Annotated in this window: 52 protein-coding genes (2 of these 52 running past the window's edge); 18 read left to right on the plus strand and 34 right to left on the minus strand. The window is 65.5% G+C overall.

Annotation, left to right across the window (positions count from 1 at the left end; translation table 11 throughout):
* On the plus strand, positions 1-996 hold the 3' portion of the coding sequence (eat, locus tag QX070_RS18120) for an ethanolamine permease (RefSeq protein ID WP_315738364.1). Its footprint begins 411 nt before the window's first position; the window shows 996 of its 1,407 coding nt (coding positions 412-1,407); its start codon lies beyond the left edge, outside the window; it ends in the stop codon at positions 994-996.
* Positions 997-1,145: 149 nt separating this feature from the next.
* Positions 1,146-2,207, plus strand: coding sequence for an AraC family transcriptional regulator (locus tag QX070_RS18125; RefSeq protein ID WP_315738365.1), 1,062 nt, complete (start codon positions 1,146-1,148; stop codon positions 2,205-2,207).
* A gap of 16 nt (positions 2,208-2,223) precedes the next feature.
* On the opposite strand, the gene QX070_RS18130 is transcribed toward QX070_RS18125, so the two are convergent.
* The 3 genes from QX070_RS18130 to QX070_RS18140 all read right to left on the minus strand — a co-directional run bounded on the left by QX070_RS18130 (position 2,224) and on the right by QX070_RS18140 (position 4,977).
* Positions 2,224-3,396, minus strand: coding sequence for a M20 aminoacylase family protein (locus QX070_RS18130; RefSeq protein WP_315738366.1), 1,173 nt, complete (start codon positions 3,394-3,396; stop codon positions 2,224-2,226).
* A 78-nt stretch (positions 3,397-3,474) separates the two neighbouring features.
* Entirely contained in the window at positions 3,475-4,407 is a 933-nt protein-coding gene (locus QX070_RS18135; RefSeq protein ID WP_315738367.1) for a glycosyltransferase family 2 protein, read from the minus strand.
* Positions 4,408-4,455: 48 nt separating this feature from the next.
* A complete protein-coding gene (locus QX070_RS18140) occupies positions 4,456-4,977 on the minus strand; it encodes an NUDIX domain-containing protein (RefSeq protein WP_315738368.1) in 522 nt (173 codons plus the stop codon).
* 127 nt (positions 4,978-5,104) lie between these two features.
* Between QX070_RS18140 and QX070_RS18145 the strand changes: the two genes are divergently transcribed.
* Positions 5,105-5,989 (plus strand): metallophosphoesterase, encoded by an 885-nt coding sequence (locus QX070_RS18145; RefSeq protein ID WP_315738369.1) that lies wholly within the window; start codon positions 5,105-5,107, stop codon positions 5,987-5,989.
* Between the two features lie 15 nt (positions 5,990-6,004).
* On the opposite strand, the gene QX070_RS18150 is transcribed toward QX070_RS18145, so the two are convergent.
* Positions 6,005-6,553, minus strand: coding sequence for a hypothetical protein (locus tag QX070_RS18150; protein ID WP_315738370.1), 549 nt, complete (start codon positions 6,551-6,553; stop codon positions 6,005-6,007).
* A gap of 236 nt (positions 6,554-6,789) precedes the next feature.
* Positions 6,790-6,996: a hypothetical protein gene (locus QX070_RS18155; protein ID WP_315717315.1), complete on the minus strand. Its 207-nt coding sequence runs from the start codon at positions 6,994-6,996 to the stop codon at positions 6,790-6,792.
* Positions 6,997-7,191: 195 nt separating this feature from the next.
* Between QX070_RS18155 and QX070_RS18160 the strand changes: the two genes are divergently transcribed.
* Complete coding sequence (locus QX070_RS18160; RefSeq protein ID WP_315738371.1) at positions 7,192-8,637, plus strand: short-chain fatty acyl-CoA regulator family protein; 1,446 nt, start codon at positions 7,192-7,194, stop codon at positions 8,635-8,637.
* 282 nt (positions 8,638-8,919) lie between these two features.
* Here the strand turns inward: QX070_RS18160 and QX070_RS18165 are convergent, their stop codons facing one another.
* A complete protein-coding gene (locus QX070_RS18165; protein WP_315738372.1) occupies positions 8,920-9,606 on the minus strand; it encodes an L-2-amino-thiazoline-4-carboxylic acid hydrolase in 687 nt (228 codons plus the stop codon).
* Between the two features lie 153 nt (positions 9,607-9,759).
* Between QX070_RS18165 and QX070_RS18170 the strand changes: the two genes are divergently transcribed.
* The 3 genes from QX070_RS18170 to mdoH all read left to right on the plus strand — a co-directional run bounded on the left by QX070_RS18170 (position 9,760) and on the right by mdoH (position 14,190).
* On the plus strand, positions 9,760-10,386 hold the full coding sequence (locus QX070_RS18170) for a LysR family transcriptional regulator (RefSeq protein WP_315738373.1): 627 nt from the start codon (positions 9,760-9,762) through the stop codon (positions 10,384-10,386).
* Between the two features lie 190 nt (positions 10,387-10,576).
* Positions 10,577-12,073, plus strand: coding sequence for a glucan biosynthesis protein G (locus QX070_RS18175; protein ID WP_315738374.1), 1,497 nt, complete (start codon positions 10,577-10,579; stop codon positions 12,071-12,073).
* Positions 12,061-14,190 carry a glucans biosynthesis glucosyltransferase MdoH gene (gene mdoH / locus QX070_RS18180; protein ID WP_315738375.1) on the plus strand — a complete coding sequence of 710 codons (2,130 nt, stop codon included), beginning with the start codon at positions 12,061-12,063 and terminating at the stop codon, positions 14,188-14,190. Before QX070_RS18175 ends, mdoH begins: the two co-directional genes overlap by 13 nt.
* An 18-nt stretch (positions 14,191-14,208) precedes the next feature.
* Here mdoH and QX070_RS18185 read toward each other — a convergent pair whose 3' ends face one another.
* Positions 14,209-15,507, minus strand: a complete 1,299-nt coding sequence (locus QX070_RS18185; RefSeq protein WP_315738376.1) for a TadE/TadG family type IV pilus assembly protein — start codon at positions 15,505-15,507, stop codon at positions 14,209-14,211.
* Positions 15,508-15,852: 345 nt separating this feature from the next.
* Between QX070_RS18185 and QX070_RS18190 the strand changes: the two genes are divergently transcribed.
* The 3 genes from QX070_RS18190 to QX070_RS18200 all read left to right on the plus strand — a co-directional run bounded on the left by QX070_RS18190 (position 15,853) and on the right by QX070_RS18200 (position 18,084).
* Complete coding sequence (locus tag QX070_RS18190) at positions 15,853-16,248, plus strand: hypothetical protein (RefSeq protein WP_315738377.1); 396 nt, start codon at positions 15,853-15,855, stop codon at positions 16,246-16,248.
* A 107-nt stretch (positions 16,249-16,355) separates the two neighbouring features.
* Positions 16,356-17,531, plus strand: a complete 1,176-nt coding sequence (locus tag QX070_RS18195; protein ID WP_315738378.1) for a zinc-dependent alcohol dehydrogenase — start codon at positions 16,356-16,358, stop codon at positions 17,529-17,531.
* Between the two features lie 13 nt (positions 17,532-17,544).
* Positions 17,545-18,084, plus strand: coding sequence for a hypothetical protein (locus QX070_RS18200; protein WP_315738379.1), 540 nt, complete (start codon positions 17,545-17,547; stop codon positions 18,082-18,084).
* A 26-nt stretch (positions 18,085-18,110) separates the two neighbouring features.
* Here QX070_RS18200 and QX070_RS18205 read toward each other — a convergent pair whose 3' ends face one another.
* Positions 18,111-18,941, minus strand: a complete 831-nt coding sequence (locus QX070_RS18205) for a hypothetical protein (RefSeq protein ID WP_315738380.1) — start codon at positions 18,939-18,941, stop codon at positions 18,111-18,113.
* 367 nt (positions 18,942-19,308) lie between these two features.
* On the opposite strand from QX070_RS18205, the gene pgm reads away from it, so the two are divergent.
* The 4 genes from pgm to QX070_RS18225 all read left to right on the plus strand — a co-directional run bounded on the left by pgm (position 19,309) and on the right by QX070_RS18225 (position 24,597).
* Positions 19,309-20,949, plus strand: a complete 1,641-nt coding sequence (pgm, locus tag QX070_RS18210; protein ID WP_315738381.1) for a phosphoglucomutase (alpha-D-glucose-1,6-bisphosphate-dependent) — start codon at positions 19,309-19,311, stop codon at positions 20,947-20,949.
* A gap of 211 nt (positions 20,950-21,160) precedes the next feature.
* Positions 21,161-22,396 (plus strand): lytic murein transglycosylase, encoded by a 1,236-nt coding sequence (locus QX070_RS18215; RefSeq protein ID WP_315738718.1) that lies wholly within the window; start codon positions 21,161-21,163, stop codon positions 22,394-22,396.
* A 437-nt stretch (positions 22,397-22,833) separates the two neighbouring features.
* A complete protein-coding gene (locus tag QX070_RS18220) occupies positions 22,834-23,337 on the plus strand; it encodes a DUF1993 domain-containing protein (protein ID WP_315717326.1) in 504 nt (167 codons plus the stop codon).
* A 162-nt stretch (positions 23,338-23,499) separates the two neighbouring features.
* Entirely contained in the window at positions 23,500-24,597 is a 1,098-nt protein-coding gene (locus QX070_RS18225; protein ID WP_315738382.1) for an alkene reductase, read from the plus strand.
* 165 nt (positions 24,598-24,762) lie between these two features.
* Here QX070_RS18225 and QX070_RS18230 read toward each other — a convergent pair whose 3' ends face one another.
* The gene (locus QX070_RS18230; RefSeq protein WP_315738383.1) at positions 24,763-25,179 is read right to left on the minus strand and encodes a hypothetical protein; all 417 of its coding nucleotides are present in this window, start codon (positions 25,177-25,179) and stop codon (positions 24,763-24,765) included.
* A gap of 490 nt (positions 25,180-25,669) precedes the next feature.
* Complete coding sequence (locus QX070_RS18235; RefSeq protein ID WP_315738384.1) at positions 25,670-28,600, minus strand: autotransporter domain-containing protein; 2,931 nt, start codon at positions 28,598-28,600, stop codon at positions 25,670-25,672.
* Between the two features lies 1 nt (position 28,601).
* Here QX070_RS18235 and QX070_RS18240 point away from each other — a divergent pair, with 1 nt between their 5' ends.
* Positions 28,602-28,754, plus strand: a complete 153-nt coding sequence (locus tag QX070_RS18240; protein WP_315738385.1) for a hypothetical protein — start codon at positions 28,602-28,604, stop codon at positions 28,752-28,754.
* A 385-nt stretch (positions 28,755-29,139) separates the two neighbouring features.
* Here QX070_RS18240 and QX070_RS18245 read toward each other — a convergent pair whose 3' ends face one another.
* Complete coding sequence (locus QX070_RS18245; protein ID WP_315738386.1) at positions 29,140-31,515, minus strand: TonB-dependent receptor; 2,376 nt, start codon at positions 31,513-31,515, stop codon at positions 29,140-29,142.
* A 312-nt stretch (positions 31,516-31,827) separates the two neighbouring features.
* Here QX070_RS18245 and QX070_RS18250 point away from each other — a divergent pair, with 312 nt between their 5' ends.
* Positions 31,828-32,463, plus strand: coding sequence for a response regulator transcription factor (locus QX070_RS18250; protein ID WP_315738387.1), 636 nt, complete (start codon positions 31,828-31,830; stop codon positions 32,461-32,463).
* A gap of 127 nt (positions 32,464-32,590) precedes the next feature.
* Here QX070_RS18250 and QX070_RS18255 read toward each other — a convergent pair whose 3' ends face one another.
* Entirely contained in the window at positions 32,591-32,947 is a 357-nt protein-coding gene (locus QX070_RS18255; RefSeq protein WP_315738719.1) for an EF-hand domain-containing protein, read from the minus strand.
* 956 nt (positions 32,948-33,903) lie between these two features.
* On the opposite strand from QX070_RS18255, the gene QX070_RS18260 reads away from it, so the two are divergent.
* Together QX070_RS18260 and QX070_RS18265 are read left to right on the plus strand one after the other, a co-directional pair.
* Positions 33,904-34,746 (plus strand): hypothetical protein, encoded by an 843-nt coding sequence (locus QX070_RS18260; RefSeq protein ID WP_315738388.1) that lies wholly within the window; start codon positions 33,904-33,906, stop codon positions 34,744-34,746.
* Positions 34,747-34,794: 48 nt separating this feature from the next.
* Positions 34,795-35,136: a hypothetical protein gene (locus QX070_RS18265; protein ID WP_315717331.1), complete on the plus strand. Its 342-nt coding sequence runs from the start codon at positions 34,795-34,797 to the stop codon at positions 35,134-35,136.
* 43 nt (positions 35,137-35,179) lie between these two features.
* On the opposite strand, the gene QX070_RS18270 is transcribed toward QX070_RS18265, so the two are convergent.
* The 22 genes from QX070_RS18270 to QX070_RS18375 form a co-directional block, all read right to left on the minus strand.
* On the minus strand, positions 35,180-36,103 hold the full coding sequence (locus tag QX070_RS18270) for a TonB family protein (protein WP_315738389.1): 924 nt from the start codon (positions 36,101-36,103) through the stop codon (positions 35,180-35,182).
* Entirely contained in the window at positions 36,100-36,525 is a 426-nt protein-coding gene (exbD, locus tag QX070_RS18275) for a TonB system transport protein ExbD (RefSeq protein ID WP_315738390.1), read from the minus strand. The genes QX070_RS18270 and exbD overlap by 4 nt, the downstream gene beginning before the upstream one ends.
* A gap of 3 nt (positions 36,526-36,528) precedes the next feature.
* Positions 36,529-37,305, minus strand: coding sequence for a tonB-system energizer ExbB (gene exbB / locus QX070_RS18280; protein WP_315738391.1), 777 nt, complete (start codon positions 37,303-37,305; stop codon positions 36,529-36,531).
* A gap of 335 nt (positions 37,306-37,640) precedes the next feature.
* Positions 37,641-39,383, minus strand: a complete 1,743-nt coding sequence (locus QX070_RS18285; protein ID WP_315738720.1) for an ABC transporter substrate-binding protein — start codon at positions 39,381-39,383, stop codon at positions 37,641-37,643.
* Positions 39,384-39,502: 119 nt separating this feature from the next.
* Positions 39,503-39,832: a DUF2160 domain-containing protein gene (locus QX070_RS18290; RefSeq protein WP_315738392.1), complete on the minus strand. Its 330-nt coding sequence runs from the start codon at positions 39,830-39,832 to the stop codon at positions 39,503-39,505.
* Between the two features lie 187 nt (positions 39,833-40,019).
* The gene (locus tag QX070_RS18295) at positions 40,020-40,823 is read right to left on the minus strand and encodes a carbohydrate ABC transporter permease (RefSeq protein ID WP_315738393.1); all 804 of its coding nucleotides are present in this window, start codon (positions 40,821-40,823) and stop codon (positions 40,020-40,022) included.
* Positions 40,823-41,725 (minus strand): sugar ABC transporter permease, encoded by a 903-nt coding sequence (locus tag QX070_RS18300; protein WP_315738394.1) that lies wholly within the window; start codon positions 41,723-41,725, stop codon positions 40,823-40,825. The genes QX070_RS18295 and QX070_RS18300 overlap by 1 nt, the downstream gene beginning before the upstream one ends.
* 3 nt (positions 41,726-41,728) lie before the next feature.
* Positions 41,729-42,811, minus strand: coding sequence for an ABC transporter ATP-binding protein (locus QX070_RS18305; protein ID WP_315738395.1), 1,083 nt, complete (start codon positions 42,809-42,811; stop codon positions 41,729-41,731).
* A 12-nt stretch (positions 42,812-42,823) separates the two neighbouring features.
* Positions 42,824-43,906, minus strand: a complete 1,083-nt coding sequence (locus tag QX070_RS18310) for an ABC transporter ATP-binding protein (RefSeq protein WP_315738396.1) — start codon at positions 43,904-43,906, stop codon at positions 42,824-42,826.
* Positions 43,903-45,456 carry a glycerol-3-phosphate dehydrogenase gene (glpD, locus tag QX070_RS18315; RefSeq protein WP_315738397.1) on the minus strand — a complete coding sequence of 518 codons (1,554 nt, stop codon included), beginning with the start codon at positions 45,454-45,456 and terminating at the stop codon, positions 43,903-43,905. Before glpD ends, QX070_RS18310 begins: the two co-directional genes overlap by 4 nt.
* Before the next feature lie 153 nt (positions 45,457-45,609).
* Positions 45,610-46,443 (minus strand): DeoR/GlpR family DNA-binding transcription regulator, encoded by an 834-nt coding sequence (locus QX070_RS18320; RefSeq protein WP_315738398.1) that lies wholly within the window; start codon positions 46,441-46,443, stop codon positions 45,610-45,612.
* A 158-nt stretch (positions 46,444-46,601) separates the two neighbouring features.
* Complete coding sequence (locus QX070_RS18325) at positions 46,602-46,793, minus strand: hypothetical protein (protein ID WP_315738399.1); 192 nt, start codon at positions 46,791-46,793, stop codon at positions 46,602-46,604.
* A gap of 160 nt (positions 46,794-46,953) precedes the next feature.
* On the minus strand, positions 46,954-47,196 hold the full coding sequence (locus QX070_RS18330; protein WP_315738400.1) for a hypothetical protein: 243 nt from the start codon (positions 47,194-47,196) through the stop codon (positions 46,954-46,956).
* A 369-nt stretch (positions 47,197-47,565) separates the two neighbouring features.
* A complete protein-coding gene (locus tag QX070_RS18335) occupies positions 47,566-47,994 on the minus strand; it encodes an acyl-CoA thioesterase (protein ID WP_315738401.1) in 429 nt (142 codons plus the stop codon).
* A gap of 51 nt (positions 47,995-48,045) precedes the next feature.
* Positions 48,046-48,669 carry a flavin reductase family protein gene (locus tag QX070_RS18340; protein WP_315738402.1) on the minus strand — a complete coding sequence of 208 codons (624 nt, stop codon included), beginning with the start codon at positions 48,667-48,669 and terminating at the stop codon, positions 48,046-48,048.
* Positions 48,670-48,792: 123 nt separating this feature from the next.
* A complete protein-coding gene (locus QX070_RS18345; protein WP_315738721.1) occupies positions 48,793-49,401 on the minus strand; it encodes a TetR/AcrR family transcriptional regulator in 609 nt (202 codons plus the stop codon).
* Between the two features lie 24 nt (positions 49,402-49,425).
* On the minus strand, positions 49,426-52,566 hold the full coding sequence (locus QX070_RS18350) for an efflux RND transporter permease subunit (RefSeq protein ID WP_315738403.1): 3,141 nt from the start codon (positions 52,564-52,566) through the stop codon (positions 49,426-49,428).
* 272 nt (positions 52,567-52,838) lie between these two features.
* Positions 52,839-53,945, minus strand: coding sequence for an efflux RND transporter periplasmic adaptor subunit (locus tag QX070_RS18355; protein WP_315738404.1), 1,107 nt, complete (start codon positions 53,943-53,945; stop codon positions 52,839-52,841).
* A 226-nt stretch (positions 53,946-54,171) separates the two neighbouring features.
* Positions 54,172-55,503 (minus strand): MFS transporter, encoded by a 1,332-nt coding sequence (locus QX070_RS18360; RefSeq protein WP_315738405.1) that lies wholly within the window; start codon positions 55,501-55,503, stop codon positions 54,172-54,174.
* Positions 55,504-55,751: 248 nt separating this feature from the next.
* A complete protein-coding gene (locus tag QX070_RS18365) occupies positions 55,752-56,714 on the minus strand; it encodes an alpha/beta hydrolase (RefSeq protein ID WP_315738406.1) in 963 nt (320 codons plus the stop codon).
* Positions 56,715-56,763: 49 nt separating this feature from the next.
* Entirely contained in the window at positions 56,764-57,321 is a 558-nt protein-coding gene (locus QX070_RS18370; RefSeq protein ID WP_315738407.1) for a TetR/AcrR family transcriptional regulator, read from the minus strand.
* A gap of 126 nt (positions 57,322-57,447) precedes the next feature.
* Positions 57,448-57,523 carry the end of a winged helix-turn-helix domain-containing protein gene (locus QX070_RS18375; RefSeq protein WP_315738408.1) on the minus strand. 1,097 nt of this gene lie beyond the right edge of the window, so the window shows 76 of its 1,173 coding nt (coding positions 1,098-1,173); its start codon lies beyond the right edge, outside the window; it ends in the stop codon at positions 57,448-57,450.

The raw sequence follows: 57,523 nt of genomic DNA on the forward strand, positions 1-57,523 counted from the left end.
GCCCTCAACATCGCGGGCGTATCGATCGCAGCGACGTTCGAGCTGTTCGTCACGGTCCTGGCGATTGCCGAGCTCCTGGTGTTCATGGGCGTCGTGTCGCCCGGTTTTTCCTTCGCCAATTTCACCGCCAACGGCTGGGCCGGTGAGAATTCGTTCTCGCTGGCGAGCATCGGCGGCATCGTCGCAGCGATCCCCTTCGCGATCTGGTTCTTCCTGGCGATCGAAGGTGCCGCCATGGCCGCGGAGGAGACCAGGAATCCGACGAGGACCGTTCCTCGCGCCTACATTGCCGGCATCCTGACGCTCGTCGTGCTCGCCTTCGGCACCATGATCATGGCCGGCGGCGTCGGCGACTGGGCGAAGCTCGCCAACATCAACGATCCCTTGCCGCAGGCGATGAAGATCGTGGTCGGCGAGAACTCCGGCTGGCTGCACATGCTGGTGTGGATCGGCCTGTTCGGTCTGATCGCCTCGTTCCACGGCATCATCATGGGCTATTCGCGGCAGATCTTCGCACTGTCGCGCGCCGGCTTCCTGCCGGCCAAGCTCGCCGCACTGCATCCGACCTGCCGCACGCCGCATTGGGCGATCCTGGCCGGCGGCGTGATCGGCATCGCCGCGATCTACTCCGACGAGCTCATCCAGTTCGCCGGACAGACGCTGACGGCGAACATCGTCACCATGAGCGTATTCGGCGCGCTCGTGATGTACATCATGAGCATGGCCGCTCTCTTCCGCCTGCGCGCCACCGAGCCCAATCTTATCAGGCCGTTCAAGGCGCCGCTCTATCCGGTGCTCCCGGCCGTGGCGCTGGTGTGCGCGACGCTCTCGCTGCTCACGATGATTTGGTTCAACCTGCAGGTGTTCGCCGCCTTCGTGGTGCTGTTCGCCGCCGGTCTGCTGCTCTATCGTCTGACGGCCGGCAAGCGCGGCAACGCGGCGAATGACGATCTGCTCGACATCGCTTTGACCGAGGCCCGCGCCATGGCCGACTGATCCGCCAGGGCCGGCGAGATCCAGGATCGAGGCAAGCCCTCCGCGTCCCTGCGCGGAGGGCTTTATCGATAGCCCGCTTCGGCAGGCACGTGACTTGCATAACTACGAGGTGTCAACCGACGGCGTACGTCCTCAAAGGCGAGGATTTCATGGCACAGCCTCTTGCAGCCGAACGCGAGCATCCGCGCGACCGCAGCCGGAACATTCTGGCCGCTGCTGCGACCGGTGTCGCTGATTTCATCGCCCTGACGGGAGGCCGTCCGGAAGCGGTATTCGAACGGGTGGGCATCGATGCCGAATGCCTCGGCCAGACCCGCCGCGCGCTCGACCTCGCCGACTATGTCGCGATGATGGAAGACGCCGCGCAGGAGACCGGCAACGACAATTTCGGACTGTGGTTCGGCCAGCGCTACCAGCCGCAGATGCTCGGCCTGATCGGCGAGATCGCGCTGTGCGCGCCGACGCTCGGTTCGGCGATCGAGCATCTCGCGCTGTGGTTTCCCTGGCATCAGCAGGCCACCGAGACCCGCCTCGCCCGCAAGGACGGCTTTCTCCACCTCGAATATCGCATCCTCGACGGCTCGATCGTCGATCGCCGGCAGGATGCCGAATTGACCATGGGCATGTTCGCGAACGTCTTCCGCGCGTGCCTGCCATCGGGCTGGGCGCCTGACATGGTGCTGTTCGAGCATGCCCGGCCGGCCGCCTGGCGCGATCATGAGGCAGCCTTCGATGCCGACGTCGGATGGTCGCAAGGCACCAATGCGCTGGTGTTTCGCGACCGCGGCCTGGACCGCGCCATGCCAGGGGCCGATCTGTCACGCCTGCAGCGGCTCACGACCGATCTTGCCAGTGTCGCCGGCTCGTGCGGCACGCCGGCGTTCCTCGATCTGGTCCGCGGCGAGATCAGGCGGCGGCTGTCAGCCGGCGCGCTGCATCTCGAGGAGGTCGCCGACGCGCTGTCGACCACGCCGTGGACGTTGCAGCGCCGGCTTGCCGAGTTCGGCGCCACCTTCTCCGACCTCGTCGAGGCGACCCGGCTCGACCTCGCCCGCCACTATCTGCGCCAAGCGCATCTGCCGCTCGGCGACGTCGCCTTCCTGCTCGGCTATTCCGAGGCGTCCGCGTTCTCCCGTGCCTTCGCGCGCTGGAGCGGCTGTAGCCCGCGGCAGTGGCGCCAACGGTCATTGCAAGCGACGGCTCGCAGCTAGCGCCACGCCGCCGGCATCAATCAGCCGGCATCGTCTTCTCGACCAGCCGCACCCAATAGGAGGCGCCATGGCCGAGAATGTTGTCGTTGAAGCGATAGGCCGGGTGGTGGCAATCCTTGCCGTCGCCCATGCCGAGGAAGACGAAGGCGCCGGGACGGGCCTGCAGCATGAAGGCGAAATCCTCGGCCCCCATCAGCGGCGGCGCATTGTCGACCACCCGCTCCGCGCCGACAACGTCGCGGGCGACATCAGCTGCGACGCCGGTCTCGCGCGCATGGTTCATCGTGATCGGGTAGAGCCGCGTGTATTTCGTCGTCGCCTCACCGCCATAGGTGCGGGCGATGCCGTCGGCGACCTCGGCAATTCGGCGCTCCACCAGGTCCTGCACCTCGGGATCGAGCGTGCGCACGGTCCCCTTCAATTCGACGGTCTCCGGAATGACGTTCATCGCCTTGCCGGCCTCGACGACGCAGATCGAGATCACCGCTGACTTGATCGGATCGACGTTGCGCGACACGATCGACTGCAGCGCCGTGATGATGTGCGCAGCGATCAGCACGCTGTCGACCGCCTTGTGAACCCCGGCGCCGGCATGACCGCCCTTGCCGCGGACGGTGATCTCGAGCTGGTCCGATGACGCCAGCATCGGGCCCGGCCGCAGCGCGAAGACGCCTTCGGGCACGCCCGGCGCATTGTGCAGACCGTAGACCTCCTGGATGCCCCAGCGGGTCATCAATCCATCGTCGACCATCGCCTTGCCGCCGGCGCCGCCCTCCTCGGCGGGCTGGAAGATCACGATCGCGGTGCCGTCGAAATTGCGCGTGTCGGCGAGATGCTTGGCGGCACCCAGCAGCATCGCGGTATGGCCGTCATGGCCGCAGGCATGCATCAGGCCCGGCGTCTTCGACGCATAGGGCACCCCCGAGGCTTCCTCGATCGGCAGCGCATCCATGTCGGCGCGCAGGCCGACGGTGCGACCTGAACTCGTCCGACGGCCGCGGATGACACCGACCACGCCGGTGCGCCCGATGCCCGTCACCACCTCGTCACAACCGAATTCGCGCAAGCGCTCGGCGACGATGCCGGCGGTGCGATGCACCTCGTACATCAATTCCGGATGTTCGTGGAAATCATGGCGCCAGGCGGCCATGTCGTCGGCGAGCGCGGCGATGCTGTTGAGGATGGGCATGGAGGCGGTGTTCTCGTTCAGGACGTTGGCGCCCGAACCATGACCGGAACGGTGGACGGACACAAGCTTTCGCCTGCATCACCCCTCGATCGGCGCGTGTGACAGATAGGCCAGCAGCTTCATCTCGCGGCGACCGCGGGTGACGGTGTCGAGCACGAGGCCAGACGAGGCCGACAGCAGCGCCATGATCATCAGGCCCATCGACAGCACGGCGGTCGGCAGCCGCGGCACCAACCCGGTCTCGATATAGGTGACGAAGATGGGAATCGCGAAGCCGATCGAGACCAGCGCGAGGAAGATGCCGATCGCGCTGAAAAAGCGCAGCGGCTTCTCCGAGCGGTACAGCTTCAGGATCGTGCCGAGGATGCGGAAGCCGTCGCGCCAGGTGTTGAGCTTGGAGACGGACCCTTCGGGCCGCGCGTAGTATGGCGTCGCGACCTCGGCCACCGGCAGCGCCAGCTCCAGCGCATGCACGGTGAGCTCGGTCTCGATCTCGAAGCCGTCGGAGAGGACGGGGAAGGATTTGACGAAACGGCGCGAGAATACGCGGTAGCCGGACAGGATGTCCTTGAAGGCCTGGCCGAACACCTCGGCGAGGAAGCTCGTCAGCATCCAGTTGCCGGTGCGATGACCCATGCGATAGGCGGCCTGCTCCTGGTCGACGCGTAGGCCCACCACCATGTCGAGCCGCTCGCTGACGAGACGCGCGATCATGCCGGGCGCACTCGGCGCGTCATAGGTCGCGTCGCCATCGACCAGGACGTAGATGTCAGCATCGACATCGGCGAACATGCGCCGGACGACGTGGCCCTTGCCCTGCCGCCGCTCAGAGCGCACCTCGGCGCCGGCCGCGCGCGCGACCTCGATGGTGCGGTCCTTGGAATTGTTGTCGTAGACATAGACCGTGGCCGTCGGCAACGCCTGCTTGAAATCGCGGACCACGGTGGCGACCGCGGCCTCCTCATTGTAGCAGGGCACCAGCACGGCGATCCGCATCGAAGGTGATATCATCGACCCCTCTCCCACGGCCGGGAGACTGCCCTCATTCGGTGCAGAAATTCATAATGATCCGGCGGCAACGTGCTGTTCCGGCCGCCAGGTGGGAATGACCTTAACGCCGTCTAGCACCTCGCGCAGGCGGGACAGCGTGCCGAGCGTGGTTCCCTCCGGCAGCGCATCATTTGCGAAGAATCCGGTCTCCACGATCTCGAGGTTCGGCTCCGGCGGCCGGTCCTGCGTGAACCTTTTGATAACGAAGACGGCGACGTGGTCGCGCGACGAGACGTGGCTGTTGAGGAAGATGCCGTGCAGCTCCGGCTCGCCTTCGAGCGCGATCCGGCCCTCCTCGAACAGCTCCCGCGTCAGCGCCTCAATGAACGTCTCGCCGACCTCGACGCCGCCGCCCGGCAGGTGCCAACCCGAGACATAGCCATGCCGGACCAGGAACACGCGGTTCTCGGCATCCAGCACCACGCCGCGGACGCCGAGCGTCATGCCGCGGGCGAAGCGCCAATAGAGATGGAAGCCGCGGCGGAGCACGGGCTCGAACCGGATCCGCAGCCGGCTCAGATGTGTCGTCATCGCTGTCGTCGTCCTGGTTGTTCTTGCGCTCGCTGGCAGGGCTTGTCATGAGAGCCGGGCACCACGAGGGATAGCACGAGATGACATCTGGGCGCGCTTGCATCCGCCATCGGCACCGAGGGGCATAATGGCCGCCTTCACGCTCGCCCATCTGTCCGACCCGCATCTCGCGCCACAGCACAAGCCGCGCCTGTCGGAGCTCGCCGGCAAGCGCGCGCTCGGCTATCTCAACTGGACGCGCAATCGCTACAAATACCATCGCAGCGATATCCTCGATCTGCTCATCTCCGACCTGCACACGCAGATGCCGGACCAGATCGCCGTCACCGGCGATCTGGTCAATTTCGCCCTGGAATCCGAATTCCCCATCGCCCAGGCCTGGCTGCGGACGGTGGGGCCGCCGGACAGGGTCACCGCGATCCCGGGCAATCACGACGCGTATGTGCGCTCGACCCGGCTGCGCTTCGCCGAGAGCTTTGCCGACTATTTCGGCGGCGATGCCGCGGGACCGGCAACGTTCCCCTCGCTGCGCCGGCGCGGGCCGCTGGCGCTGATCAGCCTGTCCTCGGCCGTGCCCTCGGCGCCGTTCATGGCGACGGGACGGATCGGCAGCGCGCAACTCGCCGCGCTTGAGCTGCTGCTCGAATCGCTGGCGCACGAGCAGCTGTTCCGCGTGCTGCTGGTGCATCATCCGCTGCGCTCGGCCCACCGGATGAAGCGGCTGACCGACGCCAAGAAGCTGATCGCGCTGCTCGCGCGCCATGGCGTCGAGCTGATCCTGCACGGCCATGACCACGTGCATTCGACCATCTGGATCGACGGCCCGGAGCGCAAGATCCCGGTCGTCGGCGTGCCCTCGGCCTCCTCGATCGCGCATGGCCACTATCCAGCCGCGGCCTACAACATGCTTGCCATCAGCAGCGACGGCAATCACTGGCGCTGCGACATGACCGTGCGCGCGGTCAACGAGGCGCTGCGCGTGCGCGAAATCCGCGAGGTCCGCCTGCTTTGAGTCGCGGCCAAGTCCTCAGATCTGCTGCAGGCTCGCATAGAACGCGACCCCGAACAGCGACAGCGCGCCAAGCACGAAGCCGAGCACGAACGGCCAGAACCCGCCGCGCCGCCGCGGCGCCTCGCTGGTCTCCTTCGCCTGAGCCCGGGCGACGCTGAAGGCACGCTCGCGCTCGACCATGCGGCGGGCGACGTAGTCGGTGACGGCTTTCACGATCGCACCGATGTCGTGCGACTCGACGAGCACGATGCGGCCGTTGCGGGTGTCCTGCACGAAGCGATACTGCCGCTTGTCACGCCCCATCACGACATGGGCGACGACGTCGATCCACAGCCGCGGCGTCTCGCCCTGGCTGATGCCACGGTCGAACAGATCGAGCTGGCTCGGGATCTCTGCGAACAGGGGGTCGAGCGCGTCGTTGAGGATCTCCAGCCGAGCCACCTCGGCGTCGCGCAGGTCGACCACCACGCCCGTTCGGTCCGCGGCCTCGATCCGGGCCTGGCGCAGCGCTTCGCGCAGGCGCACGGGGCGGGAGTCTGTGCTGCTATCGGCGGCCTCGGACATCGCTCACGCTTTCACGGTTCGGCCCTGGTTTCGCCAGGTTCCCACCGTGTAAACCTAGCAGTAACCCAGTATTCTGCAATCCCCTTTCATCTTCAATGGGTTATAAGCACGCCGTCGTAACCACGAAAAGGACGTGGGCGGCCCCCGCCGATGTGATCCGGCTGAGACCGCCCCGTCCTTGGGCTCTTCCTTGAGCTTATTGAAATACCCGGCAATGCATTCCTTGCGCGGCCGCGTCAGGCGGCCGGAGCGCGCTGCGGTTCCTCGACGATCGAGAACCGCACGCCAGCCTTGTGGCGGTTCTCCTCGGACACCTCGCGCCAGCAATCCTCGGCTTCCTTGCGCGACTTGAACGGACCCTTCACCTGGGCCGAGCCTTCCACCAGCTTGTGGAAATTCATCGAGCCGAACTCGCCGCCGATCACCCAGAAATTGCTGCTCATGAGACTCTCCTTCAACCGTCACAATTTTGACAGTGCATTGCGAATTGCGTGACAGGAGATAAACGCGAGTCCGGCTGTTTCGTATAGAGCCCTTGTTTTCGAATGGTGATGTCATGTAACATCATCACTTGTCATAAATGTCATTTTGTAAATTTTGTCACAAAGGCGGGCCGGCCGGCCCGAAGGGGGATCGCGATGCCCGGCGAATCCGGAAAGAAGCTGTTCGTCGGCCCGCGCTTCAGGCGCATCCGCCAGCAATTGGGGCTGTCGCAGACCCAGCTCGCCGAGGGCCTCGGGATCTCGCCGAGCTATGTCAACCTGATCGAGCGCAACCAGCGCCCGGTCTCTGCCCAGATCCTGCTGCGGCTGGCCGAAACTTACGACCTCGACCTGCGCGACCTCGCCAGCGCCGACGAGGACCGCTTCTTCGCCGAGCTCAACGAGATCTTCTCCGATCCGCTGTTCCGCCAGATCGAGCTGCCCAAGCAGGAGCTGCGCGATCTCGCCGAGCTCTGCCCCGGCGTCACCCACGCGCTGCAGCGGCTGTACGCGGCCTACACCGAGGCGCGCCGCGGCGAGACCCTGGTGGCGGCGCAGATGGCCGACCGCAACGAGGGCGCCCGTTTCGAGGCCAACCCGATCGAGCGCGTGCGGGACCTGATCGAAGCCAACCGCAACTATTTCGCCGAGCTCGAGCAGCAGGCCGAAAGCCTGCGCGACGCGCTCGACGTGCCGGCCGAGGGGCTCTATGCGGCGCTCGCGGCGCGGCTGCGCGAAAAGCATTCGGTGCAGACGCGGGTGATGCCGGTCGACGTGATGCGCGAGACCTTGCGCCGCTACGACCGCCATCGCCGCCAGCTGCTGATCTCCGAACTGGTCGACGGCCCCGGACGCACCTTCCAGCTCGCGGTGCAGCTCGGCATGGCCGAATGCCTGCCGCAGTTCGAGCTCATCATCGGCCGCGCCGGCGCGCTCGACGACACCTCGCGGCGGCTGTACCGCATGACGCTGGCGAGCTACTTCGCCGCCGCCGTGATGATGCCCTACGCCCCGTTTCTCGCCGCGGCCGAAGCGCTCAACTACGACATCAACGTGCTGGCGCAGCGCTTCAACACCGGCTTCGAGCAGGTCTGCCACCGCCTCACCACCCTGTCGCGGCCGAACGCGCGCGGCATTCCCTTCTTCATGCTGCGCGTCGACAATGCCGGCAACGTCTCCAAGCGCTTCTCGTCGGGCACCTTCCCGTTCTCCAAGTTCGGCGGCACCTGCCCGCTGTGGAACGTGCATTCGACCTTCGACACGCCGGACCGCCTTCTGAAGCAGATCATCGAGCTGCCGGACGGTTCGCGCTATTTCTCGATCGCCCAGATGGTCCGCCGCCCGGTCGCGCCGCATCCGCTGCCGCAGCCACGCTTCGCCATCGGCCTCGGCTGCGAGATCAGGCATGCGTCGCGCTTGGTCTATGCCGCCGGCATCGATCTGGAGAAAACAGAGGGCACTCCGATCGGCGTCAACTGCCGGCTGTGCGAGCGGGAGAACTGCGCCCAGCGCGCCGAGCCGCCGATCACGCGGACGCTGATCCTGGATGAGACGACGCGGCGCGTCAGCTCGTTCGCGTTCAGCAATGCAAGGGAGCTTTGAGACCACGGCTCTCTCCTCCGTCATTCCGGGGCGCGCGAAGCGCAAACCAGGAATCCATCCAACGACACCGCCTGCGGCCCTGATTCCGGGCTCGCGCTTCGCGCGCCCCGGACTGACACCGGGTTTTTAGCCCCATCTATCCACGTCATTTGGGCACGGCGCGCAGAGAGCAGCGCCAGATGCAGACAGCGCCGCATGCGCGCCTTTGCCCACCCTACGAACTGCAATCGCTAAGAGAGCTTTCGTTTGGAAGAACCTCGCGTTGCCAAAGAATGAACCGACCTAATCCGAGGCCAGCCGCGAGAAGCGGAAGTTGCAGTGGCTTGCCCCACCGGCCAGCGTCTGCGTCCGCTCGAGCCGGACGCCGCGCGTCGCATAGGCGTCGACGTCCAGCCCGCAGATGTTCGGCAGGATGTCCTTGTCACCATGACGAGCGGCGAATTTGCAAAAGCCGCAAGCCTTGTAGTCGATGCCGAATTCGAAGGTGTCACTCGGGCCGGGCTCGACGACATCGTAGACGAAGTCGTCAGGAAATTCGCGCCGATGGCTTTCCGATGTACTCAACGCCGCCTGTTGACGCAACAAGCTCCGGTTCTCGGGCGACATGAATCGGCGGCCCGCTTCGAGACGCTGCGCTTCAGGCTCCGTGAGCAGCTGCGCCTTGTGGACCTCTCGTTCGATGTCGCCGATCACGGCGGATGGCAAGCCGTGTCGCCGGAGCACACGGCTCATGGCCATGAAGCCGATGAGCTGCATGAAGAACGCGGTCATGCGGCTTGCGGCGCCTCCGACATATGGAAGCTGATTGAGCACGACGTCGAACTCCTTCATGACGTCGGCCCTGATTGCATCGATGTCAGACAGCTCAGCCCGCTGGCTCAGGAAGGGACCGGCAAGGTCGAGGCGCTGGCGCATGGCGTCCTGCATGGCGCCGATGTGCGTCTGGTAGAAGAGATGGATATCGGACATCGAACCTCCTTCGTTGCCGGACCTGTCCGGCCAGCACGTTGAGCAAGCAACCCTACCCGCGACCATCCGCGCGCCTCAAAGCAGAGTTTCTGCGGCTCAGCGAAAGAAAATCTATTGCAGGCCTACGGACCTGCCGTGCCAGAGTGCCTGACGATGACCTACAGCCTCCCTCCCCTGAACGCGCTCCGAGCCTTCGAAGCTGCGGCGCGACATCTCAGCTTCAAGCTGGCTGCGCATGAGCTGCATGTGACGCCCGCCGCTATCGGGCAGCACGTGAAGGCCCTCGAACTGCGCCTCGGGGTACGTCTGTTCGAGCGGCTGCACAAGCAACTCGTCCTGACGGCGGAGGGAAAGTCCTATCTGGTCGGGATCTCCGACGGCTTTCGCCGCATCGCAGATGCGACCTCGCAGCTCAAACCCCGATGCGCGGTGCTGCTGCAACTGGGCGTCCACGACGGCTTCGATTTGCGTCGCCTCGCGCTGGAGCATTTCCGCGGCACACATCCCGACATCGGATTGCGGGTCGTGCAGCCGGCCGGCTTGCATGAGTTGGTCGAAGGGAAGGTCGACATGTTGATCGACCGTGGCCTTAGCAACCATCCCGGCTATCGCTGCGACAGGATCGAAGGGAGCAGCGGCTTGGGAGACTGGCTCATCGCACCTGAAGGGACGGCGGAGTGTCCGGAAGTGACGGGCCTGCGCGTATGGTTGCGTTCCAGATCGGCTGACGCCTTGCCGATCGACCGTCGACCAGGTCGGATCGGACTCGTCCGACGTTGAAGCCTCCCCCCTCGCCTTTGCCAATATAGAGCCGTGCGAGCAACGACCGGTCAGCGGCGTCATGATCGTCGTTCATGTGCCGTTCGGACACGACGATCGATTGTTCGGGCTGAAAGGTCGCGCCTCCCGATGGAACCCGACGCCTTCAGAAATGTTGCTCCGCAGTTCCATGCAGCAAAGCGAGAGTAAGTTGAATCGTCGTCAGTTCATTCAATCTGCGGCTGCGATCCCGGTCGCCGCATCGCTGGCGCGGAGTGCGTCGGCAGCGGCGCAGCCGTTCAGTGCAGCCACTGTCCGCGACCTCGCGCGCAATCTCGCGGCTAAGCCATTCGCCGCGCCGGACGACAAGCTGCCGGACGCGCTGGCCAAGCTCGACTACGACGCCTATCGCTCGATCCGCTTCCTGCCGGACCATGCGCTGTGGCGCGGCGATAACCTGCCGTTCCAGGCGCAGTTCTTCCACCGCGGCTCCATCTACAAGGACCGGGTCGACATCTACGAGATTGCCGACGGGCAGGCCAAGCCCGTGGCCTATCGTCCGGAGGACTTTGCATTCGGTCAGCAGGTCGCGGCGTTCCCGGCCGCCGATCTCGGCTTTGCCGGCTTCCGCATCCACGCGCCGATGAACCGGCCGAACTACTACGACGAGGTCTGTGTGTTTCTTGGCGCGAGCTATTTTCGCGCGGTCGCCAAGGGCGAGATCTACGGGCTCTCCGCGCGGGGGCTGTCGATCGACACCGGCGAGGCCAAGGGCGAGGAATTTCCGGTGTTCAAGGCGTTCTGGCTGGAGAAGCCGACGGGCGGCGCCACCGCGATGGTGGTGCACGCGCTGCTCGACAGCAAGAGCGCCACCGGCTCCTACCGGTTCACCATCCGTCCCGGCGAGACGACCGTGTTCGACGTCGAGGCCTCGCTGTATCCGCGCGTCGAGATCGCTCACGCCGGGCTTGCGCCGATGACCAGCATGTTCTTCTTCGGATCCAACGACCGCAACGACGTCGACGACTTCCGCCCCGCCGTGCACGATTCCGACGGGCTGGCGATGTTCAACGGCAAGGGCGAGCAGTTGTGGCGCCCCCTGAGCAATCCGCGAGACCTGCAGGTCAGCGTGTTCAACGATCTCAACCCGCGCGGCTTCGGCTTGATGCAGCGGGAGCGAAAATACGCCGCCTACCAGGATCTGGAATCGCATTTCGAACGGCGGCCGAGCCTGTGGATCGAGCCGATCGGCGACTGGGGTGAAGGCGCGGTGGTGCTGTTCGAGATTCCGACCAAGCAGGAGATCCACGACAACATCGCCGCATTCTGGCGACCGAAGGCGCCGCTCGCCGCCAAGGGCGAGCACAACATGACCTACCGCCTGCATTGGGGCCAGGATGCGCCGAAGCCGCATGCGCTCGCGCGCGTCACTCGCACCGGCGTCGGCGTTCACGGCGAAGGACGGCTGTTCGTGCTCGAGCTCGAGGGAGACGCCTTGAAGGAACTCGATTCGGGCCAGGTCAAGGGCGTGGTCAGCGCCGACAAAGCGGAGGTGACCAACATCGTCACGCAGCCCAACCCCGAGACGGGCGGATGGCGGCTGAGCTTCCAATGTGCCGTGAATGGCGCACCGGTCGAGCTGCGCGCCGAGCTCACCGCCAATGACAAGCTCGTCTCCGAGAGCTGGATCTATCGATGGACGCCGTAACCTCAAGGCAGATGCGCGCGCCTCATCGCGCGGTGATCAACGGCTTCCTTCCCGCAGAAGCGCCGCTCGCGATGGAGCCGTCGCCGCTGCATCAGGCTCCGGCGGCGCAACAGGCGATCACGAGCGGGCCACGCATCGCGTTGCGGCGCGCGCTGATCTTCGCCGGCACGGCCGCATTGACGTTGGCCGGCTGCTACAAGATGTACGAAGTGGTCGAGGTCGGCGGGGTGACCGTGCTGGAAGGCATGGTGCTGGTGCTGTTCTCGATCCTGCTTGCGTGGATCGCCTTCGCTTTCGTGTGCGCGCTGGCCGGCTTCTATGCCTTGCTGGGGCGGCGGCGCGATACGATCGCGATCGACATCGACGGCCCTCTGCCCGATCTCGCAAGCCGCACGGCGATGCTGCTGCCGACCTACAACGAGGATCCGCATGCGGTGATGGTGCGGCTGCGGGCCATGATCGAGTCCGTCGCCGAGACCGGTCAGGCCGAGCGCTTCGACTGGTTTCTGCTGAGCGACACCACCGATCCCGACATCTGGATCGGCGAGGAAGCCGCGTTTCTGGCGCTGCGCGAGGCCTGCGGCACCGATCGCGTGTTCTACCGGCACCGCGCCGACAATGTCGCCCGCAAGGCGGGCAACATCGCCGAATGGGTGCGGCGCTTCGGCGCGGCTTATGATCACATGATCATCCTCGACGCCGACAGCCTGATGAGCGGCCCGACCGTGGTGCGGCTGGCGCATGCGATGGAGCACGCCCCGGAAGCGGCGCTGATCCAGACCCTGCCCGTGATCGTCAACGGCACCAGTCTCTTCGCTCGCCTTCAGCAGTTCGCCGGCCGACTCTACGGGCCGGTCATCGCCGCCGGCAATGCCTGGTGGTACGGCGCCGAAGGCAACTATTGGGGCCACAACGCCATCATTCGCGTCGCGGCGTTCGCGCAGGACGCGGCCCTGCCGGAGTTGCGCGGCCGCAAGCCGTTCGGCGGGCATATTCTCAGCCACGACTTCATAGAAGCCGCCCTGATGCGCCGCGCCGGCTGGGGCATCTACATGACGGTCGACCTCGACGGCAGCTTCGAGGAAGTCCCGCCATCGCTGATCGACCATGCCGCGCGCGACCGGCGCTGGTGCCAGGGCAATCTGCAGCATCTGGCGGTGCTGCCGGCGCGCGGCCTGCATTGGGTATCGCGGCTGCACCTGTTGATCGGCATCGGCGCCTACATCACCGCGCCGCTATGGTTCGCCTTCCTCGCGCTCGGCATCCTGATTTCGCTGCAGGCCAATTTCGTCCGGCCGGAATACTTTCCGAAGGGCTTTGCGCTGTTTCCGACCTGGCCGGCCCAGGACCCGGTGCTCGCCGCCCAGGTCTTCGCGGCGACGCTCGGCCTGCTGATGGTGCCGAAGCTGCTCGCCTGCCTCGTCACGTTGTTCACGCCGACGCGCCGCCGAGGCTTTGGCGGCGCGTTGCGCCTCTGCGTCGCCGTGCTGGCGGAGGCCGTGCTGGCTGCGCTGATCGCGCCCTCGATGATGATCTTCCAGTCGGTCGCGGTGATCGAGATCCTGCTGGGACGCGACGCCGGCTGGCAGGTACAGCGCCGCAGCGACGGCGGCGTGAGCCGGCAGGAGATCTATCGAAAGTTCGCGCTGCCCACCCTGTGCGGCCTCGCAATGGCTGCCAGCGCCTATGCGGTCTCACTGCCTCTGCTCGCCTGGATGTCGCCGGTCATTGCCGGCCTCGTGCTGTCGATTCCGATCGGACTTCTGACGGGCGGCCGCAGCACCGGCACCGCCCTGTTCGTGACGCCCGAGGACCGGACGCCACCGCGCGTGCTGATCCGGGCGCGGGAGCTTGCCGATGAACCCGAGCCCCGCCGCGAGGCCGCGCTGGTCGCGCTGCAGCGGAATGCCGAGCTGCGGCGACAGCATGTCGATGCCCTGCCCGCGCCACAGCGGCGCGAGCCGGGCGACATCGATGTCGACCTCGCCACCGCCAAAGCGCGCATCGCGGGGGCCGGCTCGTTCACGCAGGCGATCCGCTTCCTGTCGCGCCGTGAGATCCTGGCCGTCCTCAGGGATGGCGCGACGCTGGAGCAGCTCGTCGCACTTCCCGCATGAGCGCCTGGACGACCTGCCCTATTTGGTCAGATGCGCCGATGCGATCGCCTGCTGGAACAGCGCGGTAAGCGCTGCGCCGATGCTGCCACTCGAATCGACTTCGTAGTAGTAGCCCGGGCTGGCGCACGATTTCATGATGCCGCTGATCGAATCCCGCCATGGCGCGATATAGGTCGTGTACCAGCTGTTGTTGGTGATCGCGAGATAGGTGGTGTAGAGCACGGCGATCTTGATGCCACGAGCCTTCAACGCATCACAGGTCGTCGTGTTCAGCGGTTCCTGGCAGCGGCCGCCCGAGAGAACTGTCTTGCTGCAGGTGGTCGGATAGGAATAGTCGGCGACGCCGTCGGAGACGAAGAACAGCCATTTCTGCGGCTTGGTCGACGAGCCATCGCCCTGGGTCGGGATGACGCCGTTCATCGCGGACATCGCACCGTCGAAATCGCTGCACATGTCGTTGTTGTAGCCGCTGTAGGGGATCGTCATCAGGTCGAGCGAACCGACCGACGACTTCACCGAGGACATGCTCGAGGACAGGCTGGCGATGGTCGTGAGGCCGAGCGAGCCGCAGTCGCTGCCCAGGCTGTAGACCGCCATCCGGTACTGGTTGCTGACGACCTGGCTGGCGGTCGCCGTGTCCGTGAGCGACTGCGTCGCGCTCCGGACGACGTCGATGCGCATCGTCACGCCCTTCTTCTTGGCGATGGAATAATAGCTGTTGGTCTGCAGCGTCTTCTTCGAGCTCGACGTATAGGTGTCGTGGCAGGCGAAGGCGCACTTGTCGGACGTCGCATTCTGCAGCGTCGTCATGTCGGCCGTGGTTGCGCCGAGGCCCTGCGATGGCGAGTTGTCGAGCAGGACGTAAAAGTCCATGTAGGTCGGGAACGAGGCCGAAGCAGACGACGAGGCCGAGACCGTCATGGTCGGGTAGCCGAACATGTGCATGAAGGCCGTCTTGACCACCACGGTGGCGCTGCCGGTCACGGTCCGCGCGGTGACGCTATCGCTGATATCGATGTTTAGCGAGTCCGCCGCCAGATTGTGCGCCGCCATCTGGCCGTTGAACATGTTGGTCGCCGCCGTCTTGGCGTCCGACGCGGCGCCGCGCATGGCGGTGTAGCCGGTCGCAGCCAGCATCGCGGCGTCGATCGAAGCCGACAGCTTCGCCTTGGCGCGCACGGCCATCGAATAGTCGATCGCCGAGCCGACGAAGGCGAGGATCGGGAGCAAAGCGAGCGCGAAGATGATCGCGATGTTGCCGCTCTGGTCGCGACGGAAACGCGACAATAGCCTGAGGTATCTATTTCCGGCCAGCACGGCCACACTCCAACGAACACGGTGATGTTGCCGGGAATGTTGCGGATCAAGCGTTGCATTGGAATTGATGGAATTGCCGAGAATTGGTTACGTTGCGTTTCCGATTGTCGTAAGCGGCCTTCCGGCGGTGTCGATGCACCACTCAGAGTGACATGACTGCCATGCGGACAGTGTTTTTGGCGGGCCCAACACGGAATGCCGGACGGGTCTCATCCGCCCGCCCCCCTGATCTGCGCGGCACCCCTCCTCTGGTACCCCGATTGCAAAGCGGCGGCGCCGATTGCATAGTCCGCGCGGTTTGCAGCGCCGGGGCGCGCTGATTCTCTGGGGGAGTTGGGGACGACGATGGCGGATGCCGATCTTGATGCCGTGATCCGGCAACTGGCCAAGCAGCAGAACAAGGCCATTCTGGCGGCGGCGAAGAAGCGCAAGGACCGCTTCAACGGCATGGCCGTCAAGGCCAAGGACAAGGACGCCAAGGAGCGCTTCAAGCTGCTCGCTCGCGAGGCGGTCGAGCAGGCCAATGCCGCCGCCCGACGGCTCCTGATCTCCGCCGACAACGTCGCCGACAGCTACGCCCGCGCGATGCGCCAGGCCGCCGCCGCGGAGCTGCCCAGGAAGGCGGAGTCCAAGCCTCCGGAGAAAAAGGCCGACGCCGCGGCAGCCAAGCCGCAAGCTGGCAAGGCGGCCAGGAAGGCTCCTGCGAGGGCCACGGCGAAGAAGGCCGCCAAGTCCGCCTGAGCCGGGCTCCGAGCGGACGCCTCGCCACCTCCGAAAATTGCGCCTTCGATAGCAACCATCGACGCGCCCTTCGACTTGCCTCCGCAACATTCTGCCCGGAGGACTGTATGAAGGCGCTGGTTTGGCATGGCAAAGAGGACATTCGCTGCGACACGGTGAGCGATCCCGAGATCGAGCATGACAGGGATGCCATCATCAAGGTGACGAGCTGCGCGATCTGCGGCTCCGACCTGCATCTGTTCCACAACTACATCCCGGCGATGATGCCCGGCGACATCATGGGCCACGAGACCATGGGCGAGGTCGTCGAGGTCGGCTCCGGCGTCAACGGCAAGCTCAAGAAGGGCGACCGCATCGTCGTGCCCTTCACCATCATCTGCGGCGAATGCGAGCAGTGCCGGCGCGGCAATTTCTCGGTCTGTGAGACCACCAACCGCAACAAGCATCTTGCCGAGAAGGTGTTCGGACACACCACCGCAGGCCTGTTCGGCTACACGCATCTCACCGGCGGCTATCCGGGCGGCCAGGCCGAGTATCTGCGCGTGCCGTTCGCCGACGCCACGCACATCAAGGTTCCGGACAGCATGACGGACGAGCAGGCGCTGTTTCTCAGCGACATCTTCCCAACCGGATGGCAGGCGGCCGCGCAATGCGACATCGAGCCGGACGATACGGTCGCGGTGTGGGGTTGCGGCCCGGTGGGACAGATGGCGATCCGCAGCGCCGTCCTGCTCGGCGCCGCCAAGGTGATTGCGATCGACCGCATTCCGGAGCGGCTGGCGATGGCCGAAGCCGGCGGCGCCATCCCCATCAATTTCGACAAGGAGAGCGTGGTCGGACGGCTGAACGAGCTGACCGACAACAAGGGCCCGGAGAAGTGCATCGATTGCGTCGGCTTCGAGAGCCATGTCACCCTCGCACAGCCCGATAGCGTGATCGATCGCGCCAAGCAGATGTTGATGCTCGAGAACGACCGGCCGCACGTGCTGCGCGAGATCATCTATGTCTGCCGTCCCGGCGGCATCGTCTCGATCCCCGGCGTCTACAGCGGACTGTCCGACATGGTGCCGATGGGGGCGCTGATGAACAAGGGCCTGACGATCCGCACCGGCCAGACCCACGTCAACCGCTGGACCGACGACCTCGTGCAGCGCATCGAGGATGGCCAGATCGACCCATCCTTCGTCATCACCCACACCGTTCCGCTTGCACAGGGGCCCGAGATGTATCGCGCCTTCCGTGACAAGCAGGACAGCTGCGTCAAGGTCGTGCTGAAGCCATAAGGGATCGCATCGCATGTTTCATGTCTCGAATCTCGTGAGGTCGAAAGGCGACCCCAAGATCATCTCGACCGGCCCGAGCTCGCTGACGCCGGCCGATCGACTGGCCCGCGGGCTCGGCTGGTTCAGCATTGCGCTCGGCACGCTGGAGCTGCTGGCGCCGCACCGCGTCACCCATGCGCTCGGCATGGAGGGCCGCGAGGGATTGGTGCGCGCCTATGGCGTGCGCGAGCTGTTCGCCGGCGTGCTCACGCTGTCGGTGGAGAAGCGGGCCGGCCTGCTGAGCCGCGTCGCCGGCGATGGGCTCGACATGATGACGCTGGTCGGTGAGCTCAGGCCGAGCAATCCGCGCGTGGGCAGCGTGCTGGCGGCGCTGGTCATGGTCGGAGGCATCACGGCGCTGGACTACATGTGCGCCCAGGACGTCAAGAGCCAGCACGATCCGCGACGCGGCCGCAAGCGCCTCTACAGCGACCGCAGCGGCTTCCCCAAGGGCATCGCCGCCGCAAAAGGCGCGGCGTTGCCGCGGCCGGCGCGCAGCACCGCCGCGACCTAGCCGGTCTGTGACAAAGCGTCCTGAAGCTACGGCTTCAGGACGACAGAGAACCGGCGAAAGCCCGCGATCTTCGGAAACGCCTCCGCGGCCTCCGGCGAGACCAGGGCCACCACGGCTGCGCTCACCTCGCCATTGTTCAGCCGGGTGATCGCGGTGGCCTGTCCTTCCAGCAGCAGCACCTCCGTCGCACCGGCCGCATTCATGGCCGCGGTGATCTTCGCGTTGGACTTGGCATAGCGCTCGTCGATCGCGATCACCTTGCCGCTGAGATCGGCGACTCCGCGCACGGTGGGACGCGTCAGCAGCACCGCGACGAGATGACTGTCGGCGGGCCCCTCGGGGACACGCAGCGCGGTCATCCGCTCGGCCAGCTCGGCCGCCACCGTCACCGCAGCCACCATGACGTCGCTCTGGACCTTGGCCGGATTCGGCATATCCGTCGTGGCGGAGGGGGTCTTGATCACCGGCGCGGGCGCGCCGTCAGCTGGCGCGACCGGATCGGGCCGCGGCGTTTGCGCCGGCGCCGCGAGCGGCTTTTCGATCGGTTTATCAATCGCCTTTTCAATCGGCTTTTCAGTCGTCTTGGCGGTGACGACTTGCGGCTTGACCCGGCGCTTTGCGGCGTGGGCGTGCTTGCGCTGCAGGGCCGCGCGGCGCGCGACCGCGGCTGCAGGCTTACGGATCGTCTTGGCAGGCTCCAATGATTGCGGCGGCTGGTCGGCGACGGGACCGTCCACGCAGGGCCTTCCGCTCAGATCGACGCAAGGCGAGGCCACCTGCGGCGTCACCTGGTGGCTGCAGCCGGCCAGGGCCAAGGTTGAAACGACGGCCAACGCGCCGAGACAAAGCGCTCTCACTTTTCCGCTCCTGACGACTCTCCTGCGCACGGGACGCGCCTCTGCTTTGGCCTGCTATTTCAAGGGCCATCCGTTAAACTCAGGCTTAAGCGCCGGTCCCGGCACGCGGACTCAGTGAGGCGTGGTTAATGTCGCGCGCACAAGGCGGCGGCATTGGCCGGCCTCGACCGCGAGAACCCGGCATTCCCTCAGCGGATATCAAATAGGCTTCACGCCGCCGCGGGGGGCGTGCACGAATTCCGTTGATCGGATCACCGCACGCCGCCATGTTGCGGCAGGTTCGTCGCGACGCCCCGCGTTCCCTGCGCCCGCCGCGGCGGAACGAAGCGCCGCCGCAGATGTTTCTCGAACTTGCGAAGGATGCTCCATGGCCAAGACAGACCCCGCAGCCGGCAAGCCGATCGCCAATGCCGCGCTCGCCAACATTCCGCGGCTGATCACGGCCTATTATGCGCTGAAGCCCGACCCGCACCAGCCGACCCAGCGCGTCGCGTTCGGCACGTCGGGCCATCGCGGCTCGTCGTTGAAGACCGGCTTCAACGAGAACCACATTCTCGCCACCAGCCAGGCGCTCTGCGACTACCGGCGCCAGCAGGGCCTCGACGGCCCCCTCTTCGTCGGCATCGACACCCACGCGCTGGCCGAGCCGGCGCTCGCCAGCGCGCTCGAAGTGTTCGGCGCCAATGGCGTCGAGGTGATGGTCGACAAGGACGGTGGCTACACGCCGACACCGGTGATCTCGCACGCCATCATCTCCTACAACAAGGGCCGCACGGCGCATCTCGCCGACGGCGTCGTCATCACGCCGTCGCACAATCCGCCGGAGGATGGCGGCTACAAATATAATCCGCCGCATGGCGGTCCCGCCGACACCGACGCGACCACCGAGATCGAGCGGCAGGCCAATGTCTATCTCGCCAACGACCTCGATGGCGTGTCGCGCATCAGCTACAGCCATGCCAAGCAGCGCGCCTCGGTGCACGCTTACGACTACATCACGCCCTACGTCGCCGATCTCGCCAACACCGTCGATCTCGACGCCGTCAAGGCGGCCGGCATCAAGATCGGCATCGATCCGCTCGGCGGCGCGGCGATCGCCTATTGGGCGCCGATCATCGAGCGCTACGGCCTCAATGCCACCATCGTGAACGAGCTCGTCGATCCCACCTTCCGCTTCATGACCGCGGACTGGGACGGCAAGATCCGGATGGACTGCTCATCGCCCTACGCGATGGCGAGCCTGATCGGCATGCGCGAGCGCTTCGATGTCGCGTTTGCCAACGACACCGACGCCGACCGCCATGGCATCGTCACGCGTTCGGGCGGGCTGATGAATCCGAACCACTATCTGGCGACGGCCATCTCCTATCTGTTCGCGCACCGGCCCGATTGGCGAAGCGACGCCGCGATCGGCAAGACCATCGTATCGAGCTCGATGATCGACCGCGTCGCGCGCAAGCTCGGCCGCAAGCTCGTCGAAACCCCCGTCGGCTTCAAATGGTTCGTCGAGGGCCTCGGCTCCGGCAGCTTCGGCTTCGCCGGCGAGGAGAGCGCGGGCGCGTCGTTCCTGAAGCGCGACGGCACGGTGTGGACCACCGACAAGGACGGCCTGATCCTCGGACTGCTCGCGGCCGAGATCATGGCCAATCGCGGCCGCGACCCGAGCGAGCTCTACAAGGAGCTGACGGCAGAGCTCGGCGCGCCAGTCTATGAGCGCATCGACGTACCGGCGAGCCCGTCGGCAAAGGCGGCGCTGAAGGCCCTGACGCCGGAAATGCTGAACCTGAAGGAGCTCGCCGGCGATCCCGTCCGCATGGTGCATACGAAGGCTCCGGGCAACGGCCAGTCGTTCGGCGGCATCAAGGTCGAGACCGACTACGGCTGGTTCGCGGCGCGCCCCTCCGGCACCGAGGACGTCAACAAGCTCTATGCCGAGAGCTTTCGCGACGCCGAGCATCTCAAGCGGATCCAGAGCGAGGCCCAGGCGGCGCTGGCGAAGGTGGGGTGAAAGGGCGAGTAGCGAATAGGGTTCTTGCCGTTCCCCATTCGCCATTCGCCCCTGCCCCCTTCCCTCCCGCCCCCCGCATCGGATATCGATGGCTGGACAACGACCTGACAGCCATCGGTGAGACCGGATGCGAAGCTCTTCGACTGCCTTGCGCGTCATCTTCAGCGCGCTCGCAACCTCGTTCATGCTGGTTGTCAGCGCCGCGGCGCAAATGGCGCCGGAAGCGGCCGCGCCGCGTCCGAGGCCGGCGCCTTCCTTGCGCGCCGCAGCCTGCCATAGCGGCCAGAGCTTCGACCGGTTTCTCGCCGAGCTGAAGCAGCGTGCCATTGCCGACGGCGTGTCGCAGAGCGCGATCGCGGCTGCCTCGCCATACCTCACCTACAACCAGGGCATCGTCAACCGCGACCGCGGCCAGCGGGTGTTCGGCCAGCTGTTCACCGAGTTCGCCGGCCGCATGGCCGCAAGCTACCGGATGCAGAACGGCCAGCAGCACATCCGGATGCATGCGGCGGCGTTCGCGCGCGCCGAGAAGGAGTATGGCGTGCCCCCGGCGGTCATCGCCGCATTCTGGGGCCTGGAGAGCGATTTCGGCGCCAACATGGGCAACCTGCCGGTGCTGCCCTCGCTGGTGTCGCTGGCCTACGACTGCCGCCGCAGCGAGCGCTTCCAGAACGAGACCATCGCCGCGTTGAAGGTCATCGACCGGGGCGACCTCGCGCCGTCCGAGATGATCGGCTCCTGGGCCGGCGAGCTCGGCCAGACTCAGTTCCTGCCGACCCACTACGTCACCTATGCCGTCGATTATGACGGCGACGGCCGTCGCGATCTGCTGCGCAGCGCGCCCGACGTGATCGGCTCGACGGCGAACTATATCGCGACCGGGCTGAAATGGCGCCGCGGCGAACCCTGGCTGGAGGAGATCCGCGTGCCCCAGACCTTCCCCTGGGAGCAGGCCGATCTCACCGTCAAGGCGCCGCGCAGCAAATGGGCCGGCCTCGGCGTGACCTATGCCGACGGCCGGTCGCTGCCGAACGATCCGCTCGAAGCCTCCGTGCTGCTGCCGATGGGCCGCAACGGCCCGGCATTCCTGGCCTATGCCAATTTCGCCGCCTATACCGAGTGGAACAACTCGCTGATCTATTCGACCACCGCGGCCTATCTCGCCACCCGCATCGCCGGCGCGGCGCCGATGCGCAAAGCCAGCGGCCCGGTCGCGCAACTGCCATTCAACGAGATCAAGGAGCTGCAGCAGCTCCTGGTGAAGGCCGGTTTCGACGTCGGCAAGGTCGACGGCGTGCTCGGCCAGCAGAGCCGTATCGCGGTCAAAACGATGCAGTTGCGGCTCGGGCTGCCGGCCGATTCCTGGCCAACGGCGGAACTGCTCGTAGGCATGCGCGGCACACCGCGGGCGCAGGCGGCGCCGGCTTCAGCGACAGCGACACGGTAGGTGAGCCGACATCATCGCGCGACGCTCCTCGTCTCTCAATTGCTGATGACTTATTGTCCGACTTCATGCGACCGTGTCGTCCGCTCTTGGCTATTCCAATTTATCACCTTGGAATTGGACCGCCAGACGATCGCTCAGGACAAAAGCGCGAGCAGACGGACAATTGAAGCCCAATTTGGCTTGTAGCGCCGATCTTCATCCTGACCATGTTCGGCCACGCAGGCTCGTCGTTCTCCACGACCTCGATCCGGCATTTCGTCCACGGCTTGGCGAAATCCTCTAGGGAACGCGTCCACAATCGCCGTGACCTCAGCGTGAACGACTGGAATGCACGGCGACCGCAAAACCAGAAAGATGCAGTTGCATTCTCTTGGACGCAGCCCCATCTCCGAGGGCGCGCGCTTTCGTCGCGACGTCTCCTGCCAAAAGAGAGCATCATGTCCTTTTACGATTCGACCGTGCCGGCCTACCTCCAGATCCTCGGCAGCCTGTCCGGCCTGCTCAGCAAGGCCGAGGCCCATTGCGAAGCCAAAAAGATCGCCCCCGAGGTCCTGCTCGGCGCGCGCCTGTATCCGGACATGCTGCCGCTCTCCAAACAGATCCAGCTCGCCTGCGACTTCGCCGCCAAAGGCTGCGCCCGGCTTTCCCACAGCGAGGTGCCCAGCACACCCGACACCGAGACGACGTTCGCCGAGCTTCGCCAGCGGCTTGCCAGAACCATCGATTACCTGAAGACGTTCCAGCCGGCGCAGTTCGAGGGCGCCGATAGCCGCGACGTGACCTTTCCAAGCGGGCCCAACACCACGCTGACCCTGAAGGGGCAGGACTTCGTTAACCGCGTCTCGTTTCCGAACTTCTATTTCCACGCTGCAATCGCGCACGGCATTCTCCGCCACAACGGCGTCGAAATCGGCAAGCGGGACTTCCTCGGGGTTGCCTGACCCCCTGTCGTTGTCTGCCGCAGGCTCCCCAAATCGGATGGCCTGTTCGGGCAGCCGTTGATCGCGCAGCTCGTCTGCGTCCGACGGATACCTGCCGGCATTGCGCTGTCCGCCGCAATGCACAATTGACCACAACCCCCTCCTCTCTCCTGGAAAGACCCGATGAGTGCATCCAAACTGTTCGAGCCGCATAAGCTCGGTCCGATCACCCTGGCCAATCGCGTCGTAATGGCGCCGCTGACCCGCAACCGCGCGGTGGACGGCCTTGCGCCGGGCCCGCTGACGGCCGAATATTACAGCCAGCGCGCCTCCGCCGGCCTGCTGATCTCCGAGGCCAGCCAGGTCTCGCAGCAGGGCCAAGGCTACCAGGACACGCCCGGCATCTATTCCAAGGAGCAGATCGCCGGCTGGCGCAAGGTGACCGACGCGGTGCACGCCAAGGGCGGCCGCATCTTCGTCCAGCTCTGGCACGTCGGCCGCATCTCCCATGTCTCGCTGCAACCGAACGGCGGCGCCCCGGTCGCGCCCTCGGCGATTCCTGCCAAGACCAAGACCTTCGTCGGCGGCACCTTCACCGACGTCTCGACGCCGCGCGCGCTCGAGCTCAGTGAGATTCCCGGCATCGTCGCGGCGTTCAAGCAGGCCGCGCTCAATGCGATCGAGGCCGGCTTCGACGGCGTCGAGATCCACGGCGCCAACGGCTATCTGCTCGACCAGTTCGCCAAGGACGGCGCCAACAAGCGCACCGACGCCTATGGCGGGTCGATCGAGAACCGCGCAAAGCTGATGCTCGAGGTCGCCAAGGCCGTCTCGGAGGCGATCGGCGCCGACAAGACCGGCATCCGGCTGTCGCCGGTGACGCCCGCGAACGACATCTCCGATTCCAATCCGCAGGCGCTGTTCGACTACATCGTCGACCAGCTCGCTGCGCTGAAGCTCGTCTACATCCACGTCATCGAGGGTGCGACCGGCGGTCCGCGCGACGTCGCGCCGTTCGACTACGCGTCGCTGCGCAAGCGCTTCAAGGGCACCTATATCGCCAACAACGGCTACGACCTCGCGCTCGCCAACAAGCAGCTCGACGCCGGCGCCGCCGACCTGATCGCCTTCGGCCGGCCCTTCATCGCCAACCCGGATCTTGTCGAGCGCCTCAAGGCCAACGCCCCGCTCAACGAGCTCGACCGCGCCACGCTCTATGGTGGCGGCGAGAAGGGCTACACCGACTATCCAACGCTGAAAGCGGCGCAAGCGGCGGAGTAGTCGCCATCACGTAAAGCAGCCGCCCGCAGGGCGGCCGCTTGCCCACCATGCCTCCGCGAGAGCGGAGGGAGTGGTGGGCACGGCGCACGAGAGGCCGCGCCTGTCGCGACATCTCGCTTCGCGCCTTTGCCCACCCTGCGCTTCTGCGGTCCGGCACATCCCCACCTATATCATGCTGCCCGGCAGGAAGCACCGCACATCGATGCGCAGGCCCGTATTCAGCTCGCGATAATACACGGGCCATACCATCGTCCGGCCGGCGCGATTGGGTTCGGTCACCACGGCCTCTTCCGGAACGACCCACCATTGGCCTTCAATGCGAACACGGTAGCGGCCATCCTTCGTGTCCCAATCCGTGTCCGAGAGCGCGGTGCCATCCGCATCCGAGCAGCACGGCCCCTTGCCCGAACGTAAACTCTCGAACCAGCCCTTGAGCGGAGAATTGGCGTAACGCCCATCGAGATCGCGCGCCGCCGCATCGCCAAGCAGCAGAGAATGCGCCCCCAGACTGCCGGCGAGAAGCACGACAGAGATTGTCGCTCGTACCCAAGGAGGCACGCGGGGCCGGTGAACGGCATCCATCGATGACGTGATGATCGATACAAGGCTTGAAGATCTACGACTCACGTGCACCACCTCGCTGCTCGATACGATGCGCAATAGCTGGTCGGGTTCTGTGGCGGAAGTTCGTAGTTGGCAGAGGCCGGCAGCAACTAATCGCGATGCTTCGCAAATTCCAGAAGCGCGCAGCGATCTCGTTCACGAGGTCAGCGGGATAATTGCCCAAAATCCATCGTGAGCAGACTCATCGACGATTCATACCGGCTGCGTAGGGTGGGCAAAGCAGCCGCCCGCAGGGCGGTCGCGTGCCCACCGTGCATCCGCGCAAGCGGAAGGAATGGTGGGCACGGCGCGCGGTGGAGTTGAGCTCGTGGCATGCAGTGTCGCACGCGCGCCTTTGCCTACCCTACGACAGCGGAGACACCTCACGCTTTGGTCAAGCAACAACAAGGCCGGGATTGCTCCCGGCCTTTGACGTCGTGCTTCGCAGGTCCTGCCCGAGGCAGCCGCTTCAGAACTCCGCGCGCACCTTCAGCAGCGCCGACTGCTCGAGATACTGGCTGCCGACCACGGCGTTGTAGCCCAGCGAGATCGACTGACGCTCACCGAACGCCACCAGCTTGAGTGCTGCGCCGAGCTCGGCGAGGTTACGCTCGGGCGACGGTCCGGCGGCGAAGAAGGTCGCGCCACCACCGGCGAAGGCCGCCGTGACGTTCTGCGCGGTATTGCCGAACTCGTGCCGCCACGCCGCCAGCGTCTCCAGGCCGAAGCCGTAGGTCGATGTCACCAGCAGCGGAACGGTCGAACGGAAGCCGAGGTTCGAACGCACCGAGTTGGTGGTCTGCCTGGCGATCGCGAGCGCGGCACCTGCGGTGCTGGTCTCGGTGTAGGCCTGCTGATCGAGATGGCCGTAGGTCACGCCGGCGAACGGCGTCAGCACGGCCTCGCCGAGCTTCACCGGGACACCGAACTCGCCACGCACCAGCGTAAGCCAGCCCTTGTGGCTGCCCGAGACGGTGTCGGTAAAGCCCGCGAAGTTGACGCGGCGCGTGGTGGTGTAGTCGACCAGCGCGATGCCTGCGGAGCCGTTGACGTACCAGGACGGCTGAACATAGGCGGCGTACACCGTGCCCTGATAGTGCTGCATGCCGACCGCATCGCCGGCGGCGGTCCGATCGTCGATGCTGCTGGTGGCGTAGCCAAACGCAGCACCGACGCGGAACGCATTGTCGATCCGCTGATCGATGCCGGCGACGAGGCCCCCGGTGTTGCCGCTGTAGCCGGCAACACCCGCCACGTCACGCTGCGACGCATTGGTGCCGATCAGGCTGCCCCAGACGGTGCGCTCCGGCTCGGGCGCGATGGCCGACGCCAGCGGCGCCTTCACCGTCGGACGAGCCTTGGTCGGATGGAAGGCCATCAGCATCGAGGCGAGCGGATCGGCGTCGTCGGCGAACGCCGAGGCGACACGCGAATTGGGCGACGCGGCCGCCGCCGTCAGCCGGTTGTCGATCTGGTTCTGGAACAGCGATGCGGTGCTGAGCGGCACCTGGACCTGGGCGCCGTTGACGAGCGGACGCAACTGATCGCCGGCGCCGCGCACCTCCCGGTCGGTGCTGAGGCTCTGCACCGCGCCGCCCAGCGTCTGCAGCTGCGCATTGCTGCCGTTGTAGCCAAGCAGGCCGTTGAGCGCGGCAAGGCTGCTGGGCGAGACGCCGGCGATGGTCGCGGGCGACCGCACGGACGCGTTCAGCAGCAGAGCCCCCGTCGAGGTATCGGCAGTGAAGCCGACCAGCGCGCTGGAGAAATCGACGTCGAGCGGCGTCGCCGACACCGCCGTCGCGACACGATAGAAGTCGCCATTGCGCACGATGCCCTGAAGCGTCGGCGCAACCGTCCCCGCGCCGGCGAAGGTCACCGCGCCGGTGATGTTGCCGATCTTCGTCGACGGCGCTGCGGCGGTGCCGCCCGACCCGAAGATCGTCGTGCGCAACACCGCGCCATCGACGAGCTGCACGCCGGCCCCGCCGCTCATGGTGAGCTGCGACTTCATCAGGTCGAGCATGCCGAAATTGACGATGCTGGCGAGGCTGGTCACGCCGTCGAGCGTCAGCGAATTGCTGCCGAGGCCGCTCTGCGCGACGACGTTGCCGCTGAAGCCGGTGCCCTTCAGCAGGATGGTATTGGTCGCACCATCCTGGTCGTTGATAATGATGTCGCCGCCGAGCGCGCCGGTGTTAACCAGATTGAAGGTGCGCGCGCCGAAAAACGTCGCCGCCTGGGTGGTGCTGGCGGCGCAGAGCGGATCGGTCGTGTTCGCGCCCGCCGTCGGACAGGCATTGCCGTTGACGTCCGTGCCCGAGCCGGAGCTGCTATAGGTGCCCGCGACGGTGCCTGCGGTCGCCTTCGCAAACGAGCCGCGCGAGGCGCTCTGGTCGACCGAAATCGATCCCAAGATCGTGCCGCTGTTGGCGATGTCGTGCTCGCCCGAGCCCAGATAGAGGTTGCCCTGGATCAGGCCGGCATTGCTGATGACGCTGTCGCGCGGGCCCGAGTTCGAGCCGCTGCCGGTCAGCGGGAGGGTCGATCCCGCCGCAAGCCCCGCGGCCGTGGTCAGCGGATTGGTGTCGAGCGCCAGGATATCGCCCTTGATCACGCCGCCGGCAGTGTTGGTCAGCGTCAGCGCCTTGGTTTCGGTCACAGTCACGTTGCCGCCGGCGTCGAACTTGTAGAGCGGCGAATCCGGATTGCTGCCGGGGATCGTATCGAACTCGGCGCCGGCGAAGGCGCCGATGGCCCAGTGCCCATCATAGAAGCGGCTCGCCGCCGTCCAGCTGGTGTTGGCGATGGTGCCGGAGTTGGTGATCGTGGTGTCGGCCCGGCCGTAATAGGCGGCGGCATAGTTGCCGGTCGCCGAGATCGTGCCGCCGGCGCGGTTGTTCACCACGAAGCTGTTGGTGTTGTCGTCGGAATACAGCGCCGAGATGATGGCGAGGTTGGTGCCGTTGTAACGGCCCGTCGCGGTCGCACCGACCGAAACGCTCAGCTTGGTGGGATCGAACGCGCCGAAGAAATTCTGGGTGGCGGCGAGCGTCCCGGTGTTGTTGACGGTGAACCTGTTGACCTGGCTGTCGGCGACGATGACGTGAAGCCGGCCAGCGCTGAGCTGGCTGGTGGTGAGGCTGAGCCAGCCGGCGTTGTTGATGACGACGTTGTTGACGGCCGGATCCTCGGCATTGGAAAAATTGGCCGCGATCATGCCGCGATCGGCCAGACCGGCCTGGGTGTTGGTGGTGAGATTGCGAACGGCCGTCGAATCCAGCGTGACAATCGTCGTCGGCGGATTGGGATTGTAGCCGGTCACCGGAAAGGCCGGGTTCGCCGGCGTATAGGAATTGCTGCCGCTCGAGGGCGTCGCCGTCGCCGCAGCGGCGTCGTACACGGTGATTGCCGTGCTGATGGTCCCGCTGCAGGCGACGGTGACGCCTGGCGTCGTACATTCGGCCCTTGCCTCGCCGGCAACCATCCACGTCGACAACAACACGAAACTTGCGGCAGCCGCCTCGCTGCGCTTTCTGTTCTTTGACTTCACCTGACGCCCCACGGTACGCAATACACGGCTTCTTGTTGATGACCGATTGTATCGAAACGTGGGCAGGAGCCAGCAAGGCGAAAGTTTCTAGGAGCGCCCGGGACATTGTCAAACTAACAACTGAATTAGTCCCATAAGTCCCGGACTATTTATCATCATCCACTTCATTTGAAACACCACTCTTCCGCCAGATCTGAAATTTTAACGACAAGGACGGCGGACCGCTCCACCGTGGAGGACAGCGCAGAGATGAACTCGCGCTCCCGGTTCCGACCCCTACTGGCTCCGATCAACAAATGAAAAGGCCGGGATCTCTCCCGGCCTTCTTGCCACGGTGGGGGCTGCCGTGGCGCGGCGCGGATGCGCCTATGGTCGTGAGGATGCGAAGCTCAGAACTTCGCCCGGATGCCGGCATAGGCCGCGAGCGGCATCCCCGGAACCATGCTGCGCGGATCGTTCAGCGCGAACGCCGTTCCGCCGCCGGCGGTGTTGAAGCCGGCGGGGTCGAACACGGTACCTGCCGAGTAATAGCGCTGATTGAACAGGTTCTGGATCAGGCCGAACACCTCGACGTTCTTGGTCACCTGATAAGATGTGTTGACGTTCACGACCCAGTAGGCCGGGACCTTCGGGTAGACGTTGGTCTCGTCGTGCAGCAGGTACTGGCTCCCGACATAGTTGACGCTGGCGCCCACCTTCCAGGCATCGGTCACGGCATATTCGGCGCCGAGCTTCAGGCGATGCGCCGGAATGCCGGGAATGTGGTTGCCGGAGACGACGCCGAGCGGCACCCGGAGGAACGGATCGTTGACGTCGAAGGCGCTGCGGAAGGTGGCGTCGATGAAGGTGTAGTTGGCGTAGGCGGTCCACCGGTTCCAAGCCAGGTCGACCTTGGCCTCGACGCCCTGGCGCAGGGTGGTGCCGGCGTTCTTGAAGTAGCCGCGCACCGGGTTGAGCGGATCGACCACCTGCAGGATGTCGTCGGAATTCTCGGTACGGAACAGGCTGAGGCCCCAGCGCAGCCGCCAGCCGTCATCGACCGCCACCGATTTGATCGGCGCCTTGCGGTAGGCCGGCAGGTCGGCAGCGTAGGCTGAGCGGCCGCCGGAAATCTCGCCGCGCAGGCCGCCTTCGACGGTGCGCGACACCACCTGCTTGAGCGGCGGATCGGCGATCAGGAAGTTGTCGATCAGGCAGGGATTGGCCGGATCGGAGCAGCCTAGCTCGAGCGGCGTCGGCGCGCGGTTGGCTTCGGAGTAGCCGGCATAAGCGGTCATATCAGGCGTGATCTTGTAGGTCAGGCCGACCACCGGGTTGAAGCGCTGAAAGTTGTTGTTGCTGTTCAGGAGTGGCGCGAAGCCGGTCTGGTCGCGCAGGTTGATCTGCGCCCAGTTGAAGCGGCCGCCAGCCGTCAGCGCCAGCTGCGAGGTGATGTCGAAGGTGTTGGTCGCGTAGATGCCGAGATAGGTGTTCTTGGCATTCAGGTTGACCGGAGCAAGGCCGGCGTTGGGCTGGTCGATATAGACGCCGAGGCCGGTGACGAACAGGTTGTTGTCGAGGGTGCCGAGCTCGGAGGTCGCCTGGAAGTTGGTGTTGCCGTGATCGACGCTGGCGCCGACGACGAAATGGTTGTCATGACCGAATAGCTGCGTGGTCGAGGTCGCCTGCAGCGAGCCACCATAGCTGTCGGTCTTGACCGTGTTGCGGTCGATCTGGCCGAGCGCCGCATCGGCGGCCAGCGTGTTGGCGGTTGGGCCGTTGCGGTTGATGTCCCACGGGGTCCCGGCGGCGTCCTCAAGGACGAACACGCCGCCGCCGTCCTGCACTTCGGTGCCATTGCCGTCGACGCGCGCCGACTTGTAGTTACGGTAGTAGCCGTTGGCCTGGATCGACAGCGTGTCGGTCGGTGTCCACTTCGCGCTCGCCTGCACCATCTGCATCTGCAGATGCAGCGACTGCGGCCAAGTATAGACGCTAGACCAGCGCTGGTTCAGCATCTCGATCGGCGTCGCGGCCACCGAGCCGAGCTTGTTGTCGGCGCCGGTGAAGGACAGGTGGAATTCGGTATTGTCGCCGCGCGCGCCGAAATCGGCATACATGCGCCGGATCTGCGAGGCCGACGAGTAGTCGCGCCAGCCGCGGTCGTAGGCGCCCTCCGCCGCGATATAGGCCGAATAGGCGCCGTTGTTCCAGCCGTATTGCGCGCCCGACTGGACCCGGCCGAACGATCCGCCGAACAGCTGGGCTTCTCCGCCCTGGTAGGTGAAGCCGTTCTTCATCTCGATCGACATGGCCCCGCCGGTGGCGTTGAGGCCGAACAGCGGGTTGTTCGGCATCAGCGTCATGCGCGCAATCGCCATTTCCGGGATCAGGTCCCAGTTCACGACGTCGCCGAAGGCCTCATTGATGCGGGCGCCGTTCTGGTAGACGGCGATGCCCTGCGGCGTCCCGAGCACGGGCGAGGCAGTCTGACCGCGATAATTCAAGTCGCGCTGGAACGCGTTCCCGGTCTGGTCGCTGAGGGAGACCCCGGGCACCGATTGCAGGATGCTGTCGAGCAGCGTCGGCGCGCGGCTGTGGTCGAGCTCCCGCGCCCCGATGGTTTCGACATTGGAAGGAATCTTGTCCTTCGCGATCTCGCTGCCCTGAACGGGCGAGACGCCGACCACCTCGATGGTCTGCAGGGTTTGCTGCGCGAACGCAGCCGTAGGCAGTAACGCACACGTCGCGAGAAGCGCGCTCTTCAGCGCCGACAGTCTGGTCAAGACGTCCCCCAGTTTCTTGTCGACCGGTTCCGGCAACAGCCCACGCCCCTGAGCCTTTACCCGCACCAGAACCGGCCGATTTACCTGATACGAACGTTAACATTCGTAAACAGCCCGCCAGTTCGTCGCAACGGGCAATATTCTTCGGCCTCTAGGGACAATCTTCCCGGATCCGGAAAGTGGCGATCAATTCGCCGACGTATCTCCCAGACTCGGCCGTACTGCTGCACCCGGTTCTGGTTTGCAAGGGAACCTACATGATAGAAGAAGCATCGGCGCCACCAGCGCCCATAAGGGCAAGACCTTCATCGGATGTATCGCGTTCTGCTCGTCGATGACCACCCGGTCGTGATCACGGCCTGCCGCTGGCTGCTGAACGAAGCCGGGATCCGTGCGCTGTCCGAGGCACACGATGCCGACAGCGGGTACGACGCCTATGTTCGTGACCGGCCGGACGTCACGATCGTCGATCTGCGCCTGCACGGGCAGGAGCTCGGCGGCATCAGTCTGATCGAACGCATGCGGTCGCACGATCCCCGCGCCCGAATCCTGGTCTTCAGCATGCACGCCGATCCGCGTATCGTCCGCTCCGCGATCGACGCCGGCGCCAACGGCTATTTGCTCAAGGACGCCCCGCCGCACGAGCTGCCAAAGGCATTGGAACAGGTTCGAACCGGCGGCACCTATCTCGACCCGCAGCTCGCCACCCGCATCGCCCTGCTCCGCGCCGATCCGGACGGCATGGCGACCGCGGCATTGACCCCGCGCGAGCGCCAGGCACTTGCGCTGCTGGCTCAGGCGAAATCCTATCAGGCGATCGCCGACCATCTCGGCATCAGCTACAAGACCGTCATCAACCTGACCTACCGGCTGCGACAGAAGCTCGGGGCGCGCAGCCTGCCCGACCTGGTTCGTCTCGCAGTGGAAATGTCCCGCCCAAGCATGTGAGGGCCAATCGCCCTCCCTGCCGGCCCGCCACGAGCATCCGCCTGAAAGACGAGGGCCTGCGACGGTCTCCCATCACAGGCCCTCGAGCTCATGTCTGTGTCGCGTTGGTCCAGTGCGGACCGATGTCTCACTTCAGCAGCTTGGCCACCGACTTCAGCTCCTTGGAATCGAGCGTGCCGTCATGGTCAGGATCGGCCGCCTTGAAGCGGCCTTCCACCAGCGCGAGATACTCGTCCTTGGTCAGCGTGCCGTCATTGTCGGGATCAGCGGCCTTGAGATCCTTGGCCGAAACGCGGCCGCGCAGCTCCTTGGCGTCGAGCGTGCCGTCGTGGTCGCGATCGAGACGATCGAACAGCGCGCCGGCGGCCGTGCGGACCTCGTTCATGTCGGCGGTGCCGTCCTTGTCGGGGTCGATCGAGGTCAGCAGCTTGGAAGGGGCCGGTGCACTGACAGCGATCGTCGACGTGCCGACGATCGCTGTCATGCCGACGGCAGCGGCCGTCATCATCAGTTTCCAATTCATCGAATTGATCCTTTGTCTCCGCCGTCCGAGGGGCGGCGATGAAGGGCACGAAAACAACGTATGCGAGCGTCGGCGGTTCACCGGCAACGCGCCACACATCGCTTTGACCTATGGGAGGCCTTGTCATTTCGCAAGTGCAAGAACGCGACGCCCGGGAAATTCCCGCAAGAGCGTCGGGACTAGAACCTCGGTCCGTGCAGGAAATATCTCCCCGGACGGTCGCGACGCGGACCGCTATCGTGGTCGAAGACACCTCCTCCTGCCTCGGCCCGGGCATTGGCTATGTGGCGTCCGCGCTTGGCGACAAGCCTTGCGGTTCTGGCACCGCTCCCCGATGACGCCTGTCGCACTTGCCCAACCTGACCTCTCTTGCCGGCCTGGGTTTGATTCCACCACGCTTCCAACTGGTCCCGCAGCGACTCCTCCGCGAAGGCGCGTCCATCCGGCAGCAGCGTGGACAGAAGGAGTGTGAGCACCAGTCCGAGCCGCATCGGCTGAGCGGACAAGCGGCGACGATGACCGGGTGTGTCAAGCACGGGCGTGTCCATTCTCTGGCTGATCCGGCGATCAGCAATGCATGCTGCAGCACATGTTTTCCTCGCTCTATGACCTCAATGTGTTTGCAACACGCCACATTCATCGCCGCCCTGAGATTCACTCGCGAAATGGCCGCCATATTGTCCCGGTCAAAATGTCCCGTTCGACTTGCCAAAACATCCCTATTCCTCATCGAAACAGGAAGGGCCGGAGCAATTGCGGCATTCAACGACTGATCGTTTCCCGATCGCGTCATCTTTCAGCCGACAGGCCCGCATGTTTTCGCCCCGCCGACTCGTTAGCTCATCAGTTGAAGGGAGCGCGGGGACATGCAGCCGAACGGCATCGCCAGGAGTGCAAGAAGACGATCGCGATTGTACATGGCTGCCGGTGCTCTCGTTCTCGCGCCGTTCGGTGCAGCGGCCGAGGAGATCCAGGGCAATGACCCCGCCTCGCCCGGGCATTTCCAGGTCGAACAGCGCTTCGGCTATCTGACAACCTTCAATCCGCAACAGAACGGCGGACGCCGCGTGCCGCAGCGTGCGGTCACCGGCGAGACCGAGATCGGCTACTCGCCGACCGAATGGTACGAGATCGCGTTGACCTCGCCTTACGCCTTTGCCCGCACCAATGTGCCGATGGCGCTGGGCAATGTGATGGACAATGGCGTGCCCGGCTATTCATTTCAGTCCGGCGGCGTCACCATTCGCCAGACCTTCATCCAGGGCGACCGGCTTGAGCGCACCGTCTTCCTCGGCCTGGTGTCACGCACCATCCTGGCGCCGCAGGGCGGCCTGACGCCGGACCTGTGGGTCGCCAACAAGGCCGGAGCCGGCCAGCCCGGCGCGCCGCGCTTCGTGCAGGAGGCCACGCCGCGCGTCGCGCAGATGTTCACGCCGATCATCGGCGTCAACCTGCCCAACGACTATCAGCTGATCTTCAACGCCAACATGACGTTCGGCATCGACGGCGCCGGCTCGGCCTTCGAGCCATCCGTGCGCTTCGTCAAGCGCCTCAGCGACCGCTGGACGGTCGGCATCGAGCATTTCTCCAATCTCGGGCCGTTCGGCTACGTCCTGCCCTGGAATCAGCAGATGCAGACGCTCTACGCAGTCGCCGACACCCGCTTCAAGGGCTTCGAGCTCAGCTTCGGCGTCGGCTACGGCCTGACCAACGCCTCGCGCGGCCTTGCCGTCAAGACCAGCATCGGCAAGGATTTCTGATCCGCGCGCCTTCATCCCATGACCAATCATAAGAAAAGGACACTCGTCATGCGTCGCCTCGTCACTGCCTGCGCGCTTCTCATGCTTGCCGGCTCCGCCGCGTCCGCCGAGGACGGCCCGCGCTTCCTCAACCGCACCGGCCAGACCATCGTGAAAATGTACCTGGCGGCCGCCGGCACCAAAACCTGGGGCGCCGACCAGTGCAAGAACGACGACGAGGGCGAGGTCGACCACAATGAGCGCATGACGCTGGTCGGCGTGAAGTCCGGCCGCTACGACATCAAGCTGTCCGAAAAGGGCGGCCGCACCTGCGTCGCCAAGAACATCGAACTCAAGGAAGGCGCGCAGTTCGTCGTGCGCGATACGGATCTGACCGAGTGCAGCAAATAAGCGGCACGCGGCGGCACCGATATCGCCCTGGATGGCGCCGCGTTCAGCGCGGCCTCAGATGGAGGGGGACCGTGCGCGAGACCTGCGCCTGAGCCATCGCCGGCGGAAAGCGCGGGAACGGCGCGGCGCGTTCGATGATGCCCATCGCCGCGCGGTCCAGCGCCGGCGAGCCCGAGCTTCCAGCGAGCCGTCGCGACAGCAGCCGTCCGTTGCGATCGATCACGACGTTCAGCATGACGGTGCCGCTCGCGCCATTGCCGTCGGAGGGATAGGCTGCGGCGCGGCGGATCTGCGCCACCACCTCGGCGTTCCAACTGGCCTGGCCCTCGCGCGCCCCGACGCTGTCCTCGCCGGGATTGGGCGCCGACGCGACACGTGAAGGCCGGGCCGCCGGCGCCGCAGCCGGCTTCGGCGGTGCGGGCTTCCTCTCGGCCCTCTCCTTCGTCTCCTTCTTCTCCACTGGCTTGCGCTCGACACGCTCGGGCACGGGAACGGGCTTCGGCTCCGGCGGTATCGCCTCGATCGGTTTCGGTGGTGGCGGCGGCGGCAAAACGACATCGTCTGCACGCGGCGGCTCGGGCGCGAGCGCGACCTGTGGCGCGGGCTCCGGCGAGGGAATGACATCCGGCACCGGCTCCGGCTCGGAGGAAGCCGGCGGGACAGGCTCAGCGACGGCCTCGCGCGCGACCGGGTCGTCCTTCACCGGCTCGTCCTTCGGCGGCTCCACCGGCGGCGGCTCGGACGCCGGTGCATCCTGCGCCGTCGGCGCCGGCTCGCTCACCACCGCCGGGGTGAACACGACGTCGAAGGCCGGCGCCTGGGCACGCCCCTGCGGCGCGGGACGCAGCAGCAGATAGCCGACGGCGAGCCCGACATGCAGCCCGCCCACCACCAGCGCGGCGATGGTCCACAGCGTCCGCTCCCGGCGCTGCTCGTATTCGAACGGATCGAGCGTCAGGACGCTCACTGCGCGCCCCGGTCTTCCAGGGCGACGAGCGCCACCTTGGTGTAGCCGGCACGGCGCAACGTGTTCATCAGCGCCATCACCTCGCCATAGGGCAGCGTCTGATCGGCGCGCAGCAGCACGCGCTGCTCGTGATCGGACTTGGTGGCGGCATCGAGCGAGGCGGCGATGTCGGCCTGCGCCACGCTCTGGTCGCCAACGGCGAGCGAGCGGTCGGCCTTGAAGGTGACGAAGACCGGCGTCTCCGCGCGCGGCTGCGGCTCGGCCGAGATCGCCGGCAGGTTGACCGGGACGTCGACCGTGGCGAGCGGCGCGGCGACCATGAAGATGATCAGGAGCACCAGCATGACGTCGATGAACGGCGTCACGTTGATGTCGTGCGTCTCCTCGAACTCGTCGGGGCGCCGGGCAAGCTTGACGGCCATGACTCACTCCGCCGGATTGGCGATCGACAGCATCGGCGCCTCGACGGCGCGGATGACGCTGCGCCGCGTTTCGGCGGGCCCGGCGTGCTGACGATCGAGATCGCGGCTGAGCAGGCGCATCACCGCCACCGACGCATCGGCGATGACGGCGCGATAGCCGCCGGTGGCGCGCGCGAACAGGTTGTAGATCACGACCGCGGGAATCGCGGCGGCGAGGCCGAAGGCGGTTGCGAGCAGCGCTTCCGCAATGCCCGGCGCCACCACCGCGAGGTTGGTCGTATGTGCATGCGAGATGCCGATGAAGCTGTTCATGATGCCCCAGACCGTGCCGAACAGGCCGACGAACGGCCCGACCGCGCCGACCGTGGCGAGAATGCCGATGCCGCGGCCGATGCGCGCCACCGCCGCCGCCTCGATCCGCTCGAACTGCCAGGAGACACGCTCCTTGATGCCATCGGCGGGGAGGCCACGCGACTTGTCGATTTCGTCATCGGCGACGGCCAGCAGCCGGCCGACCACACCGTCGTCGGCGGAAATGCGCCCCGTCGCATCCGACAGCGCGCGCGCGGCCATCGCGATGCCGAGCGCGCTGCGCGAGGTGCGCAGTGCCGCGCGGAGTTGGATCGTCTTCACCACCAGAACGGTCCAGGTTACGACTGAAGCCAGCGCCAGCCCGATCATCACCGCCTTCACGACGATGTCGGCCTGCATGAACATGGTCCAGGGCGACAACGCCTCCGGCAGCGTGCTCGCGATATTGGCGATGTGCGCCTGATCCATGGCCGTACTCCCTCGGTGGCCCCGTGGTTGGTGATCACGATCCCGGCGTGGATCGCATGGGGCCATGCCGGATCGTGTCGGAGCCTTGTTGTTTCGTGTCGTTGGGGCAAAGTCACGGCGAAGATCGCGACAATCCCGATCGTCAAAGAGTGCCGCCTGTTCCCACCGGCTTCAAGGCACTTGCTGCGTGGAAGTTGTCCCAGGCGACACGGGAATAATTCCCGAATGGAACGGGAAGCCCCTCACCTCTGGGCCAAAAGAAAAGGCCGGGATTGCTCCCGGCCTTCGTGATGGGATTGCCCGGTCGAGCCGGACGACGCCTTCAGAGCGTGGGCTCACTTCGCCTCTGCGCGCTTCGGCGGGGTCGCCGGCCACGACTTGATCAGGGTGTCGTAGTCGATCGTCTCGCCCTTCGGCTTCTCGTTCGCGAGCTTGCGCTGCGGAGCGATGTTGCCGTCCTTGGCCGACTTGTTGAACCAGAACTCGGCCGATTCCTTCTTGTTCAGCTTCGGACCGCATTCGCCCTGGACCTTGGACTTCTCGAGACGCTCGAGGACGGAGTCCTGGGCGGCTGCGAGCGCATCCATCGCGGCCTGCGGCGTCTTCGCACCGGACGACGCATCGCCGATGTTCTGCCACCACAGTTGCGCCAGCTTCGGATAGTCGGGCACGTTGTTGCCGGTCGGGGTCCACTGCACGCGCGCGGGCGAGCGGTAGAACTCGACGAGGCCGCCGAGCTTCGGCGCACGCTCGGTGAACGACTTGTCCCAGATGTCGGATTCACGGATGAAGGTGAGACCGACATGGCTCTTCTTCAAGCTGACCGTCTTGGAGACGATGAACTGCAGGTACAGCCAGGCGGCCTTGCGGCGATCCGGCGGGGTCGACTTCAGCAGCGTGAGCGAGCCCGCGTCCTGATAGCCGAGCTTCATGCCTTCCTTCCAGTAGGCGCCGTGCGGCGACGGAGCCATGCGCCACTTCGGCGTGCCGTCAGCGTTCACGACCGGCAGACCCGGCTTCACCATGTCGGCGGTGAAGGCGGTGTACCAGAAGATCTGCTGGGCGACGTTGCCCTGCGCGGGCACCGGGCCAGCCTCGGAGAAGGTCATGCCCTGCGCCTGCGGCGGCGCGTACTTCTTCATCCAGTCGAGATATTTGGTGATCGAGTAGACCGCCGCCGGGCCGTTGGTGTCGCCACCGCGCTCGACCGAGGAGCCGACCGGACGGCAGCCTTCCATGCGGATGCCCCATTCGTCGACCGGCAGGCCGTTCGGGATGCCCTTGTCGCCGTTGCCGGCCATCGACAGCCAGGCGTCGGTGAAGCGCCAGCCGAGCGAGGGATCCTTCTTGCCATAGTCCATGTGGCCATAGACCTTGACGCCGTTGATCTCCTTGATGTCGTTGGTGAAGAACTCGGCGATGTCCTCATAGGCCGACCAGTTCACGGGCACGCCGAGGTCGTAGCCATACTTGGCCTTGAACTTGGCCTTGTAGTCCGGATTGGTGAACCAGTCGTAGCGGAACCAATACAGGTTCGCGAACTGCTGGTCGGGCAGCTGATAGAGCTTGCCGTCCGGAGCGGTCGTGAACGACTTGCCGATGAAGTCGTTGACGTCGAGATAGGGGTCGGTGACGTCCTTGCCCTCGCCCTTCATGTAGTCCGACAGCGCGATGGTCTGGCCGTAGCGGAAGTGGGTGCCGATCAGGTCGGAGTCGTTGATCCAGCCGTCATAGACGTTCTTGCCGGACTGCATCTGGGTCTGCAGCTTCTCGACGACGTCACCTTCCTGGATGATGTCGTGCTTGAGCTTGATGCCGGTGATCTCGCTGAACGCCTTGGCGAGTGTTTTGGCTTCGTACTCATGCGTGGTGATGGTCTCGGAGACGACGTTGATCTCCATGCCCTTGAAGGGCTCGGCGGCCTTGGCCAGCCACTGCAGCTCCTTCAGCTGCTCTTCTTTCGAGAGCGTCGAGGGCTGGAATTCGCTGTCGATCCACTTCTGGATCGTGGCGTCGTCGGCAAGCGCCGGCACGGACAGCGTCATGGTCGCGGCGAACAGCGCGGCAGCGCTGGTCATCGCGAGATAGCTTGCCTTGGTCAGGTGATGCTTCCTAGGTTTCAAGTGTCGCATGCTTTCCTCCTTGAGCGACGTATCCAGGTCCGGGTTGCCCCCGGATCTGCCCTTCCTCGCCTGCCTCAGACGGTGCGAAAGATCGCAACGGCGGATGCAAGCGAAATTGCGGTCGCGAGCCACAGGCTCGAAACCTCAAAACTGTCCTCGCCGACCGGCAGGGTCGCGATCGTGTCGGTGCCGACAAGCCCGATCCAGACGAGGTGAATGACGGCGGCCGAGATCAGCGAGATGAACAGGCGGTCGCCGCGTGTGGTCGGAATGCGCAGCACGCCGACGCGCTCGGCCTCGGGATAGCGCGCGGCGAGTAGCGTCATGACGCCAAGGGTGCAGGCCAGCGCGGCGAAGAAGATCGCCGTCGGCGCAGTCCAGGCCATCCATGCGATGCTGTCCATGGCTATCAGCTCCAGGCGATAATGGACCCCCTCCCCCGCTTGCGGGGGAGGGTTGGGGTGGGGGCGCCGCGAGTCCGACTGCCCAAGAGGAGAGATGCCCCTACCCGCATCGCATCTGACGATGCGATGCGACCTCCCCCGCAAGCGGGGGAGGCGGAACGGAGGCCGTCGCGGATCGTCTGCATCATCACACTCGCCCCAGCGCGAAGCCGCGCGCGATGTAGTTGCGGACGAACCAGATGACGAGCGCGCCCGGGATGATGGTCAGCACGCCGGCAGCCGCGAGCAGGCCCCAATCCATGCCGGACGCCGACACGGTCCGGGTCATCACCGCCGAGATCGGCTTGGCATAGACCGAGGTCAGCGTGCGCGCGAGCAGCAGCTCGACCCAGGAGAACATGAAGCAGAAGAAGGCGGCGACGCCGATGCCGCTGGCGATCAGCGGCACCAGGATCTTCACGAAGAAGCGCGGGAACGAATAGCCGTCGAGGAACGCCGTCTCGTCGATCTCGCGCGGGACGGAGGACACGAAGCCCTCGAGGATCCAGACCGCGAGCGGGATGTTGAAGATGCAATGCGCCAGCGCGACCGCCCACGGCGTATCGAACAGGCCGATCGCCGAGTACAGATTGAAGAACGGCAGCGCGTAGACCGCGGCCGGCGCCATGCGGTTCGACAGCAGCCAGAAGAACAGGTGCTTGTCGCCGAGGAAGCGGTAGCGCGAGAACGCATAGGCCGCCGGCAGCGCCACGAGGATCGAGATCACCGTGTTGATGATCACGTATTTCAGCGAGTTGATGTAGCCGGAATACCAGCTCTCGTCGGTGAAGATGCGCATGTAGTTGGCCAGCGTCGGCTGATGCGGCCAGAGCGTCATCGTTGTGACGATCTCGTTGTTGGTCTTGAAGCTCATGTTGACGAGCCAGTAGATCGGCAACAGCAGGAAGACCAGGAACAGCGAGATGATGATGCGACGGCCCGGGGTGTTCATCACGCGCCCCCCTTCACCGGCCGGCGCTCGGCGCCGGCATTGGTCATGATGGTGTAGAACACCCAGCACACGATGAGGATGATCAGATTGTAGACCAGCGATAGCGCCGCCGCCTTGCCGAGGTCGAACTGGCCGAGCGCGATCTTGACGAGCTCGATCGAGATGAAGGTCGTCGAATTGCCCGGTCCGCCGCCGGTGACGACGAACGGCTCGGTGTAGATCATGAAGCTGTCCATGAAGCGCAGCAGCACGGCGATCAGCAGCACGCGATGCATCTTTGGCAGCTGGATTGCGGTAAACACCGCCCAGCGCGAGGCGCCGTCGATCTGCGCAGCCTGATAATAGGCGTCGGGGATCGACTTCAGGCCGGCATAGCACAGCAGCGCCACCAGGCTGGTCCAGTGCCACACGTCCATCACGATGACGGTGGCCCAGGCATCGAGATCGTTGGACACGTAATTGTAGTCGATGCCTACGCTCGTCAACGCATAGCCAAGCAGGCCGATGTCGGGCCGGCCGAAAATCTGCCAGATGGTGCCGACCACGTTCCACGGAATCAAGAGCGGCAGCGCCAGCACGACGAGGCAGAAGGCCACGGTCCATCCGCCCCGCGGCATCGACAGCGCCACGACGATGCCGAGCGGCACCTCGATGGCCAGAATTGCGAGCGAGAAGATCAGGTTGCGCCCGAGCGAGGCGAGGAAGCGGCCGCCGAGATCGGTCGAGGGATCGAGCAGCTCCTTGAACCAGCCGACGCCGTTCCAGAAGAACTGGTTGTTGCCGAACGTGTCCTGCATCGAATAGTTCACGACCGTCATCAGCGGCAGGATGGCGGAGAACGCCACCAGCAGGAACACCGGCAGCACCAGGAACCAGGCCTTGTTGTTGATGGTCTTGTCCATCACTCAGGCTCCCTCGACGAGACGGCTGTCGGCGTAGACATGGACATAGGCTGGATTGAACTTCAGCCCGATCGCCGAGCCCTGCGGCGAGAAGCCGGCCGGCAGTCGCGCGGCGAACTTGACGTCGCCGACACGAACGCGCGCGAAGCGGATGCGGCCGAGATCGTCGACGCGCTCGATATTGGCATCGAGCAGGCCGGGTCCGGGCTGAGCGACATCGACGAATTCCGGACGGACGCCGATCTCGATCTTGGCTCCGGCCGGCAGCGCGTCGTAGCTGCGCGCCAGCGTCAGGGTGTGACCGTCGATGCGGGCTTCACGTCCATTCACCTCGGCCGAGAGGATGTTCATGCCGGGCGAGCCGATGAAGTAGCCGACGAAGGTATGGGCCGGCTTGTCGAACAGCTCAGCGGGCGTGCCGCTCTGCACCACGCGGCCGTCATGCATCACGACGACGGTGTCGGCGAAGGTCAGCGCCTCGGTCTGATCGTGGGTGACGTAGATCATCGTCAGATCGAGCTCGCGATGCAGCGCCTTCAGCTTGGAGCGCAACTGCCATTTCAGCTCGGGATCGATCACGGTCAGCGGCTCGTCGAACAAGACGGCGGCGACGTCGGAGCGCACCAGGCCGCGGCCGAGCGAGATCTTCTGCTTGGCGTCGGCGGTCAAGCGCGTGGCCTTGCGGTTGAGGTCCGGCGTGAGATCGAGCAGACGTGCGATCTCTGCAACGCGCTTGTCGATCTCGGCCCTTGGCACGCCGCGGTTCTTCAGAGGAAACGCAAGATTTTCGCCCACCGTCATCGTGTCGTAGATGACCGGAAACTGGAACACCTGCGCGATGTTGCGTTCGCGGGTCGAGGCTTTGGTGATGTCCTTGCCGTCGAACAGGATCTTGCCGTGCGAGGGCGTCAGGATGCCGGAGATCAGGTTGAGCAGCGTGGTCTTTCCGCAGCCGGACGGGCCGAGCAGCGCATAGGCGCCGCCCTGGCGCCAGGTCATCGTCACCGGCTTCAGCGCGTAGCTCTCGATATCGCCGCTGTTGCCGTTGTAGGCGTGGGCGAGATCGACGAGGTCAATGCGGGCCATGCGGCATCTCCCTCAGATCGCCGGCGCGGCGACCAGGCGGTCGCCGGCGTCGAACACGAACACATTGGACGGATCGAGCACCGCGTCGAGGATCTCGCCGGGCTCGTATTCATGGACGCCGTGCAGCACGGAGACCCAGTTCATGCCGTCGCGCGTCAGATGCACGAAGCTCTCCGATCCCGTGATCTCGGTGACCGAGACGGTCGCAGGAAAGGCATGGCGGCCGTGGCTGCCGTCGCCTTTGCCAAGCCCGAGTTGATGCGGGCGGAAGCCGACGCGGTAGGCGCCATCGGGCAGATCAGCATAGAGGCCGACCGCCGGCGCCTTGACCCCGCCGGCATACTCCACGCTCTCGCCGCGCTTCTGGATCTCGACCGTGTTCATCGGCGGATCCGAGAATACCTGGCCGACACGTAAGGTGTCGGGTCGGCGATACACGGCCGCGGTATCGCCGGCCTGTAGCGCCTGCCCTTCCCACATGCAGATGGTGCGGCCACCGAGCAGCAGCGCCTCCGACGGCTCGGTGGTGGCGTAGACGAAGATCGCGCCCGAGGCCTCGAAGATGCGCGGCAGCTCGGTCCGCAGTTCCTCGCGCAGCTTGTAGTCGAGATTGGCGAGCGGCTCGTCCAGCAGCACGAGGTCCGCCCCCTTCACCAGTGCGCGCGCAATCGCCGTGCGCTGCTGCTGGCCGCCGGAGAGCTGCAGCGGCGTGCGCTTCAGATAGGGCTCGAGCCGCAGCAGCCGGGCGGCTTCCGCCACGCGCTTCTCGATCTCCTGGCGCGACTTGCCTTGCACGCGCAGCGGCGAGGCGATGTTCTCATAGACCGAGAGCGAGGGATAGTTGATGAACTGCTGATAGACCATCGCGACCGAGCGCTGCCGCACGTCGGCGCCGGTGACGTCCTTGCCGTCGACCAGCACCCGCCCCGTGGTCGGCCGGTCGAGGCCGGCGAGCAGCCGCATGATCGAGGTCTTGCCGGACAGCGTCGGCCCGAGCAGCACGCTCAGCGTGCCGCGCTGCAACGTCAGCGAGACGTCGCGAATGGTGGTCACGCCGTCGACGATTCGGGAGACGTGATCGAGCGTGACGCTCATGCGCGCCCTCCCGCCTCACGCGCCGGCACGGCGGAGCGCTCGCGATTGGCTGTGATCCACGCATCGAGCGCGGCGATCTCAGCCGCCGACATCCGCAACCCCAGCTTCGATCGACGCCACACGATGTCCTCGGCCGTCAACGCCCACTCGTTCGTCATCAGGTACCTGACTTCACGCTCCGTCAAGGTGCCACCGAAATCCTGGCCGAGATCGGCCAAAGATGTCGCACCGGCGAGCATGGCCGCAGCCCGCGTGCCATAGGCATGGGCGATCCGCTTCGCATGTGCATCCGACAGGAACGGATAGGTCTTGCGGAGATCCGCAATCAACGGCGCAACGGCCGAAACCTTCATGTCGCCGCCGGGCAGCGGCGCCTTGCCGGTCCACCCCTCCTCCGCCTTGCCACCTTTCACATAGGGCGCGAGACGCTCCAGCGCCTCTTCCGACAGGCGCCGGTAGGTGGTGATCTTGCCGCCATAGATCGACAGCAGCGGCAAGCCGCCGGGCGTATCGAGCTCGAACACGTAGTCGCGGGTCGCCGCCTTGGCCTCGCTGGCGCCATCGTCATAGAGCGGACGCACGCCGGAATAGCTCCACACCACGTCGGCCGGCGTCACCGGCTTGGCGAGATATTCCCCGAGCGCGGCGCAGAGATAGGCGATCTCCTCGTCGGTCGCCTTCACCTTGGCCGGATCGCCCTGATAGTCGCGATCGGTGGTGCCGATCAGCGTGAAATCCTGCTGATAGGGAATGGCGAAGATGATGCGGCCGTCGGCGTTCTGGAAGATGTAGGCGCGGTCGTGGTCATAGAGCTTGCGCACCACGATGTGCGACCCCTGCACCAGCCGCACTTTCGCTTTCGCATTGACGCCGGCGCCGGTCGCCAGCACCTGCTCGACCCAGGGACCGGCGGCATTGACCAGCGCGCGCGCCTTGATGGTCTCGCGCTCGCCGGTCTGCGTGTTCTCGGTGGTGACCAGCCAATGGCTGCCATCCTGCCGGATTTCGATCGCGCGCGTGCGGGTGCGGATGACGGCGCCGCGATCGACGGCATCGCGCGCGGTCAGCACGACCAGACGCGCATCGTCGACGAAGCAGTCGGAATATTCGAAGCCCTTGCTGTAGCGCCCGGGGATCAAGGGGCGGCCGACCTCGTCGCTGCGCAGGTTCACCGACCGCGTCGGCGGCAGCAGCTTGCGGCCGCCGAGATGATCATAAAGGAACAGGCCGAGGCGCAGCAGCCAGGCCGGGCGCAGGCCCGAATGATGCGGTAGCACGAAACGCAACGGGCGGATGATGTGGGGCGCGATCTGCCACAGGATTTCGCGCTCGATCAGCGCCTCGCGGACCAGCCGGAACTCGTAATATTCGAGATAGCGCAGGCCGCCATGCACGAGCTTGGTGGACCAGGACGAGGTTCCGCTCGCCAGATCGTTCATTTCACAAAGGAAAACGGAATTTCCGCGTCCGGCCGCATCGCGCGCGATGCCGCAACCGTTCACGCCGCCTCCGATAATGGCGAGGTCGTAGATCCGCTCCAACAGACGCATCCCCCGGCAATCGCCTTGACTGTGGCGATTTCACTTTCGGTTTCGAGTTAAACACAAACGAAAGTGAAAGCAAATCGAAATTCGCATGTTGGGCCGCGATTGGGCAAAACCTGCCCAAACCGGGATCAAGGAGCCTGCGAGAGTGGCGGAAAGTCAGGCGCGGCGGAGCACGGCGGACCCCGCCGTTTCGGTTGCCTCCGCGACGTCGTCGGCGTCGGCGGCGGGCATCGCCGAGACCACCTCGATGCCGCGGCTATGGCAGAGGCTGGCCAGTCCGTCCGGCAGCGGCCGGTCGGTGACGAAGGTCTGGATCTGGCTGAGATGGGCGATGCGCACCGGCGCGCTGCGATGAAGCTTGGTGGAATCGGCGACCAGCATCACGCTGCGGGCATTGGCGATGATGGCCTGGGCTACCTGCACCTCGCGATAGTCGAAGTCGAGCAGCGCGCCCTCCTCGTCGATCGCGGATGCGCCGATGATCGCGTAGTCGACCTTGAACTGGCCGATCAGCTGCGTCGCCGTCGATCCGATCACGCCGCCATCCGAGCGCCGCACCGTGCCGCCGGCCACGATCACCTCGATGCGCGGATGCGGATAGAGCAGCATCGCGACGTTGAGATTGTTGGTGATGACGAGCAGGTCCTGGTGCGACGACAGCGCGCTCGCCACCTCCTCCGTCGTGGTGCCGATGTTGATGAAGAGCGAGGAGCCGTTCGGAATCCGCGCGGCGGCGACCGCGCCGATCGCCTTCTTCTCGTCGGCAGCGACGAAGCGCCGCGCCTCGTAGGCGAGATTCTCGACGCCGGAGGCGATGATGGCGCCGCCATGGATGCGCGTCAGCGCGCGCTGCTCGCACAGATCATTGAGGTCCTTGCGGATGGTCTGGGCCGAGACTTCGAAGCGGCGCGCGAGATCCTCCACCATGACGCGGCCGGAGGCGCGGGCGATGTTGAGGATGTCGGTCTGGCGTTGGGAAAGGACGGCCATGGCAAGCTTTCAGGACAAGCTGCACCATGGTGATGCTGATCGAGTCAAGCGTCAATCGGCGAAGCATTGGGCGCATCGCAGCAATCGCCGGCTCGGAGCACGTCCGGCGCGGCACGGTCCGGCTGACGTGCGCCGGCGGCCGCGTGCGCCAAGCTCGCTCAGGCGGCTGCGCTCAGCTCGCCGGTCACGAGCCGAAGCGCGGCGCGTTCGGCTTCGCGGGCATTGCGAAACACCTGGCCCTCGAGGGCATTGAAGCGATGGGACGCCGCGAAGAAGCGGAAGCCGCCACGATCGCGGACGACGATCCCCGCCGCCTGGGAGCTGACCTCGATGATATAGGTGTCGGACATTGCGAAATCCCGTCGTTCATTCCGGGGCGTATAACGGGGCTCTATGACGAACGTTCCGGTCCTGGAGCCGCCGGCTATCCGATCTGCATGCCAACAGGAAATTGTGTGGATGTTATGTTGGCTGCGCTGCACGCGCCTTCACCGTCACGACACGGCCGAATCAGCGTGGATCATTCGGGACGAGCGTCGGCCTGCGCAGCGACGCATCGGCCCCGCCGATGCGGTCGTGATGCTGACCGAGCAACTGATAGATGGTGCGCAGATCCTTCAACACCTCGACTTGATCTTCACGAAACGCACTGAGCTGATTCTCGTAGACGCAAATCCTGCGCTCGGCGTGGAGAAGCCGCTGCTGCAGCTTCTTCAGGACCTGCAAGATCAGTTTCTCGTCGACGTCCGACATGGACTTCCTCCCACCCTGTTCGCGCACCGCGCCCCGCCATTTCCCTGTGCCGGCAATTTTTTCCGGCTGGCCCTTTTGGCCTTGTTGATCGGAAGCGGACTACCAACCTCGATGCCCGTCCGATGCGCCACTCGAAGCGCGCAATGAGGCAGAGACGCGGCATCGCACCTCCAAGCAACCAGAACTTGCAAATATCGTAAACACGCCTGCCCTGTGGACAAGACCTACATCGCGCGAGATTGATCGGCACAGACGCCGCAAACGCGTGCTCGAATGAACGCGCACCGCCGGATCACGGTTCCTATGCCGAGCAAGTGGCATATGCCGGGCATTAACTGATGTTATTTTGGCGGGAGACCAAGATTGCGATCAGGCCGTGGTCGCCCCGTCGCGCCGGATCGGCTGCGGCCGGCCGTCGTCGTCGATCGAGACGTAGGTGAAGTTGCCGTCGGTGACGAGGATCGGCTGCTCCTCCTTCCGGCGCAGCACCCAGGCTTCGAGACGCACCGTCATCGAGGTGCGGCCGACGCGGACGAGATGCGCATAGACCGAAACGAGATCGCCGACATAGACCGCCTTGCGGAAGTTCATCGCCTCGATCGCGACCGTCACCGTGCGCGACTTCGCGACCTTGGCGGCGTACACGCCGCCGCCGACATCCATCTGGCTGAGCAGCCAGCCGCCGAAGATGTCGCCATTGGCATTGGTGTCGGCCGGCATCGCCAGAGTGCGGATGCAGAGATCGCCGCGGGGCTCGGTCGGCGCGGACAGCGCGGCATGGATGGTCGCTTCGGTCACGTCGGATGGTCTCCAATTGCGGGAGCGTTCAAGAGGCGTCGAGCAAGGCTGTCAGTCTGGCCTCGCCATTTCGAACATCGCCTCCTGCATGATCTCGAAATAGTCGCCGCGCCGGCCGGCGCGGACGATCGGATGCGCCAGCGCAGTCTGATAGACCCCTTCCTTGATCAGCGTCTTGTCGATATGCACGCCGACCACCTCGCCGAGCGTCAGCCAGGCCTGCGCCTTGGCGCCATCGGCGCCCTGCAGCTGGATGATCTGCGTCACCTTGCACTCGAACGCCACAGGGCTTTCGCCGACGCGCGGCACATTGACGAACTTGCACGGCACCGGCGTCACGCCCGCAAGCTTGAACTCGTCGACCTCGCGCGCGACATGCGCGGCGGTCGCATTCATCTGCGTGGCCAGGCCGCGCGTCACCAGGTTCCAGACGAACTCGCCGGTGTCCTGGATGTTGGCGACCGAGTCCTTCCACTGCGTCGAGGAGAAGCCGATGATCGGCGGGGTGTAGTTGAAGGCGTTGAAAAAGCTGTAGGGGGCGAGATTGACGTGACCGTCCGGATCGCGCGACGAGATCCAGCCGATCGGACGGGGGGCGACGATGGCATTGAAGGGATCGTGGCGGAGGCCGTGGCCGTTCTTCGGTTCGTAGAAATGCAGATCCCGTTCAGTCACGCGGCCGTCCCTTCCGTCATTGCGCGGAGCGCAAGCGAGAGCCGCACACGCCGCCCTGGATTGCTTCCGCCGTCGCCCTTTGGGCTATGGCGGACAGGTCGCTTCGCTCGAATGACTGCGAACTTAGCTTGCAGCGCCCCTGGAACCAAGCCCTGCCAGCACGAAATCGATCATCTCGTCGACCGTCGGGCCCGGCTTGGTCGCGCATTGCGCGATCATCTGCGGATGGAAGAAGCGCATCATCGCGGTCGTCGCACATTTTGCCGCCAGCAGCAGATCGGTGACCGCGAATTCGCCGGAGGCCGCGCCCTGCCCGATCACGCGGCCGATGATCTCGGTGATCAGCAGCATGTGCGCCTCGCAGACGTCCCAGCTCTCCTCCATCGCCACCGCGACCATCTCGTGCAGCTTGTTGTCGCCGACATAGCGCTCGGTGTTCATGCGATGAATAGTGCCGAGCAGCTCGCGCAGCCGTGGCGCCGCAGGCCCCGCCCGCTCCGCGATCGCGATGGCAGCCGCCTCGACCTGCGCCATCAGCGTGCGGGCGACCCCCCGGTGGATCGCCTTCTTGGAATCGAAGAACCGGTAGACATTCGCCGGGCTCATGCGGAGCTCCTTGGCGATGTCGGCGACGGTCGTCTTCTGGTAGCCGATCTGTCGAAACAGACGCTCAGCAACGACGAGAATGCGTTCGTGCGTATCGGATTCGATATGGTCGGAAACCAGGGTCATCATGCCTGCGATCTTGTTGGTCCTTCATTCGGCGGCCTCGGCCAAAGGAAGCGCGGGCCTCGGCACGTCAACGTGCTGCGTTGCGGAATGATCCGCGTCCTTCGCTCCGCGCTCGTCCAGGCTCTTGCGGAACCATAGGGCATACAATCCTGGCAAGTACAGCAGCGTGAGAAAGGTTGCAACGAACAACCCGCCCATGATGGTGATCGCCATCGGGCCCCAGAACGCCGAGCGCGACAGCGGGATCATGGCGAGGATCGCGGCCAGCGCGGTGAGCACCACGGGCCGGGCGCGGCGCACCGTGGCCTCGATGATCGCGTCCTTGCGGGTCAGACCATGGGCGACGTCGGTCTCGATCTGATCGACCAGGATCACCGCGTTGCGCATGATCATGCCGGCAAGCGCAATCAGGCCAAGCAGCGCCACGAAGCCGAACGGCGCGTTGGCGACATTGAGCCCGAGCGAGGCACCGACAATGCCGAGCGGCGCGGTCAGGAACACCAGGATCAGCCGCGAGAAGCTCTGCAGCTGGATCATCAGCAGGGTCAGCATCACGATGACCATCAGCGGAAACAGCACGAAGATCGAGGCATTGCCCTTGGCGGATTCCTCGAACGCGCCGCCGGCCTCGATCCGGTAGGCGGGCTCGAGGTGGTTGCGGATATCCTGTAGCTTCGGCGAGATCTGGTTGGTGACATCGGGCGCCTGGACCCCGTCCGCCACGTCGGCGCGCACGGTGATCGCCATGTCGCGGTTGCGCCGCCACAGGATCGGCTCCTCGTGGGAATACTCGATCCTGGCGATCTGCTGCAGCGGCACCGCGATGCCGTTCTTTGAGGTGATGGTGAGATCGCCGACATGGGCGAGATCCAGCCGCTCGGACGGCGCCGCACGCGCGACGACGCCGACCTTCTCGATGCCGTCGCGGATGGTCGTGACCTGCACGCCGGAGATCAGCATCGCCAGCGACTGCGACACGTCCTGCGGGGTCAGGCCAAGTGCGCGGGCACGATCCTGGTCGACGACCAGCTTGAGGTAGGGCGACTGCTCGTTCCAGTCGAGCTGCGGATCCCTGACGTTCGGGTTCTGGCGCATGACGTCGCGCACCTGGTAGGCGGTCTCGCGCACCTTGGCCGCATCGGGGCCGATGATGCGGAACTGGACGGGGAAGCCGACCGGCGGACCGAAATTGAAGCGATCGACCCGGACGCGCGCTTCGTTCAGCTCGCCATTCGCAGCCGCGGTCTCGATCTTGGCCTTGATGCGCTCGCGCGCGGCGACGTCCTTGGCGACGATCACGATCTCGGCGAAGGCTTCGTTCGGCAGTTGCGGGTTAAGACCGAGCCAGAAGCGCGGCGAGCCCTGCCCGACATAGGCGGTGTAGGTCTCGATGTCCTTGTCGTCCTTCAAGAGCGCTTCGGCCTTGCGTGCCGCCTTCTCGGTGACGTTGAAGGCGGTGCCCTCCGGCAGCCGCAGCTGCAAGAACAGCTCGGGCCGCTCCGACAGCGGAAAGAACTGCTGCTGGACATGGCCGAAGGCCACGATCGATGCCGCGAAGACGCCGACCGTCGCGGCAACGGTGGTGATGCGATGCGTGACGCACCAGCGCACGATGGCGCGCAGGCCGCGATACATGCGCGTGTCGTAGACCGCGTGCTCGTCATGGCCGTGATGGGCCTTCATGTCGGGCAGCAGCTTGACACCGATATAGGGCGTGAAGATCACGGCGACGAACCAGGACGCGACCAGCGCGATGGCGACGATCCAGAAGATGCTGCCGGCATATTCGCCGACGGCCGAATTGGCGAAGCCGATCGGCAGGAAGCCGGCGGCCGTGACCAGGGTTCCGGTCAGCATCGGGAACGCGGTGGATTCCCAGGCAAAGGACGCGGCGCGCATCCGGTCCCAGCCCTGCTCCATCTTCACCACCATCATCTCGACCGCGATGATGGCATCGTCCACCAGGAGGCCGAGCGCGATGATGAGGGCTCCGAGCGAGATGCGATGCAGGTTGAGCCCCATGATGTTCATGACGATGAAGACGAGCCCGAGCACCAGCGGCACCGACAATGCCACGACGATGCCGGTGCGCCAGCCGAGCGCCAGGAACGACACGAACAGCACGATCACCAGCGCTTCGACGAACGAGTGCACGAACTCGCTGACGGCGTGCTCGACCACCTTGGGCTGGTCGGCGATCTGCTCGATCTCGATGCCCTGCGGCACCGCCTTCATGAAATCCGCGGCGGCGGCGTGCACCTCCTTGCCGAGCTCCAGGATGTTGGCCTCCTTGGCGGTGACGACGCCGATGCCGAGCGCGGGCTTGCCCTCCTGCCGCACCTTGAAGCTCGGCGGATCGACGAAGCCGTGGCTGACGGTGGCGATATCGCCGAGCCGGAACACGCGTCCGTTGCTTTCGACCGGCGTCTCCGCGACCGCCTTGGCGCCGTCGAGCGCGCCGGTGACACGCAGCGGCACGCGCTGCGACGAAGTTTCGACCGTGCCGGCCGGGGTCACATTGTTCTGCTTGGCAAGCGAATCGAACAGCGCCTGCGGCGTGATGCCGAGGGTGGCGAGCTTGGCATGGCTGAACTCGACATAGATGCGCTCGTCCTGGGTGCCGTAGAGATTGACCTTGGTAACGCCGGCGACCTTCAGCAGGCGCTGGCGCAGGCCTTCGGCGGTCTTCTTCAGCTGCGCATAGTCGGCGCCGTCGCCGGTCATCATGAACAGGATGGAATCGACGTCGGAGAACTCGTCATTGACGAACGGACCGATGATGCCCGACGGCAGCGACGACTGCACGTCGTCGAGCTTCTTGCGGATCAGATAGAACAGGTGCGGCACCTGGGCCGGCGGGGTCGAATCGCGGAAGGTCACCTGCATCGCGGTGAAGGCCGGCTTCGAATAGGTCTGCACCTTCTCGAAGTAAGGCAGCTCCTGCAGCTTCTTCTCGATGGGGTCGGCGACCTGGCTCTGCATCTCAGTCGCCGTGGCGCCGGGCCACATCACCGAGACGTTGACGACCTTGACGGTGAAGAACGGATCTTCGGCGCGGCCGAGCTTCTGATAGGAGAAGAAGCCGGCGACGCCGAGCGCGACGATCAGGAACAGCACCAGCGGCGGATGATTGACCGCCCAGGCCGACAGGTTGAACCGCTTCATGGGTGCTCTCCGAGATTCGATATCACTGGTCCGAGCCGTTGCTGTTAGTCACCGTCATTGCGAAAGAAGCGACCTGTCCGCCATAGCCCAAAGGGCGACGGCGGAAGCAATCCAGAATCCGCCTGCAGAAAAAACAGTCTGGATTGCGCCGTCGCTTCACTCCTCGCGATGACGACCGTTACGTCCGTCATTCCGGGGCGATGCGAACGCATCGAACCCGGAATCTCGAGGTTCCGGGTTCGCACTACGTGCGCCCCGGAACGACGGCAGAGCTAGAACGTCAGCGCCGACACGACGCGCACCCTCTGGCTGGGATCGATCTTCTGCACGCCGAGCGCCACGACCTTGTCGCCTTCGTCAACGCCTGACGTGACGAGCACGTCCTTGCTGTCATAGGCCTTCACCTTCACCGGCTTCAGCGTCACCTCGCCCTTGTCGTTGACGACGTAGAGCGACGGATCGCGGCCATCGCTGAACAGCGCCGACAGCGGCAGCCGCGCGACGCGCGTGGTGGCGGGATCGGCGAGCGTCAACGTCGCGGTCATGCCGAGCGAGACGGCGTCGCCAGCGTCCGGCAGCGAGAACTTGGCGAGATAGGTGCGCGTCGCGGAATCGGCGGTGGGCGCGATCTCGCGCAGCTTCGCCGCATATTGCTTGTTTGCCTCCGACCACAATGTGACGTAGGCGCTGCCGGTCTTGGCGCGCTCGAGCAGGGTCTCAGGGATCGCGACCACGGCCTCCTTCTCGGCAAAGCGCGCGACACGGATCGCGGCCTGGCCGGCGGCAACGACCACGCCTGGTTCGATCATGCTCGCTGTGACGACGCCGCGCGCGTCGGCAACCAGTGTCGCATAGGACAGCGAGTTGCGCGTCAGCTCGACCGAGCGCTCGGCGCGATTGAGCCGCGCCCTCGCCTCGTCGGCGGACGCCCTGGCCTGGTCCATCTGGGCATCCGTGGTCCAGCCCTTGGCGCGCAGCTCCTTGGCGCGGGTCTCGGCAGCGGAGGCCTGCGCCAGCACGCCGGTGGCGGCGCGGAATTCGGCTTCGGCCTGCTCGGCCTGCAGCTTCAGGTCGACCTCGTCGAGCGTGGCGAGCGGCTGGCCGACCTCCACGGTCTGGCCGACCTCGACCAGGCGCTTGGCGACCTTGCCGGCGACGCGGAAGCCGATATCGGCCTCGATGCGCGGCCGGATGGTGCCGACGAAGCTGCGCTCGGGCGTCTCGGCCTCGTAATGGACGGGCGCGACCAGAACCGGCCGGACCGGCTCGGCCTTCTGGGCGACGGTTTCATTGCACCCGGCCAGGGCGACGGCCATCGTGGCCAGCGCAAGGCCAGTCAACAGCTTGGAATAGCTCGCGAAAATCAGGCGGATCAACATGGGGCACCCTCGCTGCTCTTACGAGGAAGTGTCGAATGTCGAATGACGATTGTCAATATTCGTCAGCAATCATGACTTCGTGATCATCTGGACATGTTGCCGCAGGTGCTCAGTGGAGCGGCAGGCCGGTTCGGAACTCCGCCGTGCGCTCAACCGCCACCGATTCCGGGGCCGTCCGCCGCCGCGGTCGAGCCCGGCCCCGCAATCAGGGCATGCACCGTGCGCTTCACTCCGCGGGCGCCTGCCCGGCGAATTCGACCTTGCTCTCATGGCCGCCGAAGAACGCGAGCAGCCCGGCGATCAGCGGCAGCACCGACAGCGCGAGCAGGCCGTGGGTGGTGGAACCGGTCGTGTCCTTGATCCAGCCGACCAGATAGGGGCCGCCGAAGCCGGCGAGATTGCCGATCGAGTTGATCAGCGCGATGGCGCCGGCCGCGGCCGTACCCGACAGCCACGCCGTCGGCAGCGTCCAGAACACGCCGAAGACACAGAACACGCCGATCGCCGCGACCGTGAGCGCAACCATGGTGAGCGTGGGATCGCCGATCATGCTCGATGCGGCCAGCGCCACCGCGATCAGGATCAGCGGCGCGCCGACATGCATCACGCGCTCGCGTGTCGCATCGGAATGCCGCGCCCACAGGATCATCGCGACGGTGCCGAACGCATAGGGGATCGCGGTGACGAAGCCTGTCTGCACATTGGTCAGGCCGAATGCCTTGACGATCTGCGGCAGCCAGAACTGCATGCCGTAGAGCGCGCCGACGAAGCCGAAATAGATCAGGCTGAGCACGATCACCTTCGGCGACGACAGCGCCTCGCCGAGCGTCATGTGTCCGGCGGCCTGCTTCGCCGCAGTCTCGGCCTCGAGCTTCGCCGCGAGCCAGGCCTTCTGCTCCGCGGACAGCCAGGTCGCATGCTCCGGCCGGTCGGTCAGGTAGAACCAGGTGACGACGCCGAGGATGACGGAGGGGATGCCCTCGATGATGAACAGCCACTGCCAGCCCTGCAGTCCCATCAGGCCGTGCATGCCGAGCAGCAGGCCGGAGACCGGCGCGCCGATCACGGTCGAAATCGGCACGGCAACCGCGAAGGCGGCGAGGAAGCGCGCGCGATACTGGGCGGGGTACCAATAAGTGAGATAGAGGATGATGCCGGGAAAGAAGCCGGCCTCGGCGACGCCGAGCAGGAAACGCAGCGTGTAGAAGCTCCACGGGCCCGAGACCAGCGCCATGAGCGCCGAGATGATGCCCCAAGTCACCATGATGCGCGCGATCCAGCGGCTGGCGCCGAACTTCTCCAGCGCCAGATTGCTCGGCACCTCGAAGATGAAATAGCCGATGAAGAAGATGCCCGCACCCCAGGCGAACACCAGCGGTGAAAATTTCAGCTCCGCATTCATGGTCAGCGCGGCGAAGCCGAGATTGACCCGGTCGAGATAGGAGAAGAAATAGGCCAGCACCAGAAACGGAATCAGGCGCCAGGAGATGGCGCGGATGGTCGCGGACTCGATATCGGAGCGGCCAAGCGCGGCCGGACTGGTGGCGGACGGACTCATCGATCTCCTCCCCGGAGCTTTCTGGACATTGATAGTTGAAGGCGGTGTTGAGCATCGGTCGTGGCAAGTCAATCGGAAAACCTGAAATCCCACAGCCCGTCGGCGCATCGCGGGGGCGCGGCCCGCGCATGACGCCCTCCTCGCCCGAGATGCTCATCCGCGTCGTCGGCATCTGGATCGACCGGATCGCGACGCGGCCTGCTTGGGCATAGGCCTGCCAACGGCAAGCCGCGATATCAACCGAAAGCTCAGATCGGCCCCGCGCCGGCGCGGCTGAAGAAGGCGTTGAGCTCCTCGGCCAGAACGGCAGGCTGCTCTTCCGGAATGTAGTGGCCGCACGAGGAGATGGTGATGCCCTCGACGTGATCGGCGACCTCCCTGAGCGGCGCGGCCATGTCCACGATCGATCCCTGGTCGGCACCGACGGCGAGCACCGGCGGCTTCAGCTTGCCCCTTTGTTTCAGCTCGCGGTTCTGACGCGCGGACAGTGCGGCGGCACGATAATAAGCGAGCCCGGCGCGCAAGCCGCCGGCCTTGGTCAGCACGCGGGCGTATTCGTCGAGATCGCGTTCGGAGAACGCTTCGGGATTGGCACCCTTCCGGCGCAGGAACCAAGCGAGATAGTCGCGTTCGCGGCCGTGGATCAGCATCTCCGGGAGATCCGCGACGGCGTGGAACGCGAAGTGCCAAGTGCGCCACGCGCGGTCTGGCGCGAAGGGCAGCGCCTCGGGCAGGGTGACGCCGGGAATTCCTGCATCGAGCAGGGCCAGGCTGCGCACCTCGGCTTCGAACAGCGCCGCATAGGGATAAGCCACCCACGCACCGATATCGTGGGCCACCAGATGATAGCTGGTGACGCCGAGTTGCTGCAGCAGGCGATGCACCGCCGTGGCCAGGGTCAGAGTGTCGTAGCCGTCGGCTGGCCGGTCCGAATCGCCCTGCCCGGGGAGATCCGGCGCAATGACCCGATAGCGCGACGCGAGCAGCGGCATGACCTTGCGCCAGGCAAACCAGCTTTCGGGAAAGCCGGCGAGCAGCACCACGACCTCGCCAGCCGGCGGGCCACCGCTGACATAGTGCAGCCGAAGGCCATCGACGGTCTCGAAGCGGTGGGTAAAGCCCGGCAGCGACGCATCGGCGCGACCGAACGGCTCGGCCGCGACCAGCCGCGACGGACTTTCGGCAGAGATGGCACTCATCAACTCAGTCATGGATCATCCTCCTAATTATAGAACAATCGTTTCCTATTTAGACACGACATCACGCGAACAAGGCGGCAGCTTGGTCTGCCACGGCCATCATCTCGCTCCTCGTGCGCCCTGTCTTGCCGACCACCCGAAATCCCTGGATCACGCAGAACAAGGCTCGGGCCACGACTTCCGCGTCGAGATCCGGCCGGATCGATCCATCCGCCTGGCCCAGCCTGATCAGGTCGCGCAACAGGGTCTCGACCCGCCGTAACGCTCCGCGGACCTTGGCGGCGGCCTCCGCATCCAAGGTGGCGAGTTCGGCCGCGCTGGTCACGACGAGGCAGCCGCGCCGGCCTTCGCTGTCGCTGGCGGATTCCGCGTAGAACTGCAGCAAGGCCTCCAGCTTGTCGCGGCCGCTGGGCTGCGCATCGATGCGCTCGCGCACCTGCTGGTCGCGGCGCGCGATGTAATGATCCAACGTCGCCAGGAAGATCGCGCGCTTGTCCGCGAAGGCCTTGTAGAGGCTGCCGGTGGCGAGCTTCATGGCCGCGCGCAGTTCTGCCAAGGACGCCGCGTGATAACCGCGCTCGCTGAAGACCACCAGAGCCCTGTTCAGGGCGGTGTCCATATCGAACTCGCGCGGCCGACCGGGCCCGCGGCGCTCGGATGAATCCTGTTGCGACCTCGTCATTCCTCCTTTTAGGAAACATTCGTTTCCAAATCAAGAGCGCTGAGCGGATCTCCGACGACCAGGTCAGTCTCCAAGCTGAAAGCGCTGGAACCGGTGCAGCTCGTCCTCGATGGTCCGCTTCAGCGCCTTGCGTCCGTCG

The sequence above is a fragment of the Bradyrhizobium sp. SZCCHNR1093 genome (assembly GCF_032381175.1).
Lineage (GTDB): Bacteria > Pseudomonadota > Alphaproteobacteria > Rhizobiales > Xanthobacteraceae > Bradyrhizobium.

What these genes read in the sequence shown, in the direction of transcription:
- QX070_RS18125 (WP_315738365.1), top strand. Translation starts at nt 1,146, where the DNA reads ATGGCACAGCCTCTTGCAGCCGAACGCGAGCATCCGCGCGACCGCAGC.
- QX070_RS18130 (WP_315738366.1), bottom strand. Translation starts at nt 3,396, where the DNA reads ATGCCCATCCTCAACAGCATCGCCGCGCTCGCCGACGACATGGCCGCC.
- QX070_RS18135 (WP_315738367.1), bottom strand. Translation starts at nt 4,407, where the DNA reads ATGATATCACCTTCGATGCGGATCGCCGTGCTGGTGCCCTGCTACAAT.
- QX070_RS18140 (WP_315738368.1), bottom strand. Translation starts at nt 4,977, where the DNA reads ATGACGACACATCTGAGCCGGCTGCGGATCCGGTTCGAGCCCGTGCTC.
- QX070_RS18145 (WP_315738369.1), top strand. Translation starts at nt 5,105, where the DNA reads ATGGCCGCCTTCACGCTCGCCCATCTGTCCGACCCGCATCTCGCGCCA.
- QX070_RS18150 (WP_315738370.1), bottom strand. Translation starts at nt 6,553, where the DNA reads ATGTCCGAGGCCGCCGATAGCAGCACAGACTCCCGCCCCGTGCGCCTG.
- QX070_RS18155 (WP_315717315.1), bottom strand. Translation starts at nt 6,996, where the DNA reads ATGAGCAGCAATTTCTGGGTGATCGGCGGCGAGTTCGGCTCGATGAAT.
- QX070_RS18160 (WP_315738371.1), top strand. Translation starts at nt 7,192, where the DNA reads ATGCCCGGCGAATCCGGAAAGAAGCTGTTCGTCGGCCCGCGCTTCAGG.
- QX070_RS18165 (WP_315738372.1), bottom strand. Translation starts at nt 9,606, where the DNA reads ATGTCCGATATCCATCTCTTCTACCAGACGCACATCGGCGCCATGCAG.
- QX070_RS18170 (WP_315738373.1), top strand. Translation starts at nt 9,760, where the DNA reads ATGACCTACAGCCTCCCTCCCCTGAACGCGCTCCGAGCCTTCGAAGCT.
- mdoH (WP_315738375.1), top strand. Translation starts at nt 12,061, where the DNA reads ATGGACGCCGTAACCTCAAGGCAGATGCGCGCGCCTCATCGCGCGGTG.
- QX070_RS18190 (WP_315738377.1), top strand. Translation starts at nt 15,853, where the DNA reads ATGGCGGATGCCGATCTTGATGCCGTGATCCGGCAACTGGCCAAGCAG.
- QX070_RS18195 (WP_315738378.1), top strand. Translation starts at nt 16,356, where the DNA reads ATGAAGGCGCTGGTTTGGCATGGCAAAGAGGACATTCGCTGCGACACG.
- QX070_RS18200 (WP_315738379.1), top strand. Translation starts at nt 17,545, where the DNA reads ATGTTTCATGTCTCGAATCTCGTGAGGTCGAAAGGCGACCCCAAGATC.
- pgm (WP_315738381.1), top strand. Translation starts at nt 19,309, where the DNA reads ATGGCCAAGACAGACCCCGCAGCCGGCAAGCCGATCGCCAATGCCGCG.
- QX070_RS18215 (WP_315738718.1), top strand. Translation starts at nt 21,161, where the DNA reads ATGGCGCCGGAAGCGGCCGCGCCGCGTCCGAGGCCGGCGCCTTCCTTG.
- QX070_RS18220 (WP_315717326.1), top strand. Translation starts at nt 22,834, where the DNA reads ATGTCCTTTTACGATTCGACCGTGCCGGCCTACCTCCAGATCCTCGGC.
- QX070_RS18225 (WP_315738382.1), top strand. Translation starts at nt 23,500, where the DNA reads ATGAGTGCATCCAAACTGTTCGAGCCGCATAAGCTCGGTCCGATCACC.
- QX070_RS18230 (WP_315738383.1), bottom strand. Translation starts at nt 25,179, where the DNA reads ATGGATGCCGTTCACCGGCCCCGCGTGCCTCCTTGGGTACGAGCGACA.
- QX070_RS18250 (WP_315738387.1), top strand. Translation starts at nt 31,828, where the DNA reads ATGTATCGCGTTCTGCTCGTCGATGACCACCCGGTCGTGATCACGGCC.
- QX070_RS18255 (WP_315738719.1), bottom strand. Translation starts at nt 32,947, where the DNA reads ATGACAGCGATCGTCGGCACGTCGACGATCGCTGTCAGTGCACCGGCC.
- QX070_RS18260 (WP_315738388.1), top strand. Translation starts at nt 33,904, where the DNA reads ATGGCTGCCGGTGCTCTCGTTCTCGCGCCGTTCGGTGCAGCGGCCGAG.
- QX070_RS18265 (WP_315717331.1), top strand. Translation starts at nt 34,795, where the DNA reads ATGCGTCGCCTCGTCACTGCCTGCGCGCTTCTCATGCTTGCCGGCTCC.
- exbD (WP_315738390.1), bottom strand. Translation starts at nt 36,525, where the DNA reads ATGGCCGTCAAGCTTGCCCGGCGCCCCGACGAGTTCGAGGAGACGCAC.
- exbB (WP_315738391.1), bottom strand. Translation starts at nt 37,305, where the DNA reads ATGGATCAGGCGCACATCGCCAATATCGCGAGCACGCTGCCGGAGGCG.
- QX070_RS18285 (WP_315738720.1), bottom strand. Translation starts at nt 39,383, where the DNA reads ATGACCAGCGCTGCCGCGCTGTTCGCCGCGACCATGACGCTGTCCGTG.
- QX070_RS18290 (WP_315738392.1), bottom strand. Translation starts at nt 39,832, where the DNA reads ATGGACAGCATCGCATGGATGGCCTGGACTGCGCCGACGGCGATCTTC.
- QX070_RS18295 (WP_315738393.1), bottom strand. Translation starts at nt 40,823, where the DNA reads ATGAACACCCCGGGCCGTCGCATCATCATCTCGCTGTTCCTGGTCTTC.
- QX070_RS18300 (WP_315738394.1), bottom strand. Translation starts at nt 41,725, where the DNA reads ATGGACAAGACCATCAACAACAAGGCCTGGTTCCTGGTGCTGCCGGTG.
- QX070_RS18305 (WP_315738395.1), bottom strand. Translation starts at nt 42,811, where the DNA reads ATGGCCCGCATTGACCTCGTCGATCTCGCCCACGCCTACAACGGCAAC.
- QX070_RS18310 (WP_315738396.1), bottom strand. Translation starts at nt 43,906, where the DNA reads ATGAGCGTCACGCTCGATCACGTCTCCCGAATCGTCGACGGCGTGACC.
- glpD (WP_315738397.1), bottom strand. Translation starts at nt 45,456, where the DNA reads ATGCGTCTGTTGGAGCGGATCTACGACCTCGCCATTATCGGAGGCGGC.
- QX070_RS18320 (WP_315738398.1), bottom strand. Translation starts at nt 46,443, where the DNA reads ATGGCCGTCCTTTCCCAACGCCAGACCGACATCCTCAACATCGCCCGC.
- QX070_RS18325 (WP_315738399.1), bottom strand. Translation starts at nt 46,793, where the DNA reads ATGTCCGACACCTATATCATCGAGGTCAGCTCCCAGGCGGCGGGGATC.
- QX070_RS18330 (WP_315738400.1), bottom strand. Translation starts at nt 47,196, where the DNA reads ATGTCGGACGTCGACGAGAAACTGATCTTGCAGGTCCTGAAGAAGCTG.
- QX070_RS18345 (WP_315738721.1), bottom strand. Translation starts at nt 49,401, where the DNA reads ATGACCCTGGTTTCCGACCATATCGAATCCGATACGCACGAACGCATT.
- QX070_RS18350 (WP_315738403.1), bottom strand. Translation starts at nt 52,566, where the DNA reads ATGAAGCGGTTCAACCTGTCGGCCTGGGCGGTCAATCATCCGCCGCTG.
- QX070_RS18355 (WP_315738404.1), bottom strand. Translation starts at nt 53,945, where the DNA reads ATGTTGATCCGCCTGATTTTCGCGAGCTATTCCAAGCTGTTGACTGGC.
- QX070_RS18360 (WP_315738405.1), bottom strand. Translation starts at nt 55,503, where the DNA reads ATGAGTCCGTCCGCCACCAGTCCGGCCGCGCTTGGCCGCTCCGATATC.
- QX070_RS18365 (WP_315738406.1), bottom strand. Translation starts at nt 56,714, where the DNA reads ATGACTGAGTTGATGAGTGCCATCTCTGCCGAAAGTCCGTCGCGGCTG.
- QX070_RS18370 (WP_315738407.1), bottom strand. Translation starts at nt 57,321, where the DNA reads ATGGACACCGCCCTGAACAGGGCTCTGGTGGTCTTCAGCGAGCGCGGT.